The sequence below is a fragment of the Puerhibacterium puerhi genome (genome assembly GCF_009846865.1).
Lineage (GTDB): Bacteria > Actinomycetota > Actinomycetes > Actinomycetales > Cellulomonadaceae > Puerhibacterium > Puerhibacterium puerhi.
This window is the reverse complement of record NZ_WUWN01000027.1, coordinates 1-47060: the sequence shown is the minus strand read 5'-3', so window position 1 is coordinate 47060 and position 47060 is coordinate 1. Positions and strand designations below refer to the sequence as shown.

Annotated in this window: 45 protein-coding genes and 1 tRNA gene; 11 read left to right on the top strand and 35 right to left on the bottom strand. The window is 75.6% G+C overall.

Going from position 1 to position 47060, the window contains the following annotated elements; genetic code table 11:
• Positions 1–609: hypothetical protein (locus GSF02_RS13595; protein ID WP_201308934.1), on the bottom strand; the 609-nt coding region annotated here is incomplete at its 3' end.
• 126 nt (positions 610–735) lie between these two features.
• Positions 736–1365, bottom strand: coding sequence for a DUF1269 domain-containing protein (locus GSF02_RS13590; protein WP_159797382.1), 630 nt, complete (start codon positions 1363–1365; stop codon positions 736–738).
• A gap of 324 nt (positions 1366–1689) precedes the next feature.
• On the opposite strand from GSF02_RS13590, the gene GSF02_RS13585 reads away from it, so the two are divergent.
• Positions 1690–2097: a DUF7144 family membrane protein gene (locus GSF02_RS13585; protein ID WP_159797380.1), complete on the top strand. Its 408-nt coding sequence runs from the start codon at positions 1690–1692 to the stop codon at positions 2095–2097.
• A gap of 209 nt (positions 2098–2306) precedes the next feature.
• Here GSF02_RS13585 and GSF02_RS13580 read toward each other — a convergent pair whose 3' ends face one another.
• From GSF02_RS13580 to GSF02_RS13560, 5 genes are all read right to left on the bottom strand, one after another.
• Positions 2307–2945, bottom strand: coding sequence for a class I SAM-dependent methyltransferase (locus GSF02_RS13580; RefSeq protein ID WP_201308933.1), 639 nt, complete (start codon positions 2943–2945; stop codon positions 2307–2309).
• 79 nt (positions 2946–3024) lie between these two features.
• Positions 3025–3996, bottom strand: coding sequence for a phosphotransferase family protein (locus GSF02_RS13575; RefSeq protein WP_159797378.1), 972 nt, complete (start codon positions 3994–3996; stop codon positions 3025–3027).
• Positions 3993–4673, bottom strand: coding sequence for a response regulator (locus GSF02_RS13570; RefSeq protein ID WP_159797376.1), 681 nt, complete (start codon positions 4671–4673; stop codon positions 3993–3995). The genes GSF02_RS13575 and GSF02_RS13570 overlap by 4 nt, the downstream gene beginning before the upstream one ends.
• Positions 4670–5842 carry a sensor histidine kinase gene (locus tag GSF02_RS13565; RefSeq protein ID WP_235915569.1) on the bottom strand — a complete coding sequence of 391 codons (1173 nt, stop codon included), beginning with the start codon at positions 5840–5842 and terminating at the stop codon, positions 4670–4672. Before GSF02_RS13565 ends, GSF02_RS13570 begins: the two co-directional genes overlap by 4 nt.
• Before the next feature lie 55 nt (positions 5843–5897).
• Complete coding sequence (locus GSF02_RS13560) at positions 5898–6497, bottom strand: hypothetical protein (protein ID WP_159797374.1); 600 nt, start codon at positions 6495–6497, stop codon at positions 5898–5900.
• A 149-nt stretch (positions 6498–6646) separates the two neighbouring features.
• Between GSF02_RS13560 and GSF02_RS13555 the strand changes: the two genes are divergently transcribed.
• Both GSF02_RS13555 and GSF02_RS13550 read left to right on the top strand, forming a co-directional pair.
• A complete protein-coding gene (locus GSF02_RS13555) occupies positions 6647–7483 on the top strand; it encodes a class II glutamine amidotransferase (protein ID WP_201308932.1) in 837 nt (278 codons plus the stop codon).
• Positions 7484–7492: 9 nt separating this feature from the next.
• On the top strand, positions 7493–8206 hold the full coding sequence (locus GSF02_RS13550; RefSeq protein WP_201308931.1) for a hypothetical protein: 714 nt from the start codon (positions 7493–7495) through the stop codon (positions 8204–8206).
• Here GSF02_RS13550 and GSF02_RS13545 read toward each other — a convergent pair.
• The 3 genes from GSF02_RS13545 to folE form a co-directional block, all read right to left on the bottom strand.
• Positions 8169–9440 carry an MFS transporter gene (locus GSF02_RS13545; protein ID WP_159797372.1) on the bottom strand — a complete coding sequence of 424 codons (1272 nt, stop codon included), beginning with the start codon at positions 9438–9440 and terminating at the stop codon, positions 8169–8171. The two genes, GSF02_RS13550 and GSF02_RS13545, sit on opposite strands and share 38 nt — an antisense overlap.
• Positions 9441–9671: 231 nt before the next feature.
• Positions 9672–10856, bottom strand: coding sequence for an NAD(P)/FAD-dependent oxidoreductase (locus GSF02_RS13540; RefSeq protein ID WP_159797370.1), 1185 nt, complete (start codon positions 10854–10856; stop codon positions 9672–9674).
• On the bottom strand, positions 10853–11596 hold the full coding sequence (gene folE, locus GSF02_RS13535; protein ID WP_159797368.1) for a GTP cyclohydrolase I: 744 nt from the start codon (positions 11594–11596) through the stop codon (positions 10853–10855). The genes GSF02_RS13540 and folE overlap by 4 nt, the downstream gene beginning before the upstream one ends.
• Before the next feature lie 159 nt (positions 11597–11755).
• Here folE and GSF02_RS13530 point away from each other — a divergent pair, with 159 nt between their 5' ends.
• On the top strand, positions 11756–12517 hold the full coding sequence (locus GSF02_RS13530) for a helix-turn-helix transcriptional regulator (protein ID WP_159797366.1): 762 nt from the start codon (positions 11756–11758) through the stop codon (positions 12515–12517).
• A gap of 192 nt (positions 12518–12709) precedes the next feature.
• On the opposite strand, the gene GSF02_RS13525 is transcribed toward GSF02_RS13530, so the two are convergent.
• Positions 12710–13807, bottom strand: coding sequence for a TIGR00341 family protein (locus GSF02_RS13525; protein ID WP_159797364.1), 1098 nt, complete (start codon positions 13805–13807; stop codon positions 12710–12712).
• A gap of 223 nt (positions 13808–14030) precedes the next feature.
• The gene (locus GSF02_RS13520; RefSeq protein ID WP_235915568.1) at positions 14031–14855 is read right to left on the bottom strand and encodes a formate/nitrite transporter family protein; all 825 of its coding nucleotides are present in this window, start codon (positions 14853–14855) and stop codon (positions 14031–14033) included.
• A gap of 145 nt (positions 14856–15000) precedes the next feature.
• Between GSF02_RS13520 and GSF02_RS13515 the strand changes: the two genes are divergently transcribed.
• Positions 15001–15285, top strand: a complete 285-nt coding sequence (locus tag GSF02_RS13515; RefSeq protein ID WP_159797360.1) for a lipopolysaccharide assembly protein LapA domain-containing protein — start codon at positions 15001–15003, stop codon at positions 15283–15285.
• A gap of 49 nt (positions 15286–15334) precedes the next feature.
• Complete coding sequence (locus GSF02_RS13510) at positions 15335–16846, top strand: ATP-binding protein (protein ID WP_201308930.1); 1512 nt, start codon at positions 15335–15337, stop codon at positions 16844–16846.
• A gap of 47 nt (positions 16847–16893) precedes the next feature.
• Here GSF02_RS13510 and GSF02_RS13505 read toward each other — a convergent pair whose 3' ends face one another.
• From GSF02_RS13505 to GSF02_RS13440, 14 genes are all read right to left on the bottom strand, one after another.
• On the bottom strand, positions 16894–17370 hold the full coding sequence (locus GSF02_RS13505; protein WP_159797358.1) for a hypothetical protein: 477 nt from the start codon (positions 17368–17370) through the stop codon (positions 16894–16896).
• A 197-nt stretch (positions 17371–17567) separates the two neighbouring features.
• Positions 17568–18215: a pyridoxamine 5'-phosphate oxidase family protein gene (locus GSF02_RS13500; protein WP_159797356.1), complete on the bottom strand. Its 648-nt coding sequence runs from the start codon at positions 18213–18215 to the stop codon at positions 17568–17570.
• Positions 18216–18305: 90 nt separating this feature from the next.
• Positions 18306–20048, bottom strand: coding sequence for a serine/threonine-protein kinase (locus GSF02_RS13495; protein ID WP_159797354.1), 1743 nt, complete (start codon positions 20046–20048; stop codon positions 18306–18308).
• 251 nt (positions 20049–20299) lie between these two features.
• Positions 20300–20373: transfer RNA gene (locus GSF02_RS13490), tRNA-Pro, on the bottom strand.
• A 63-nt stretch (positions 20374–20436) separates the two neighbouring features.
• Positions 20437–21036, bottom strand: a complete 600-nt coding sequence (locus GSF02_RS13485; RefSeq protein ID WP_235915567.1) for a GNAT family N-acetyltransferase — start codon at positions 21034–21036, stop codon at positions 20437–20439.
• A 32-nt stretch (positions 21037–21068) separates the two neighbouring features.
• Positions 21069–22268 carry a hypothetical protein gene (locus GSF02_RS13480; RefSeq protein ID WP_235915566.1) on the bottom strand — a complete coding sequence of 400 codons (1200 nt, stop codon included), beginning with the start codon at positions 22266–22268 and terminating at the stop codon, positions 21069–21071.
• Entirely contained in the window at positions 22265–23788 is a 1524-nt protein-coding gene (gene der / locus GSF02_RS13475) for a ribosome biogenesis GTPase Der (protein WP_235915565.1), read from the bottom strand. Before der ends, GSF02_RS13480 begins: the two co-directional genes overlap by 4 nt.
• A gap of 68 nt (positions 23789–23856) precedes the next feature.
• Positions 23857–24561 carry a (d)CMP kinase gene (cmk, locus tag GSF02_RS13470; RefSeq protein WP_159797350.1) on the bottom strand — a complete coding sequence of 235 codons (705 nt, stop codon included), beginning with the start codon at positions 24559–24561 and terminating at the stop codon, positions 23857–23859.
• 95 nt (positions 24562–24656) lie between these two features.
• Positions 24657–25463: a pseudouridine synthase gene (locus tag GSF02_RS13465; RefSeq protein ID WP_408003897.1), complete on the bottom strand. Its 807-nt coding sequence runs from the start codon at positions 25461–25463 to the stop codon at positions 24657–24659.
• Positions 25464–25531: 68 nt separating this feature from the next.
• Entirely contained in the window at positions 25532–26200 is a 669-nt protein-coding gene (scpB, locus tag GSF02_RS13460; RefSeq protein WP_159797348.1) for an SMC-Scp complex subunit ScpB, read from the bottom strand.
• Complete coding sequence (locus GSF02_RS13455) at positions 26197–27126, bottom strand: segregation and condensation protein A (protein ID WP_159797346.1); 930 nt, start codon at positions 27124–27126, stop codon at positions 26197–26199. The genes scpB and GSF02_RS13455 overlap by 4 nt, the downstream gene beginning before the upstream one ends.
• Entirely contained in the window at positions 27110–27979 is an 870-nt protein-coding gene (locus GSF02_RS13450) for a ParA family protein (protein ID WP_408003898.1), read from the bottom strand. Before GSF02_RS13450 ends, GSF02_RS13455 begins: the two co-directional genes overlap by 17 nt.
• Before the next feature lie 115 nt (positions 27980–28094).
• Positions 28095–29063 carry a site-specific tyrosine recombinase XerD gene (locus GSF02_RS13445; RefSeq protein ID WP_235915564.1) on the bottom strand — a complete coding sequence of 323 codons (969 nt, stop codon included), beginning with the start codon at positions 29061–29063 and terminating at the stop codon, positions 28095–28097.
• A 55-nt stretch (positions 29064–29118) separates the two neighbouring features.
• Entirely contained in the window at positions 29119–30132 is a 1014-nt protein-coding gene (locus tag GSF02_RS13440; RefSeq protein WP_201308929.1) for a heme o synthase, read from the bottom strand.
• A 490-nt stretch (positions 30133–30622) separates the two neighbouring features.
• On the opposite strand from GSF02_RS13440, the gene tkt reads away from it, so the two are divergent.
• The 5 genes from tkt to pgl all read left to right on the top strand — a co-directional run bounded on the left by tkt (position 30623) and on the right by pgl (position 37377).
• Positions 30623–32797, top strand: a complete 2175-nt coding sequence (tkt, locus tag GSF02_RS13435; protein WP_159797344.1) for a transketolase — start codon at positions 30623–30625, stop codon at positions 32795–32797.
• A 101-nt stretch (positions 32798–32898) separates the two neighbouring features.
• Complete coding sequence (gene tal, locus GSF02_RS13430) at positions 32899–34020, top strand: transaldolase (RefSeq protein ID WP_159797342.1); 1122 nt, start codon at positions 32899–32901, stop codon at positions 34018–34020.
• 80 nt (positions 34021–34100) lie between these two features.
• On the top strand, positions 34101–35642 hold the full coding sequence (gene zwf, locus GSF02_RS13425; protein WP_159797340.1) for a glucose-6-phosphate dehydrogenase: 1542 nt from the start codon (positions 34101–34103) through the stop codon (positions 35640–35642).
• Complete coding sequence (gene opcA / locus GSF02_RS13420; RefSeq protein WP_159797338.1) at positions 35639–36586, top strand: glucose-6-phosphate dehydrogenase assembly protein OpcA; 948 nt, start codon at positions 35639–35641, stop codon at positions 36584–36586. The genes zwf and opcA overlap by 4 nt, the downstream gene beginning before the upstream one ends.
• Entirely contained in the window at positions 36583–37377 is a 795-nt protein-coding gene (pgl, locus tag GSF02_RS13415; RefSeq protein WP_159797336.1) for a 6-phosphogluconolactonase, read from the top strand. The genes opcA and pgl overlap by 4 nt, the downstream gene beginning before the upstream one ends.
• A gap of 103 nt (positions 37378–37480) precedes the next feature.
• Here the strand turns inward: pgl and GSF02_RS13410 are convergent, their stop codons facing one another.
• The 9 genes from GSF02_RS13410 to uvrC all read right to left on the bottom strand — a co-directional run bounded on the left by GSF02_RS13410 (position 37481) and on the right by uvrC (position 46956).
• The gene (locus GSF02_RS13410; RefSeq protein ID WP_159797334.1) at positions 37481–37834 is read right to left on the bottom strand and encodes an RNA polymerase-binding protein RbpA; all 354 of its coding nucleotides are present in this window, start codon (positions 37832–37834) and stop codon (positions 37481–37483) included.
• Between the two features lie 154 nt (positions 37835–37988).
• The gene (gene secG, locus GSF02_RS13405) at positions 37989–38231 is read right to left on the bottom strand and encodes a preprotein translocase subunit SecG (RefSeq protein WP_159797333.1); all 243 of its coding nucleotides are present in this window, start codon (positions 38229–38231) and stop codon (positions 37989–37991) included.
• A gap of 151 nt (positions 38232–38382) precedes the next feature.
• Positions 38383–39171 carry a triose-phosphate isomerase gene (tpiA, locus tag GSF02_RS13400; RefSeq protein ID WP_159797331.1) on the bottom strand — a complete coding sequence of 263 codons (789 nt, stop codon included), beginning with the start codon at positions 39169–39171 and terminating at the stop codon, positions 38383–38385.
• A gap of 4 nt (positions 39172–39175) precedes the next feature.
• Positions 39176–40375, bottom strand: coding sequence for a phosphoglycerate kinase (locus GSF02_RS13395; RefSeq protein WP_159797329.1), 1200 nt, complete (start codon positions 40373–40375; stop codon positions 39176–39178).
• A 164-nt stretch (positions 40376–40539) separates the two neighbouring features.
• Positions 40540–41544: a type I glyceraldehyde-3-phosphate dehydrogenase gene (gene gap, locus GSF02_RS13390; protein ID WP_159797327.1), complete on the bottom strand. Its 1005-nt coding sequence runs from the start codon at positions 41542–41544 to the stop codon at positions 40540–40542.
• A 247-nt stretch (positions 41545–41791) separates the two neighbouring features.
• Entirely contained in the window at positions 41792–42772 is a 981-nt protein-coding gene (whiA, locus tag GSF02_RS13385) for a DNA-binding protein WhiA (protein WP_159797325.1), read from the bottom strand.
• Between the two features lie 70 nt (positions 42773–42842).
• The gene (locus tag GSF02_RS13380) at positions 42843–43826 is read right to left on the bottom strand and encodes a gluconeogenesis factor YvcK family protein (protein ID WP_159797323.1); all 984 of its coding nucleotides are present in this window, start codon (positions 43824–43826) and stop codon (positions 42843–42845) included.
• 2 nt (positions 43827–43828) lie between these two features.
• Complete coding sequence (gene rapZ / locus GSF02_RS13375) at positions 43829–44812, bottom strand: RNase adapter RapZ (protein ID WP_159797321.1); 984 nt, start codon at positions 44810–44812, stop codon at positions 43829–43831.
• Positions 44809–46956 carry an excinuclease ABC subunit UvrC gene (gene uvrC / locus GSF02_RS13370; RefSeq protein WP_159797319.1) on the bottom strand — a complete coding sequence of 716 codons (2148 nt, stop codon included), beginning with the start codon at positions 46954–46956 and terminating at the stop codon, positions 44809–44811. Before uvrC ends, rapZ begins: the two co-directional genes overlap by 4 nt.
• Positions 46957–47060: the final 104 nt, after the last annotated feature.

Sequence of the window (47060 nt, the reverse complement as noted above, 5' to 3'; positions counted from 1 at the left end):
CGAGCACCAGCCGTCCGCCTGCGCCGACAGGCGACGCACGGCGACGGCGTCGTCGGTGCGGGCCAGCGGCGCGATGAGCGCGGCGCTCTCCCGCTCGTCCAGGCGCAGCAGGTCCCCGCGCAGCAGCGTGAAGTGGCCGAGCAGCTCGGGCACGAGCCGGGTCAGGGCCAGGTCCCAGCGGCTCAGCAGCAGCAGGCGCAGCGTCTCGGGCTGGTCGTTCAGCCGCTCGTCGACGAGGCGCAGCGTGGGCGGCGGGAGCCGGTCGGCGTCGTCGACGACGACGAGCGGCGGGCCGCCGCCCGGCCGGTCGGGGCCGGCACGCCCCGCCAGGGCGTCGGCCAGCTGCTCGGGACGCAGGTCCGTCGCGCCGAGCCAGCGCACCGCGGCCCCACCGCGGCCGCGGCGGCTCAGCCAGCCCGCGACCCCCACCGACTTGCCCGCGCCCGCGGGCGCCACCAGCAGGGTGACGGCGCTCTCGGCCACGGCGTCGTCCAGGCGGCGCTCGAGGCGCCCGCGCGGCACGAACAGCCGCGGCAGGGGCGGCGGACCGGCGGGCCGGAACCCCCCGGACGCCTCCGCGTGCTGCTGGATCGGGTGTGCAGTGCTCATCGCCGGCTCCCGGACTCCGCGATCGAACCACGGCCTCCGGGCCACCGGCGCCCTCGCCCGACGGCCCCGAGAGGCTCCCTCGCGCGCCCTCGTCGTGCGCACGCCCCCCGTGCGAGCCACGGTAGGTCAGTCGGCGTCACTGTGCGCGCCGTCCCGCCGGGCGTCCTGCCGGGCGGCCCGCTCCGCCCCGTCCTCGCCGTCGGCGCGCCCGTCGTCCTCCCCGTCGGCGCGCCCGTCGTCCTCGCCGTCCGCCTGCCCGTCGTCCTCGCCGAACACCTCCCGCAGGGCGGCCTCCTGCTCGCCGGTGAAGCCGGTGACGATGAGGTCCGGGCTCTCGCGCACGCCCAGCACGGCGCGCACGTCGTCCAGGAGGGCGCCCGTGGACAGCAGGAACAGCGCGGAGGTGCCCGGGGTGACCGCGTCACGCACCCGGTTGACGAAGCCGTCGTCGATGCCGACGTCGGCCAGCAGCCCCGTCACCGCGCCCATGGCGGCGCCGACCGCGGCGCCCAGCAGCGGCACGAAGAACAGCAGCCCGAAGAGCATCCCCCAGAAGGCGCCGCCGAGGGCGCCCGCGCCGGCCGGCGCGGGCAGCTGGCGCGTGCGCGGCCGCGCGGCGCCCGGCTCCCACCACACCTCGGCGGCGTCGTGCAGGGCGCCGCGGCGCTCGGGCGCGAGGTCCTGGACCCTCTGGCCCGCCCCGCGCGCGCCGTCGGCGCTCGAGAACCTCCAGACGGTCAGGGTCGTCTGCGCCATCGCTGACCCCTCCCGACGTGTCGACACCATCGGACCTCCGGCCCCGCGCCGCGGCCTCACCCGTTCCCGGTGACCTCGCCCGGCGCCGACGCCGGCTCCGCCGGGGGCGTCCGCCCAGCGCCGCGTCCACGTCGTCGCAGGTCAGCGCCGCCGCGGAGGTGGACCCTGCACCGGCGTGGGTCTCCCCCGCACCGGGTGGGCGGCGGCCGGCGGCGCCGAGCGCCCATTCACCCGCTGCGGGTGACGGAGCACGCGCGCGGCAGCGCGAGCGTGGGACGAGCGAGGCTCGTCCGAGCCCGCCGAACCGTCCCTACGGAGCTCACCATGGCCGACGTCATCCGCGAGGACAGGACGGTCAGCCCGGTCGCACAGACGGGTGTCGTCCTGGCCGGCAGCCTCATGATCGTGCTGGGCGTCTTCCAGGCCCTCCAGGGCCTGGTCGCCCTCATCGACGACGACATGTTCGTCGTCCTGCCGAACTACACCTTCTCCCTCGACATCACGGGCTGGGGCTGGATCCACCTGGTCGTCGGGATCGCGATCGCCGTGACCGGGGTGTTCCTGCTGTCGCGCAGCGCGATCGCCGGCGGGGTGGCCATCGGCCTCGCCGCCATCAGCGCGGTGGCGAACTTCCTGTTCATCCCGTTCTACCCGCTGTGGTCGATGCTGGTGGTCGCCCTTGCCGTCTTCGTGATCTGGGCCATCGCCAGGTCGGGCATCTTCGACACCTGACCCGACGCCCCTGACCCGACCCGCTCCCGCGCCTGCGGGGCCGCCCGCCGCGAGGCGGCCCCGCAGGCGCCCTCCGCCGACCGCCCCGGGCGGCGGCGCACGATCCGGCCCGGACGTCCCCTCGACGCGCCCGGACCGCGCCGGCACGCGAGGCGTCTGCCGTGGGGCGCCTCGCGTGCCCGGCTGCGCGTGCGGGTGGGCACCGGCCTTCACACGGGCGGGCGCCGCAGCCGGTACCACCGCGGTCCCGTCCGGTTCATCGGCCAGCCCAGACCAGCGGTGCTGGCGGGCTCGTCGACCTCGACGCGCCAGCCGGCGAACGCCGTCTCGACGTCACGCCGGGACACCCCGCCGACGAGAGCGCGCAGCCGGGGCCCGAAGGCGAGCATCAGCACCGTCGCCCCGGGGTTGGCGAGGGCGCTGACGCCCGCCGCCTCGGCGGCCCGCCCGGCCGCGTCGAGCCCCTGGAAGCAGCCCACGTCGAGGAAGAGGTCGAAGGTGCCGAGGCCGGCCCCGGGAAGGTCGAGTACGTCGCCGACGACGTACTCGACCCCAGCGCCCGCCACGCGGCGCGCCTCGGCGACGGCCTGCGGCACGACGTCGACCCCGACGGCCTCCCAGCCGCGTGCCGCCAGCTCGGGGGTGTACTGCCCGCGCCCGCACCCGAGGTCCAGCGCTCGGCCGAGCGGCACGGACCGCCCCGCCTGCGCCCGGTCGAGCATCGCGTCCACGCTCGCCGCCGCGGCGTCGCGGTATCCCTCCCAGGGCCGGAACCCGACGCGGTACATGAGGCGGTAGCCCAGGCGGTTCGCCAGGGTCGCGACGTTCTCGAGGGCGCGGTTCGTCATCGGCGGCCTCCCCTCCCAGCGGACCACACCGGAGGCGTCACCGCACGTCGCCGTCCGTGCGCCAGCGGCTGCCGCGCCGTCAGGTGGTGCGCCCGGCGGCGAACAGCCGTCCCAGGCCCGCCAGGCTCTTGGCGGCATAGGCCCGCCGCCCGGTCGCGAGGCCGAAGGCGAGGTCCTCCAGGGCGCCGCACCGGGCGTAGAACACCACCCGCTCGGCGAGGCCGGCGTCGTCGCCCGTCGCGCAGCCGCGGGCGTCCAGCGCGGCCTGCAGCCCGGCACGGCCCAGGTCGCGGTAGACCAGCCCGAGGTCGCGCGCCGGGTCGGCCAGCGCCGCGTCGGACCAGTCGACGATGCCGGTGACGACCCGCGCGCGGGCGTCGACGAGCACGTGCTCGATCCCGAGGTCGCCGTGGCACAGCGCCAGGCGGGACGCCCGCGGCGGCGGCTCGGCGCCGAGGAACGTCTCGACGCTCCGGCGGTGCTCCGGCGGGACGTGCGAGACGGCGGCCGCGTAGGCCTCCGCGGCGTCCGGCAGCCACGCCGCGGGCGCCGCGTCGTCCGGCGCCACGACGTCGGCCCACCGCTCGACCGGCTCGGCGTGGAGCACGGCCAGGAGGCCGCCGAGCGCCCGGCCCACCCGGGTGGCCACCGGGGTGGGCACGCCGGCCGCCCCGTGCGGGCCCGCCGGCACGTCCAGCAGCGGCACGTCCAGCAGCGGCGTGCCCGGCAGCCGCGGGTACACGAGGCACGCCGCATCGCCGGCGTCGTCGATCAGCTCCGGCGCCGGCACGGGCAGCGGCGACGCGGCGGCGAGCCGGCCCAGGAGCCGGGCCTCCCGTCGCGCCCGCTCGGCGTCGCCGGCGCCGCGCGCGACCCGCGCGACGAACCGGCCGTCGACGTCGTAGGCGACGTGGTCCAGGCCGGCGCCGAGCACGCGCAGCGACCGCACGGGGTAGCCGTGCCGCGCGAGCAGCGCGCTCACCCCGGCTCGCTCCGCCGCGCCGGACCCGCTGTCGTCGCCGGCACCGTGGTCGTGGTCGGGGAGACTCATGCCGCGTCTCCCGGTCCCTGGCCGCCCGGCGTGACGAGCCCGGACTCGTACGCCACGATCACGAGGCGGGAGCGGTCGCGCGCCCCGAGCTTGGCCAGGAGCCGCGAGACGTAGGTGCGGGCCGTGGCCGGCGAGATGGCCATGGCCCGCGCCAGCTCGTCGTTGGACAGGCCGCGGCCCACGTGGGCGAGCACCTCGCGCTCCCGCTCGGTGAGGCCGGCCAGCACCGCGTCGTCGAGCGGGCGACGGCGCGCCTCGGCGAGCGCTGTCATGACTGTCCGCGTGACCGACGGCGACAGCAGCGCCTCGCCCCCCGCCACGACCCGGACGGCCGCCCTCAGCTCCGCGGCGGAGACGTGCTTGAGGAGGTAGCCCGAGGCCCCGGACGCGATCGCCTCGAAGACGTCCTCGTCCTCGTCGAAGGTGGTGAGCACGAGGACCTTGACGTCGCTCAGCCGCGGGTCGGCGACGATCGCGCGCGTTGCCTGCAGTCCGTCCATGTCGGGCATCCGGACGTCCATGAGCACGACGTCGGGCCGCAGCTCGCGGACCCGCCCGAGGCCGGACCGCCCGGTCGCCGCCTCCCCCACCACGGCGATGTCGCCGTCGTGCTCGGCCAGCGCACGCAGCCCGGTCCGCACGAGCTCCTGGTCGTCGACGAGGACCACGCGGATCATCGCAGCCTCGCCGGCATCGTCGCGTGCACCCGGAACCCGCCGTCCGGCCCGTCGCCCGCGGCGAGCCGCCCGCCCACCGCGGCGGCCCGCTCCGCCATGCCCGCCAGCCCCGCGCCGCCGGTACCGGCAGGTCGCGCGCGCCCGTGCCCGTCGTCGGTGACCGTGACCTCGAGCCGGTCGCCGCGCACGGCGGCGGTGACGACCGCGCGGGTGGCGCCGGCATGGCGCAGCGTGTTCGTCAGGGACTCCTGGACGATGCGGTAGGCGGCGGCGTCGACGACGCCGTCCAGGGCGTCGGCGGGCACGGCGACGTCGAGCTCGACGCGCAGCCCCGCGGCCCGCGCCGCGTCGGCGAGCGCCGCCACGCCGCCGAGGCCGATGGTGCCCCGCTCGGGGGCCTGCGCGGGCGAGCGCAGCACCTTGACGGTGGTGCGCAGCTCGCGCATCGCCGTCGACGTGGCCCGCAGGATCTGCCCGACGGCGGCGCGCGCGGCGGCGTCGTCCTCGTCGAGCGCCTCCGCGGCGACGTTGCCGTGCACCGAGATCACCGACAGCGTGTGCCCGACGACGTCGTGGAGGTCGCGCGCGATGCGCACCCGCTCCTCCTGGAGCCGCTGCTCCCCGGCCCGCGCCTGCTCCGCCGCCGCGGCCGCACGGAGCCGCTCCTGGTGCGCGCGGGTCTCGCGCCGCGCCCGGACGCTCACGCCGAGCGCCACCGCCGCGACGACGAGCGCGACGTCGGTGAGCAGGTCGTAGCTGGCGAGGTAGGTCGCCGGCAGCCCCTCGTCGATCCGGGCCCACGCCGCCACGCCCACGAGCACGGCGCCGGCACCCAGCGCCCAGCCCGTGCGGCCGGCCTCCGCCGCCGAGTAGAGGGCCACCACGGCGGGCAGCGCGATGCCGATCGGCGGCAGCTGCAGCACGTAGTAGCCGAAGATGCCGAGCACGGTGGCCACGAGGAGGGCGCGCGGTGCCGTGCGCCGGGCCGCGGCCAGCAGGCCGAAGCCCGCGGCGAACGCGAGGGCGGCCGGTCCGGCGCGCCCGGTGGCGTCCAGGTCCGCCAGGACCACCACGGCGACCGCGAGCGCCACGCCCACGCCGAGGAGGGCGTCGACGCGGCGCACTGCCGCCCCGGACGCCCCCTCGTCGGGGCGGACGCGGTCCCTCACGGCGCCAGCCTAGGGACCGCCGCGGCGGGGCGACATCGCCCGCGCGGGCCCGTGGTCATCGCCCCTGGCCGGCCCGGCCGGTCGCCCGGCCGATCGCCCAGGCGACGGTCCCGGTGAGCAGGCCCAGGACCGTGCCGGTCACCAGGCCGCTCGGCACCGCCGCGGCGCGCAGCAGCAGCGCCTCCACGGTGGGCGGCAGGACGCCCTCGAGGTTGTCGCCGAGCGCGGGCGGGTCCCCGCCGAACGCCTGCGTCCAGAAGACCTGGTGGACGACCGCCAGCATCACGCCGTACGTCAGGCCGACCGTCGTGAGGGCCAGGAGCGGGCGCTCGGACCGCCACCAGAGCACCGTCACCACCCACAGGACGAGCGGGACGACGGCGAGCACCGCCGTCAGCGGGCTCCCCTCGTCGATGACGCCCAGGTCGTGCAGCGGGGCGCGCACCGCCGCCGCGGCGGCGAGCGCGACGATCAGCGCCACGGGCAGGCCGAGCCGGTGGGACCGGCGGGGCGGGGCGGCGCCGGCCGCGCCGGGGTGGGTGGCGCCCTGGTCGGTCCTCGGGTTCGCGTGCGGGTTCATGGTCGTGCTCCCGTCCGGGTGGGGGTCGGTGGGCGTCGGCGTGGCCGGGCGGCCGGCCGTGTCGTGGTTCGTCATGACGGGGACGCTAGGGACGCCGCCCCGCCCTGCACATCCGTCCGGTGTCGTCAGGCGTCGTCGCCTGCCGCCGACACCCGCGGTCGCCCGCCGCGCACTCACCCGCACCGGGCGATGCCCACGCCCACCGGGCGTGCTTGGGTCGCAGCATGTGCAGATGGATGGCGTACTCGGGCGACCCGGTCCCTGCGGAGGCGCTGCTGTTCCGGCCCAAGCACTCCCTGATCGACCAGAGCCTGCACTCCGAGCTGGGTGCGACCACGACCAACGGCGACGGCTTCGGGATCGGCTGGTACACCGACGGCGACGAGCCCCTGGTGTTCAAGGAGATCGACCCCGCTTGGAACAACCGGAACCTGCGGGAGATCTCGCGGGAGGTCAAGGCCCGGATGTTCTTCGCGCACATCCGCTCGGCGACCGGCACCGCCGTGCAGCAGACCAACTGCCACCCGTTCCGGCACGGCCGGTGGCTGTGGATGCACAACGGCATGATCGCCGGCTTCCACGAGATCAAGCGCGACCTCATGATGGCGGTCGACCCCGAGCTGTTCGGCGACATCGAGGGGTCCACCGACTCCGAGATGCTGTTCTTCCTGGCGATGACGTTCGGCCTCAAGGAGGACCCGGTGCCCGCGGTGCAGCGCGCGGTCGGCTTCGTCGAGGACACCGCCGCCCGGCACGACGTCGTGAACCCCGTGCAGATGACGGTGGCGACGACCGACGGCGACGCGATGTGGGCGTTCCGGTACTCCAGCGAGGGCAGGTCGCGCTCGCTCTTCTACTCCACGCGGGTGGACACGCTCCTCGAGCTGCACCCGGAGGTGGAGGTGCTGCACGAGCTGAGCGCCGAGACCCGCTTCGTCGTGTCGGAGCCGCTGCGCGACCTCGCCGGGGCGTGGAACGGGGTGCCGGAGTCGTCCTGGGGCATGGTCGGCCCCGGCAGGGCCGAGATCGGCACGTTCCGGCCGGTGTCGACGGCGGCCTGACCGCGCGCCGTGCTGCCACCGCCCGCCGGCGCCGGCTCGAGCGCGCCGCCTCCGCGGCCGAGCGCGCCGCCCTGCGAGGCGCCCGGCGCGTGGCCGTGGACCGAGCCCGCCAGCGCCACGTCGAGCCTGGCGTTCGTCGTCGCCGGCGCATGGATCCTCGTCGCCGCGCGACGCACCGACGGCGCGCCCGGGCGCACGACGCTCGGGGCGCTCACGGTCCTGATCGGCGTCGGCTCGGTCGTCCAGCACGGTCCCGCCCCGGCGTGGAACCCGGTGGTGCACGACCCGCCGCTCTTCGGCGCGCTCGCGCTCGTGGCCGCGGACGCCGTCGCGGAGCTGCGGTCACGGCCGGTGCGCGCGCGCTGGTGGGTGGTGCCGACGCTGGCCGAGGTCGGGCTCGCCGCCGCGGCCCCTGCCGCGTCCGTGGTCGCCCAGGTCCTGGCGGCGGGCGCCGCCGTCGGCGCCACGCTGCTGCGGGCCCGCGCCCGACCGGCCGTCCGACGCCGCCTGCTCGCCGCCGCGGCGGTCCTGGGCGTCGGCGCGCTGGTCGGCGAGCTGTCCAGGCCGGGCCGGCCCCTGTGCGCCCCGGGCGGCTGGTGGGACGCCGGGCTGTCCGGGCACGCGGTGTGGCACGTCCTCGCCGCCGGCGCGCTGGTGGTGCTGGCCCCCGCGGTGGGGAGCCGCCTCACGCCTGCGACGCCACCCGGCTCCGGGACCAGATGACGACCGGGACGAGCAGCACCGCCACGACACCGCCGGCCAGGGTGAGCCCGCTGTAGCCGAGCCCGGCCATCACCAGCCCGGACGCCGCTCCTCCGCCGGCCCCGCCGAGCGCGACGAGGACGTCGATCGAGCCCTGGGTGCGCGGCCGCCGGGCGGGCGGCGTCGCGTCGACCACCATCGCGGTGCCGGAGATCAGCCCGAGGTTCCACCCGAGGCCGAGCAGGGCCAGCGCCACGGTGAGCAGCCCGAGGGAGGCGTCTGGCGCGAACGCGGCCACGACCCCGGCGCCCAGCAGCGTGGCGCCCGAGGCGATCGCGACCGGGATGCGGCCCGCCCGGTCCACGAGCGCACCGGTCAGCGGCGACGGCAGGTACATGCAGCCGATGTGCACGCTGATGACGAGCCCGACGGCGCCGAGCGCGTGGTGCATCTCGCGCATGTGCACCGGCGTCATGGTCATGATCCCGACCATCGTGACCTGGGTCAGCACCATCACCGTGGCGCCGACCGCCGCGCCCGGGGCGGCCCGGCCGCCGGACGTGGGCGGCGTCGCCGGGCCGGGCCCCCGGGCTTCGAGCGCCCGCGCGACGAGGAAGGGGTCCGGGCGCATCAGGGCGAGCAGCACCCCGGCGGCCGCCAGGAAGGCGACCGTGGTCAGCAGGAACGGACCGGACAGCGGGGGCAGCCCGAGCGTGCCGGCGAGCGCACCCATCGGGTCGGCGAGGTTCGGCCCGGCGACGGCGCCCAGCGCCGTGGAGACCATCGCGACGCTCACCGCGGCGCCCCGGCGGTCCGGCCGCGCCAGGTCCGTGCCCGCGTACCGGGCCTGCAGGCCGGTGGCGATCCCGGAGCCGGAGACGAACATGGCGGCCAGCAGCAGCGAGACGCTGCCGAGCGCCGCGGCGACGACGACCACCAGGGAGCCGGCGCCGCCGGCGGCGAAGCCCAGGGCCAGGCCGTCCCGCCGGCCCCAGCGTTGCGTCGCCTGGCCGATGAGGAACGCGGCCAGGGCGGAGCCGAGGGTGAACGACGTCGCGGCGAGCCCGGACAGGCTGTCGTTGCCGGTCAGCTGCGCCGTGAGCAGCGCGGCGACGGTGATGCCCGCGCCGAACGCCGCCCCGGCCAGGACCTGGACCGCCACCACGACCGCCAGGGTGCGGCGCTGCAGGGACCCGACCAGGGCCGGGTCGGCGACGTACCGCTCGGCGGCGACGGCGGCCTCGCGCGACGACATGGTGCGCCTCCGTGCGGCGGGCACGGCCGCCGCCGCCCGAGCCGGGCGTCGGTGCCGGCGTGGCGGCGGCGCGCTCGCCCTCGGCACCACGCTAGTCCCCCGCACGCCTCGTGGACCCCCGTCCGGGCATCCCGTCGGCCGGACGTGCGGCAGGGTCGAGGAGCGCTTGCTTGGCACACTATTCCGACGCCACCGGGACCGACACCGCACGCCCGGGGCCGGCCGCGCCCGTCAGCCGGCCGCCACCTCGTCCGCGAGCGCGCCGAGCTCGGCGCCGGCGTCGGCCAGCCGCTCCGCGTCCACCGCCTGCCCCACGAGGGCGCGGATGGGGTCGATCGCGTCCCAGTCGTTGACGTGCATGCCGGCCACGACGGTGCCGGCGCGCAGCCAGAAGGCGGTGAAGCGCGGCTCGCGCGTGTCGCCGCGCACCACCACGCGGTCGTAGCCCGCCAGGCCGGGCGAGCCCACGTACTCCATCCCGAGGTCGTACTGGTCGGTGTAGAAGTACGGCTGCGCCGTCATGGCGGTCGCGTCGCCGGCCAGGGTGCGCCCCACGGCGGTGCCGTGGTCGATGGCCGTCTGCCAGTGCTCGACCCGCACGCGCCGGCCGAGCACCGGATGGTCGACGTTCGCCACGTCACCGATCGCGAAGACCGCCGGGTCGGCGGTCCGCAGGTGGGCGTCGACGAGCACGCCGTCGTCGACGGGCAGGCCGGCCGCCGCGGCGAGCGCGGTCTGCGGCACCGCGCCGACGCCGACGACGACGTGGTCCGCACCCCGCAGGTCCGCCGGGCTCACCGCGGACCCGAGCCGCAGGTCGACGCCGTGCGCGCGGTGGACGTCGGCGAAGACCCGGGCGACCTCGGGGCCGAGGACCGCGAGCAGCGGCAGCGCAGCGGCCTCGTGCACGGTGACCTGCGCGCCGGCGGCGCGGGCGGCGGCGGCCACCTCCAGCCCGATCCACCCTCCGCCCACGATCGCCACGCGCGGCGCCCCGGCGAGCGCGGCCCGCAGCCGCCGCGCGTCCTCGATCGTGCGCAGGTACGACACCGGGCGGCCCGACTCGTCGGCGACGCGCAGGCGCCGGGGCACGGCGCCGGTCGCCAGGACGAGCCGGTCGTAGGGCAGCTCGCCCGCCGCGGTGCGGACGACGCCGGCGGCGCGGTCGACCGCGGTGGCAGGCTCCCCCAGCCGCAGCTCGACGCCGTGCTCGGCGTACCAGGCGCGGTCGTGGAGGTAGACGACGTCGATCGGGTCGTCGCCCAGGAGGTAGCCCTTCGACAGGGGCGGCCGCTCGTAGGGCAGGTGGTCCTCGGCGGCGACGAGGACCACGGGCCCGGCGTAGCCGTTCTCGCGCAGCACGGTGACTGCCGTCCCGGCGGCGAGCCCGCCACCCACGACCACCACGCCGCTCATCGCCCCGCCCCCCGTCCCCGCGCGAGGGCGAGGAACTCGGCCCGCCGGGCCGCGTCGTCGCGCAGCGCGCCGGTGAGCGCCGACGTCACCGTGCGCGTGCCGCCGGCCCGGGCGCCGCGCAGGCTCAGGCACGTGTGCTCCGCCTCGACCACCACGCCCACGCCGCGCGCGCCGAGGCGCCGCTCCAGCTCCTCGGCCACCTGCAGGGTCAGCCGCTCCTGGGTCTGGGCACGGCGGGCGAAGTGGTCGACCACCCGGGCGAGCTTCGACAGGCCCGCGATGCGCAGGCCGGGCAGGTAGCCGACGTGCGCCACGCCGACGAACGGCAGCATGTGGTGCTCGCACACGGAGCGGACCGGGATGTTCTGGAGAACCACGAGCTCGGCGTAGCCGTCGTCGTTCGGGAAGGTCGTCAGCTCCAGCTCCGGCGCCGCGAGCAGCTCCGCCCAGGCCTGCGCCATGCGCCGCGGGGTGTCGCGCAGCCCCGCGTCGTCGAGCGGCTGACCGAGGGCGGCGAGCAGCTCGGCTGCCGCCCGCTCCGCCCGCGAACCGTCGACGGGCGGCCGGTCGTGGACGATCCGCGGCCGCCACGCGGCGACCCCGACCCCGACCCCGCCCCCGACCTCGAGCCCGCCGGGAGCCTCGGGCGCGACCTCGACGTCGAGCGGGTCGTCCGGAAGGCCGCCGGGCGCGCCGCGCAGGGCGCTGCCGGGCGGAGCGGTGGTGGCCACGTCAGTCATGGCGGCCTCCGAGGATCGTGGCGCGGTGCGGCATGGCGTCCGTCGTGTCCATGGCGCGACCCCTCTCGCGTGGGTGCTGGTGACCTCTTCGTCCCCCTGGATCGACGGTAGGAGCGGAGCGGACTAACGTCAATACATGTCTCCGATAGAAGGAGGACCATGGACGGGCTGACGGACGCCACCCGGGGCATCGGCGCCCTGGCCGAGCCGACGCGGCGCGCGCTCTACCGGTACGTCGCGGCCCAGCCGCACGCCGTCGGGCGCGAGGAGGCGGCCGCCGCGGTGGGCGTCCCCGTGCCCACCGCGCGGTTCCACCTCGACCGCCTCGCGGCCGACGGGCTGCTCGACGTCGAGTTCCGCAGGCTCGGCGGCCGGTCCGGGCCCGGGGCCGGGCGCCCGGCGAAGCTCTACCGCCGCGCCGAGCGGGAGGTGGCGGTCTCCCTGCCGCCGCGCCGGTACGACCTCGTGGGGCACATCCTGGCGGCGGGCGTCGAACGGGCGCTGGCCGGCGAACCGCTCCGGGACGCGACGCGCGCGGCGGCGGCGCGCGAGGGCCGCGCCGCCGCCGCGAGCCGCGCGGCACCGGCGGACACGGGCGAGCCGGGCGACACGGGCGGCACTGGCGAGGCGGGCGACGCGGGCGCCACGGCCGAGCTCGCCCGGCTGGGCCGTGCCCTCGAGACCCACGGCTACGAGCCCCGCCTGGACGCCGGCGGCGACCGGCTGCTGCTCGGCAACTGCCCCTTCGACGCCCTCGCCCGCGAGCACACCGAGGTGGTGTGCTCGCTCAACCACGCGTACGTCGCGGGCCTGGCGGAGGGCCTGGGGTGCCGCGCGGTCGACGCCCGGCTGGAACCCGGTGCCGGGCGCTGCTGCGTCGCGGCCTACCGCCGCGCCCAGGACGCCGGCGACAGACGATGACCGCCTGGTCACGGCCGCGGCCGCGCCGCCTCGGTCAGGTCCTCGTCGTGGTCGGCGAGGAACCCAGCGCACCGCGCGCCGCCGCCGCACCCTCGGCTCGCCCGGGACGACGAGCGCGTCCAGGTCCCCCCGTCGCGCCGAAGATCGCCAGCGCGCCGAGCTGGCTCGATGCCGTCGGGCGGGCTCCCCCGGCTATCGCTCCGGCGCCAGGCGCTCCCCCACCGTGTGCAGGACGACGACCTCGGGACGCCACGGGACGACGGCGTCGACCTGCTCCTCGAGCGCCCCGACGTCCGGCGGGTCGCCCGGGCTGCGGATCTCCACGACGAGATCCTGGCCCTGCCAGCGCACGTCGTCCACGGTGCCACCCGGGACCGACGCGGCCCAGGCCTGCGCGGCGTCCCGGCTCTGCGCGAGCCACAGCTGCGCGAGCACCGCCTGGGCGCTGTTCACGGTCATCGGCACGGCCACCACCAGCACGGCCACGAGCGCCCCGAGCACCGCGGCGCGCCGGCGGGGCCGGCGCGCATCGGCCCGCGCGGCACGGGCGTCGCGCAGGTAGCCGGCCCCGGAGAACACGACCGTGGCGGCGACGACGAGGGCGACGGCGTTGGAGGCGAACAGCAGGAGTGCACCGGCCGCGAGCGCCGGCTGCCCCTCGCCGAGGCACACGCCGACCACGCCGAGGGGCGGCACGAGCGAGATGGCGATCGCGATGCCGGGCAGGACGTCACCGAGATCGCGGCGGGACAGGGCGATGGCGCCGGCGAAGCCGGTCGCGAAGGCCGCGACCAGGTCGCCGAGCCCGGGCGAGGTCCGGCCGGTGACCTGGGAGTTGGACAGCACGTCGGTCGTGGCCGGCAGGGCCAGGGTGACGAGCGCCCCGAGCGCCACGACGACGACGGTGCCGCCGGCCACGGAGGCGAGCGACCGCAGGGCCACCGACCGGTCGCCCGCGACGATCCCCAGCCCGATCCCGAGGATCGGGGTCGACAGCGGCGCGATGATCATCGCGCCGATCACGGTGGCGGTGGAGTCGGTGACCACCCCGGCCACGGCGATCACCCCCGCGAGCACGAGCATGGTCCAGAACGCCGACCGCTTGGCGCGGACGTCACCGGCGTCCAGGTCGAGGCGGTCGACGACGTCGGCGAACGGGCGCCGCTGGGCGGCCGGGACGAGGCGCCGCAGCAGGCGGCCCTCGGCGCGGGCGCCTCGCGCCGCGCCGTCGTCGGGCGCCGCGCCGTCGTCGGGCGCCGCGCCGCGCTGGCCACGGGTCGGTGTCGCCATGGTCCCTCCCCACGCGCGCTCCGCGGGGTGCCCGCCGAGCGCCACGGGCTCGGGCCTCGAGCGTCCACGACGTCGTGGGACGCGTCCGTCGCTCCGCGGGCCGGCGGGGCGGTGCTCCGGTAGCGACGCCGCAGCATCGTCGGGCTGCCGCGCCGTCACTGTCAGTGTGGGGTGGCGGCCGGGAGCGCACAAGCACGAGGACGAGACGCCGTGACCGCGCGGGTCAGACGCCGGCGCGGCGCCACTGCAGGAGGCGCTCCCTGCTGCGCACCACGCGCAGCAGGGTCGTGAGCACCAGCCCGCCGACGAGGTTGCCGAGCAGCACCCACCCGAACCACGGCAGCCACGCGGCGAGGGACACACCGGGCTCACCCGCGTGGACGGCCACGAAGATGATCAGGGTGTCGAGGACCGAGTGCAGCAGCCCGGCGCCCACGATGACGAACGCGATGGCCACCGCCGCGACGACCTTGGCGACGTCGTCGTCGGTCCCGTTCTGCATCCGGGTCAGCAGCGTGATCGCCGCCCCGGCGAGCACCGCCAGGACGAACGTGCGCAGCCCGAGGGGACGGTCGACGAACTCGCGGCTGAGGTCCCCCGCCGTCGCGTGCAGGTCGGGCAGCGCGACGGCGACGAGCCACGCGAGCACCCAGCCACCGACGAGGTTGCCGAGCAGGGTCCCGCCCCACAGTCGCAGCAGGTGCACCCAGCGCGCCTCGCCGGCCACGACCACCATGACCGGGACGTGGAAGCCCTCGGTGAACAGCTCGCTGTGCCCCAGGCGCAGGGCGACGAGCCCGATCGAGAACGCGAGCGCGCCCAGCAGCGTGCTGCCGGTCTCGTGCACGACGACGAGCAGCGCCAGCACGCCGACGCCGACCTCGATGCCCGCGACCGTCCCCGTGGCCAGCAGGTCCGGCGTGCTGCGGTGGAGCCGGGGACGGCCCTCGAGCACGATCCGGTCGAGCGCCTCGTCCTTCTCCTCGGTGGTCGCCGGCTCACCCTCCCCCGGGCCAGGACTGCGCTGCACGTCCTCCGGCTCGCCCACGGCCCACCTCCGGTCCACGCGACGGGGTCGCCGCGACACCTCCAGGCTGCCGGACGCGCGCCGCACCCGCCCGGGGTCCCCCGCGCGGGGTGAGCCCGGTGCCACCAGCAGCGCGTACGGTGCGACGAGGACGGCGGAGGCGACCATGGTCCAGCAGCACAACCCTTCCGGCACGACCGGCGGCGCCACGGACAGGGCCGGCCTCAGCCGGGGCCTCGTCACGACCCTGGTCGGCGTCGGCCTGCTGGTCGTGTTCGTCGCGCAGAACAGGCAGGACGTCACGCTCACGTTCCTCGTCTGGAGCTTCAGCTGGCCGCTGTGGCTGTTCACCGTGGTCGCGGCAGTCCTGGGCGCGCTGGTGTGGATGGGGCTCGGCGTGCTGCGCCGGCACCGCCGGCGGGTGGCGCGCCGTGCCGCCCGGGGTGACTGAGCCGGCCGCCCCGGGCCGGCGAGCCCGGGCGCCAGACGGGAGGGGTTCCGTGACCGAGCAGCGGGACGCGAGCGAGGTGCGCGACCGGCTGGACCGCTACCGGCGGACGCGGGAGCAGGTCGAGCGGAGCATCCTGCCGCGCGCGACGTCGGTCGACGGCTACGCGTTCACCGTGCAGGCGTCCCTCCACGGGCTCGCGCTGCGCCGCGGCGGCTACGTCGCGCTCGAGACCGACGGCGCGCGGCTGCTGGGTCAGGTCACCGACCTGACGGCGGCGTCGGCACGCGCCGCCGCCGGCGGCACGGGCGAGCCCGACGTCGAGATCCGCCTCGCGCGAGGGTCCGGCGTCGTCCTGGACGACGCCGGACGTCCCTTCCACGACGCCCACGTCCGTGCCGCGACCGCCGACGAGGTCGGTGCGTGGCTCGCCCGCACCAGGCCGGGTCGGGCCGGGCTCGAGGTGGGCGACCTGGTGCACGCTCCAGGCGTGCCCGCCGTGCTCGACAGCGGCGGCCTCGGCCGCCACACCTTCATGTGCGGGCAGTCCGGGTCGGGCAAGACGTACTCCCTGGGCCTGCTGCTCGAGCGCGTGCTGGCGTCGACCGACCTGCCGGTCGTGGTCCTGGACCCCAACTCCGACTACGTCCGGCTGGGCGTCGTCCGGGAGGACGCCCAGCCGGAAGCAGCCGCGGTCTACCCGCGGGACGCCGTCCGGGTGTGGGGCGACGGGGCCTCGGCCGACGTCCCCCTGCGCCTGCGCTTCGCCGACCTGGACGCCGCGCTCCAGGCGGCGGTCCTCGGCCTGGAGCCCGTCCGCGACCGCGACGAGTACGCCGCCCTCACCGACGCGCTGCACCGGGAGGTCCCGGGCTCGCCGCTGCTCGCGGGAGCGCAGGACCTGCTCCAGCACGCCGACCCGGCGGCCCGGCGGCTCGGGCGGCGAGCGCAGAACCTCGGAGTCCTCGAGTGGGGCGTGTGGAGCCGGGGCGGCGGGTCGCTGGTGGACGAGCTGCGCCGGCCCACGGCGCGCTGCTGCGTGGTCGACCTCGGATCGCTCGGCACGGCGCAGGAGCAGCGGCTCGTCGCCGCGGCGGTCCTGACCACGCTGTGGGCGGAGCGGGCGCGCCGCCGGCCCGTGCTGCTCGTCGTCGACGAGGCGCACAACGTCTGTCCCGCCGAACCGGCGGACGAGCTGACACGCATCTGCGCGGAGCGCACCGCCCAGATCGCCGCGGAGGGGCGCAAGTTCGGGCTCTACCTGCTGGTGTCCAGCCAGCGCCCGCACAAGGTGGACGAGAACGTCGTCTCGCAGTGCGACAACCTGGTGCTCATGCGGATGGGTTCGGCCGCGGACCTCGCCGACCTGGCCCGGGTGTTCTCGTTCGTGCCGCCCGGCCTGCTCGCCGGGGCCACGTCGTTCCGGATGGGGCAGGCGCTCGTGGCCGGGCGGATCCTGCCGCAGCCTGCCTACGTGCAGATGGGTGCACGCGTCACCGAGGAGGGCGGCGCCGACGTGCCGGCGACATGGGCCGTCCCGCGCCGGGTTCCCGGCGACGGCTGAGCGCCGCCGGAGGCGGCGCGGCGACCGGGGTCACCCGCCACCGCTCGTCAACCCTGGCTCGCCCCGGCCCCGCACTGCACGTCGGCCCCCTGCGCCAGGCTCGTCCACGCCTGGTGCACCTCGTCGAGGGACTGCTGGGCGGCGTCGCGACCCTCCTCGGTGCCCGTGGCGAGCTCGGTGGTGAAGTCGGTGAGCGCCGTCTGCATCGCTGCGATCGCGGAGTCGAGGTTGCCGTCCGCCGCGGCCTGGACCCGCGCGAGCGCCGCCTCCACGTCGGCGACCTGCTCACGCACGGCGGCGGCCGGGCCGCTCGTCGGCGCACCGCTCGGGACGTCGGTCCCTAGCTGATCGACCTGGTCGGAGAGCGTGTCGAGGCTGGCGCAGATGTCGGGCTCCGTGGACTGCGCCGATCCGGCGCCCTGCCCCGTGTCGCTCGTGCACGCGCCCAGCGACAGCGCGGCCGCGACGCCGAGCGCCCCGCCGGTCACCCACGCCCGTACCACGCGCCCGTTGCGTCCGGTCATGGCCATCGCCGACCTCCAGCGTCCGCCGTCGCCACCCGCGGCGGGGGCCGCAGATCAGGTCGACACGTCCACGGTAGCCCCATCGCCGGGGCCCGCCAGCGCCCCGGCACCGGGTCCGGAGCCTGCGCCACGGCGCGCGCCGGAGCGTGCGCACGCAGCCGGCCCACCTCGTCGGCGCGTTGCCCGACGCGTCCCGGTCACAGCTCGACGGTGGCGTTCTCCCCGCCGTCGTAGCGACGGCCGGTGAGCTTCGCCTTGGCCAGGCTGATCGCCGTCGCGAGCCGCCCGCCGGGCGAGTCCCAGTACTCGGCGCTGTCGGCCTCGACCCGCACGAGCACGACGCTCGGGGTCTCCGGGCCCTCCGGGAACCACGCACCGGCGACCGCGTTCCACAGCTCGTGGATCCGCCCGCGGTCCCGCACCACCGACGCCGTACCGCTGACCGACAGCCACGAGCTGCCGGACGAGAACGACACGTTCACGCGGGCGTCGTGGGCGATCTCGCCCACCTTCGCGGAGGTCTCGTCGGCGAAGAACCAGAGGTCGCCGTCGAGCTCGACGTCCTGCACGCCCATCGGACGGCTCACGAGCCGACCGCTCGCGTCCACCGTGGTGAGCATCGCGATCCGGGTGTCCTTGACGAGCTCTCGCACCTTCTCCCGCGCCTGGTCGGGGTCGACGTCGGCATCGTCCGGCGAGCGGTCGTCACCGCCCTCGTCCTCCGCCGGCGATGCCGGGGCGTGGCCGGGCGCCGCACCACCCGAGGCGGCGCTCTGCCCGACGGTGTTCACACCGCTCGGCGGCTCGTGCTCCTCGGCGCTCCCACCCGATGTGCTCTCGCTCATGGTCGTCTCCTCGCCGGGCCGCCCGGTCGGCGGCCCACTGCGACCGTAGGTCGGTCGGGAGGGCCCCGCCGGTCGTGGCGCCGAGCATGGTCAGGCTCCCCTGCTGCTGAGCACCTCGGTCGCGGCGATCCTGAGCCGGCCGCCCTCGTCGGCGAACCGGTAGGCGGTGCGTTCGACCACGACGCGGCCGTCCCGGAACACGTAGGTGAGCGTGGCCTCGGCGCGGTCCGGCGGCGCGGGCTGCACGTCGCTGACGCTGACCTCGGCGACGCGGCTCCAGAACCGCTCGTAGGCGGCGCGGCCTCCCGCGTGGTTCTGCCGGTAGTCGCCCGTCATCAGCGCCCAGGCGTCGTCCGTGTCCGTAGGCATCAGAGCGTAGTAGCCGGTGACGGCCGAGGCCAGCCGGCTCGCACGGTCCGGGGCTGCGGCGTCCGGCTCTCCGCCGCCCCGCCCCTGCGTGCCGTCCTGCTGCTCGTCGCCCTGCCCCTGCTGGCCGGCCTCCGGGTCCTGGTCCTCGCTCCCGGGCGCCGGCTCCTCGTCCCCCGCCTCGGGCCCCTGCGTGGCCGGCGGCTCCGTCGCGGTCTGGCCCTGCGGGCCGGCGGCGCCCGGGGTCGCGGCGGGCGAACCAGCGTCGTGCGAGGCGCCCCCCGGGCTCGTCCCTGGGCTCGCCTCCGGGCTCGCCTCCGGGCTCGTCTCCGGGGACGCCGTCGTCGCCGACGTCGCCCGACCGGTGCTCAGCGGCTCGCCCGCGTCCGACCCGAACCACCCGGTCAGCTCGCCCGTGGCCAGGAACAGGGCGGCAACGACCAGCACCCCGGCGAGCAGCACCGGCACGCGCGGACGACGGCGCGTCGGCGGACCGCCGGTGCCGGCCCCGCCCCCGGCCGGCGCGAGCGCGGCCGGGGACGGGTCGACGACCGGCGCAGGGCGGGCCGCAGGCACGACGCCCGGGCCCGGGACGGGGTCGGGCGTGACCACCACCGGGACGGGCTGCGGCCGCTCGGTCCGCGGCCCCTCGGACCCCACCCGGGCCAGGCGCGTGGCCACCTCCGCCATGGCCGGCCGGGCGGAGGGCTCCCGCGACAGCATCGCGCGCAGGAGGGGCGTGAGAGGCCCGGCCTGGCTCGGTGCCCGCACCTGCCCCGCGGCGGCCTTGTGGAGCAGGGCGAGCGGGTTCGGCTCGGTGCCGAAGGGAGGCTCTCCCTCGAGCATCGCGTAGAGGGTCGCGCCGAGGGAGAAGACGTCGGAGGCGAACGTCGCCGCCCGCCCCAGCGCCACCTCCGGCGCGAGGTAGGCCGGCGTCCCGTGGAAGGTCCCGGAGCCGGTGAGGGTGGGATCGCCCATGGCGTGGGAGATGCCGAAGTCGCTGATGTGGGCGGCGCCGTCGGGAGTGATCAGGACGTTGCCCGGCTTGACGTCCCGGTGGACGATCCCGAGCTCGTGCGCGGCCGCCAGGGCGGAGGCGACCTCGGCGGCGATGCGGGCCGCCTGCCCCAGCGGCAGCGTCCCGTGCTCCTCGAGGACGGCCGAGAGCGGGGTCGACGGCAGGTACGGCATGACGAGGCAGGGCTGCCCCTCGTGCTCGACGGCGTCGAAGGCGGGGACCGCGTGGGGGTGGTGCAGCCGCGCGGTGATGCGCGCCTCGCGCACGGCCCGCCGCTTGGCCAGCTCCGCCTCCTCGGCCGGGACGCCGGCCACCGGACGCAGCTGCTTGATCGCGACCGGCCGGCCGAGCCGCTCGTCCCAGGCTTCCCAGACCACGCCCATGCCGCCGCTGGCGATCACCCTGCCGAGGCGGTAGCGGCCACCGAGGAGTACTCGCGGCGCGGTCACGGCCCCTTCTCTCCGTCGCGACCCTGTCCATCGAGGCTAGGGCGACCTCGGCGCGACTCGCGCGGGCAGACCGTGCGCTCCTTCGCCTCCCGGCCCCGGTGAGGGTCGGCCCGAGGCCGCACCGACGCCGGTGGGGCCCGGCCCCGGTAGAGCCCGGCCGCGCGACGGTCTTGGTGGCGTTCTGCCGGCGCCAACCATGCCCAAGAAAGACCTCAGGCCTGGCGAGACACCGTCTCACCAGGCCTGATCTGTCGGGCTGACAGGATTTGAACCTGCGACCCCTTGACCCCCAGTCAAGTGCGCTACCAAGCTGCGCCACAGCCCGATCGGTCGCCGTCGCCGGCGAACCGTCGTGGCCCCGCAGGGCCGAGAGGAATACTACCCCACGTCACAGGCCCGCCGAGACCACGCCCCGGCGCGCGCCGTGCTCCGCGGCGAGCATCGCGTAGACCAGCTCGGTGGACCACACGCCGTCGGCGGGGCGCACGTCGTTCTCCACCAGCCGCGCCTCCAGCCGCATGCCGAGGCGCTGCGCGACGCGCACGGAGGCGGTGTTCTGCTCGTCGATCCGGGCGAAGGCGCGGTGGAACCCGTAGCGCCCGAACGCCAGGTCGAGCAGCGCGCGGGCCGCCTCGGTGGCGTAGCCGCGCCCGGCCACGTCGGGGTGGAACGCGTACCCCACCTCGACCTGGCCGGCGCCCTCGGCCCACTTCAGCAGCAGCTCGCCGACCACGGTCCCGGCGTCGTCGTCGGCCACCACCGCGAGCACCAGCACGTCGCCCGGCCCGGCGAAGGGCGCCGCCGCCCAGCGAGCCAGCTTCTCCTGCGCGGCCTGCGGGGTCCACGGGTCCTGGTACATGTAGCGCACCACGAGGGGCTGCGAGCGCCAGGCGAGGAAGGCCTCGGCGTCGGCGGGCCCCGCCGGCCGCAGGGCGAGGCGTGGCGTGCGGACGGGCCAGGTGGTCTCGGTGGCGGGCGCGGCGGTCACGTGGCTCAGCCTCCTGGTCTCCCCGGTCGTCGTCAACGGCTTTGCGGCGCCCCGTCGTCGTCCGCGGTCTCCGCCAGCTCGCGGGCCCGCTGGGCGCCGTCGCGCAGCACCACCTCGAGCAGGCCGAACGCGACGAGGTCCACGACGAGGCCGGCGACCGCCGCCCACTCCAGGGCGCGGAACACGAACGGCTGCGAGATCAGCAGGCTGACCAGCACGGCCCGGCGCATCCAGACGGCGCCCTGCACGGACGCCGTACGACCCGCCATGATCGCCAGGACGGCGCAGGCCACGGTGCCGGCCACGCCGACGAGGACCACCACGCCGACCCAGGGCACCACGTCGATGCTCCGGCCCAGGACGCCGACGCCGACGGCGACGGCCTGGGCCGCCACGAGCACGACCGCGCCGCTCACCACGTAGCGCGCCCACGGCCGGGCGACGGCGGCGCGCAGCGCCGTGTCCAGGCGCAGCACGAGCGCGCGCACCGGGTCGGGCACGGTGACGTCGTCGTGCGGCACGGCCGCCAGCGCCCGGCGCAGCTCCGCGGCGCCGGGCTCGTCGCCGGCGCGGTGCAGCAGGTCCTCGACCTCCGCGCGGCCGGCGTCGGTGAGCCCGCCGGCCATCGCTGCGGTGAGGCGGTCGGCCGCGACGGCCAGGTACTCGGCCGGCTGGTGCGCGCGCCGGCCGTGCACCAGCTCCATCACGAGCACGAGCACCGCGACTACGACGTAGATCATCGCCGGGGTGGGCGCGAAGAAGTAGTCGTTGTCGGCGGTGACGAACTTGCCGATCTCGTCGACGAACAGCCCGAACCCCACGCCGCCCAGGACCGAGGCAAGCGGGCGCAGCGTCGGGCCGACGTAGCTGAGCATCAGCACCACCGCGAGCGCCATGAGCAGCCCGCCCCACAGCACGTGCGCCACGTGCAGGCCGCCCCCGCCGATCTGCGGGAACCCGGCCAGGGCCAGCAGCGCACGGGTGAGCAGCACGGTGGCCACGGTGGCGACGAGGAACGCGACGACGTGCCGCACCGCCGCGGTGTCGCGCACGACGCCGGCTCGCAGCAGGCGGTCGCGGGCCACCAGCGCCGCGTGGTGGACCGCCGGCGGCACGACGGGGTGGGCGCCGGTGTGGACGCCCGGGCGGTCGGCGGGCCGGGCGCGACCCGCGACCGGGGCTGCTGTCCGCTCCCCCGGCCGCCGCTCGGCGCGCCGGCCCGTCGTGCTCACCGCCGGCGCTTCTCCCGCACGCGCACGCTGATCTCGATCGGCGTGCCCTCGAAGCCGAACGTCTCGCGCAGGCGCCGCTCGATGAACCTGCGGTACTGCGCCTCGATGAACCCCGTGGCGAAGACGACGAACCGTGGCGGGCGCGTGGACGCCTGCGTGGCGAACAGGATGCGCGGCTGCTTGCCGCCGCGCAGCGGGTGCGGGTGCGCGGCCACGAGCTCGCCGAGGAACGCGTTGAGGCGCCCGGTCGGGATGCGGGTGTCCCACGAGTCGAGCGCCGTCTCCAGCGCGCGGACCAGGCGGTCGGTGTGCCAGCCGGTGCGGGCCGAGACGTTGACGCGCGGCGCCCACTGCAGCTGCACGAGCTCCTTCTCGAACTCCCGCTCGAGGTAGGGCCGGCGGTCCTCGTCCATCAGGTCCCACTTGTTGTAGGCGATGACCAGGGCGCGCCCGGCGTCGACCACCTGCTGCAGCACGCGGGTGTCCTGCTCGGTGAGCGGCTCGGAGGCGTCCAGCAGCACGACGGCCACCTCGGCCTTCTCGATCGCCGCCTGGGTGCGCAGGGAGGCGTAGAAGTCCGCGCCGGAGGTCTGGTGCACCCGGCGGCGGATGCCGGCGGTGTCGACGAACCAGTACGGCACGCCCTTGATCTCGACCAGCTCGTCGACCGGGTCGCGGGTGGTGCCGGCCAGGTCGTCGACGACGACGCGCTCGGCGCCGGCGAGCTTGTTGAGCAGCGAGGACTTGCCGACGTTCGGCCGGCCCACCAGCGCGACGCGGCGCGGGCCGGTCGGGCGGACCTCGCCGTGCGCGGAGGTCTCCGGCAGGACCGCCATGGCGGCGTCGAGCAGGTCGCCCACGCCGCGCCCGTGCAGGGCCGAGATCGGGTAGGGCTCGCCGAGGCCCAGGCTCCACAGGTAGGCGGCGTCGGCCTCGCCGGAGGGGCCGTCCACCTTGTTCGCGGCCAGCACGACGGGCTTGCCGGACCGGCGCAGCAGCGCCACGACGCGCTCGTCGGTGGCGGTGGCGCCGACGGTGGCGTCGACGACGAACACGACGGCGTCGGCGAGCGCGATCGCCACCTCGGCCTGGACGGCCACCTTGGACTCGATGCCCGCGACGTCGACCTCCCAGCCACCGGTGTCGACGAGCATGAAGTCGCGCCCGGCCCAATCGGCCGGGTAGCTCACGCGGTCGCGGGTCACGCCGGGCTTGTCCTCGACCACCGCCTCGCGGCGGCCGAGCACGCGGTTGACGAGCGTGGACTTGCCGACGTTCGGCCGGCCGATGATCGCCAGCACGGGCAGCGGCGCCTCGCCGGGCGCCTCGCCCTCGGCGTCCCAGTCGCCCTCGAGCAGCGCGCGGTCGGTCTCGTCGAGCTCGAACTCCTCGAGGCCGGCGCGCAGGGCACGCTCGCGCGCCTCGTCGTCGCCGTCGGCCGCGAGGGGCGCGTCGGTCACGACGGGCTCGCCGACCGCGAGGTCCTCGTCGGCGCCGGTGTAGTCGTCGGGGGTTGCCATGCGGACCATTCTCCCAGGCTCCGGGACCCGTGGCGCACCGGCCTCGCGGCGCGCCCCGGGCCGACGGGTCAGCGCGCGACGGTGCCGGTGACCTGCGCCACGACGCCGAGCACGGCGTCCACCGTCTGGTCGAAGTCGAGGTCGGAGGAGTCGACGGTCACGACGCCGTCGGCCGCGACCTCGAACTGGCTCACGGTGGCGTCGTCGCGGTCGCGGCGCACCACCTGGTCGCGGGTGGCGGCCACGGCCGCGGCGTCGGCGGCGCCGTGCACCTCGAGCGACCGGCGGCGAAGCCGCGCCTCCTCGCTCGCGGTGAGCAGCACGCGCACGTCCGCGTCCGGCGCCACGACGGTGGTGATGTCCCGGCCCTCGGCCACGACGCCGGCACCGCCGGACCAGCCGGCGTCCGTCGTCTCCGTCTCGATGACCTCGCGCTGCAGGCGCCGCAGCTCGGCGCGCACGTCGAGGTTCGTGGCCACCTTGGACACCTGGGTGGACACCTCGGTCGTGCGGATGGCCGCGCTGACGTCCTGGCCGTCGAGGTGCACGGTGGGCGCCTGCGGGTCCAGCCCCATCACCAGCGGCATGACGCGCACGGCGCGGGACACCGCGTCGGCGTCGGCGAGGTCGACCCCGCGCCGGGTGCACCACAGGGTCGCCGCCCGGTACATCGCCCCGGTGTCGAGGAACGCCAGGCCGAGGCGCCGGGCCACGGCCTTGGACACGCTGGACTTGCCGGAGCCGGACGGCCCGTCGACGGCGATGACGACCACTGGAGCTACTCCTCGGGTGCTGGGTACGGGGTTCGGTGCGGTGGTGGGAGCGGGGGCGGGTGCGGGGACCGGCGCGGCGGGGCGGGACGCGGCCGTCACAGGTCGACGGCGGACATCAGGCTGCCGACCTCGGTCCGGTTGAGCACGCGCGTGGTGCCCGGACGCTGGTTGCCGAGCGCGATCGGGCCGATGCGGGTGCGCACCAGGCGCAGCACGGGGTGGCCGACGGCGTCGAACATGCGCCGCACGATGCGGTTGCGGCCCTCGTGCAGCACGACCTCGACCATGGTGCGGTCGCCGAGCGACTGCACGATCTTCACCTTGTCCATCGCGGCCGGGCCGTCCTCGAGGTCGACGCCGCGCAGCAGCTCCTTGACGACGCGCGGGTAGACCTCGCCGCCGCCGACGGTCACCAGGTAGGTCTTGGCGATCTCGTAGCGGGGGTGCGCGAGCCGGTTGGCCAGCTCCCCGTCGTTGGTCAGCAGCAGCAGGCCCTCGCTGTCGGTGTCGAGGCGCCCGACGTGGAACAGGCGCTCGGACCGGTCGGCGACGACGTCGGCCACGGTGGGGCGGCCCTGCGGGTCGCTCATCGTGGACACCATGCCGCGCGGCTTGTTGAGCGCCAGGGTCACCTTGTCGGTGTCGGTCTGCACGCGCATGCCGTCCACGTGCACGACGCTGCGCACCGGGTCGACCCGCAGGCCGAGCTCGACGACGACCTGCCCGTCCACCGTCACCCGGCCGTCGGCGATGAGCTCCTCGGCCTTGCGGCGCGAGCCGAACCCGGCGGAGGCGAGCACCTTCTGCAGGCGCACGCCGTCGGGCACGTGGACGTCCTTCGGCGGCTGCGGTGTGTGGCGGGACCGGTTCGCGGGCTGGTTGGTGGGCTGGTTGGCGGGCACGGGTCGATTCTCTCAGGCTCCCGGGCCCTCGCGTGCCGGGGCGTGCCGGGGCGTGCCGGGGCGCCGGCTCAGCGCTCGGCGCCGATCTCCTCCAGCGCGTCCAGGCCCGGCAGGTGCGGCGCCAGCGGCGGCAGCTCGTCAAGCGACGTCCAGCCCATCCGGTCGAGGAACTCGCCGGTGGTGCCGAACAGCGCGGCGCCCGTCAGCGGGTCCTGGCCCACCTCGGCGACCAGGCCGCGCGCCAGCAGCGTGCGCACCACGCCGTCGACGTTGACGCCGCGCACGGCGGAGACCTGCCCGCGCGTCACCGGCTGGCGGTAGGCGATCACGGCGAGCGTCTCGAGCGCGGCCTGGCTCAGCCGCGACGTCTGCCCGTCGCGCACCAGGCGGGCGACCACGTCGTGGTGCGCCCGCGAGGAGTAGACGCGCCAGCCCGCGGCGCCCTCGCGCAGCTCGAAGCCGCGCGGCCGGCCGCCGGTCTCGCCGCGGTACTCGGCCGCCAGGTCGTCCAGCAGCCCGCGCACCTCGGCGACGGGCAGGCCGACGACGGCGGCCAGCCGCTCGGTCGGCACCGGCCCCTCGGCCACCATGAGCAGCGCCTCCAGCGCGGCAGCGGCCCCGCCCGGCAGGTCCGCGACGTCGACCTCCGCGCCCTCGACGTCCGCGCTCTCGACGTCCGCGCTCTCGGCCGCCTCGACCTCGGCCGCCTCGACCTCGGCGGCGACGTCCTCGCTCATGCCTCTCCCTCCTGAGCCGCGGCGGCCGGCACGGCCGCCGGCGCCCCGTCGAACTCCTCGAACCCCGCGAGCCGGGCCAGCACGGCGCCGGGGTCGCCGCCGGCCGGCTCCTCGCCGGTCCAGCGGACCGTCAGCTCGCCCAGGGCCACCGCCTGCTCGAACGCCACCTGGCCACCCCGGAACAGCTCCAGCAGGGCCAGGAACCGCGCCACGACGACGAGGCGCTCCTCGCCGGCGGCGAGCGCCCGGAACGTCAGCGCGTGCTCGCGCCGCAGCCGCCCGACGACGATCGCCGCCTGCTCCCGCACGCTCACCGCGGGGGCGTGCAGGTGGTCGAGGGCGACGACCGGCGGAGTCTTGGGCGTCAGGGCCCGCGCGGCGAGCTCGGCCAGCCGGTCGCCGTCGAGGGTCCAGACCAGCTCGGGCAGCAGGGAGGCGAGCTCGGGCTCGAGCGGCACCGACCGGGGCGTGCGCCGGCCCTCGGTGGCGAGCCGCTCGGCGAGCACCGCCGAGACCTCCTTGTACGCGCGGTACTGCAGCAGCCGGGCGAACAGCAGGTCGCGCGCCTCCAGCAGCTCCAGGTCCTCGGCGTCCTCCTCGACCGCGCCGGGCAGCAGGCGCGCGGCCTTGAGGTCCAGCAGGGTGGCCGCGACCACGAGGAACTCGCTGGCGGTGCCGAGGTCCCACGAGGGGTGCTCCTCGCCGCGCTCCCGTGCGGCCCGGGCGGCGTCCTCCGCCGCCCGGATGTGGGCGACGAACTCGTCGGTGACGGCCGCGAGGGCCACCTCGGTGACGTCGAGCTCGTGCTTGGCGATCAGGCTGAGCAGCAGGTCGAACGGCCCGCTGAAGTTGTCGAGGTGGACCTCGAACGGCCCGCCGGGCCGCGGCTCCGCCGGTGCGGGGGCGCTGCTAGGCGGCGTCGCCACGCGCCACGAGCTCCCGGGCCAGCTGCCGGTAGGCCGCCGCGCCCGGGTGGTTCGGGGCGTAGGCGGTGATCGGCTCGGCCGCGACGGACGCGTCGGGGAACTTCACCGTGCGCCCGATCACCGTGTGCAGCAGGGTGTCGCCGAACGCCTCGTGCACGCGCGCCACGACCTCGCGCGAGTGCAGGGTGCGCGAGTCGTACATGGTCGGCAGGATGCCGTCGATCTCCAGCGACGGGTTGAGCCGGTCGCGGACCTTCTCGATGGTCTCGATGAGCAGCGCGACGCCGCGCAGCGCGAAGAACTCACACTCGAGCGGGATCATCACGCCGTGCGCGGCGGTCAGCGCGTTGACCGTGAGCAGGCCGAGGGACGGCTGGCAGTCCACGAGGATGACGTCGTACTCGTCGAGCGCCGGGCGCAGGGCGCGGGCGAGGACCGACTCGCGGGCCACCTCGCCGACGAGCTGCACCTCGGCCGCCGACAGGTCGATGTTGGCGGGCACCACGTCGAGGTTCGCCACCGCCGTCGGCACGACCACGTCGGAGATCTGGACGCTGCGCTCCATCAGCAGGTTGTAGACCGTCAGGTCCAGCTCGTGCGGGTTCACGCCCACGCCGACCGAGGCGGCGCCCTGCGGGTCGAAGTCCACCAGCAGCACCCGGCGGCCGTACTCGGCCAGCGCGGCCCCGAGGTTGATGGTCGTGGTCGTCTTGCCGACCCCGCCCTTCTGGTTGCACATCGCGATGATGCGCGCGGGGCCGTGCCCCGCCAGCGGCGCCGGCACGGGGAACTCGGGCAAGGGGCGTCCCACCACGTCGGTGGCCACCTCGTCGGCCCCGGCCGTCGCGAACAGCGTGTCGTTGCCCAGTCGCTCGGTCACGACCGTCACGGTACCCCAGCAGGGGTCCCCGCCCGACGGGACGGGCCCGGCGCGCCGCGGCGCGGCCGGCAGCGCGGCGCCCCGGCGGTCAGAGCGCGCGCGGGTGCGCCGCAGCGTAGACCTCGCGCAGCGTGTCCGGCGTCACCATCGTGTAGATCTGCGTCGTGGTCACCGACGCGTGCCCGAGCAGCTCCTGCACCACGCGGACGTCGGCGCCGCCCTGGAGCAGGTGCGTGGCGAACGAGTGCCGCAGGGTGTGCGGCGACACGTGGTCGCGCAGCCCGGCGCGCTGCGCCGCCCCCTGCAGCACCGCCCAGGCCGACTGGCGCGACAGGCGCCGCCCCCGGGTGTTGAGGAACAGCGCCGGGGTGCCGGCGCCGGCGGCGGCCAGGGGCGCGCGCGCCCGGACCAGGTAGGCGTCCAGCGCCGCCCGGGCGTACGACCCGACGGGCACCACGCGCTCCTTGTCGCCCTTGCCGCGCAGCCGCACCGCCTCGGCGCCGGCGTCGCCCGCGGCGGCGCCGAGCCAGCCCACCGCGTCGACGTCCAGCCCGACCACCTCGCTGATGCGCCCGCCGGTGGAGTACAGCAGCTCGAGCAGGGCGCGGTCGCGCAGCGGCACCGGCCCCTCCCCCTGCCCGGCCGCCTCGAGCAGCCGGCCGACGGCGTCGACGCTCAGCGCGTGCGGCAGGCGGCGCAGCTGGGTGGGGGCGCGCACGTCGGCGGCGGGGTCGTCCGCCGTCTGGCCCTCAGCGTGCGCGAACCGGTGCCAGCCGCGGACGGCGGCCAGGGCGCGGGCGGCCGACGACGGCGACAGCGGCGCGCCGCCGTCGGCCCCCTCGCGCACGGCGGTGAGGAACGCGGCGACGTCGCCGGAGCGCACGGCGCCGAGCGACGTGCGGCCGGCGGCCTCGAGGTGGCGCACGTAGCGGCCGAGGTCGCGGCGGTAGGCGGCGGTGGTGTTGGCGGACAGCCCGCGCTCGACGCGCAGGTGCGCCAGGTAGTCGTCGAGCGCCGCCTCGAGGGGGCCGCTGGTCACGACGGCTGCGGAGCTCACCGCGCCATGATGCCCGCGACCTCGCGGTCTGCGGCGACGCCTCGCCGCGGACCGCTCAGAGGGGCAGGAAGACGTCGACCGCGACGGCCACGAACAGGATCGTCAGGTAGGTGATCGAGTCGTGGAAGACGCTCATGCCCAGCTTGCCCGCCTTCGGCCGGCCGGCGCGGGCGTGCAGCAGCATCCGCACGGCCTTCCAGCCGAACCAGACGTTCACGCCGACGGCGATCACCGCGTAGACCCAGGTCATCCCGGCGAGCGGGACCAGCGCCAGGGAGCAAGCCGCCATCGCGATCGTGTAGACGACCATCTCGACGGCCACGCGCCGGTCGCTGGCCACGACGGGCAGCATGGGCACGCCCGCCTTGGCGTAGTCGGCCTTGAACTTCACCGACAGCGGCCAGTAGTGCGGCGGGGTCCAGAAGAAGATGACGCCGAACAGCGCGAGCGCGGGCCAGTCGAGCCCGCCGGTGACCGCCGCCCAGCCGATGAACACCGGCATGCAGCCGGCGATGCCGCCCCAGACGATGTTCTGCGGCGTGCGCCGCTTGAGGATCATCGTGTAGCCGACGACGTAGATCGCGATCGCCGCGAACGTCAGCCACGCCGAGGCGAGGTTGACCAGCACCGCGAACCACACCAGCGCGACGAGGCCGAGGACCGTGGCGAACACGAGCGCCGCGCGCGGGGTGATCTCGCCGGTCACCAGCGGGCGCCGCTTGGTGCGGTTCATCTGCGCGTCGATGTCGCGGTCGAGGTACATGTTGAACGCGTTGGCGGAGCCGGCCGCGATGGCGCCGCCCACCAGCGTCTGCAGCACCAGCGCGATCGACGGCAGGCCGTCCGCCGCGAGGAACATCGTGGGGATCGTGGTGACCAGCAGCAGCTCGATGATCCGCGGCTTGGTCAGGGCGACGTACGCCCCGACCCTGTCGCGCAGGCCGCCCTCGCGGCGCGGAGCGGTGCGCGGCGACTCGGCCGCCTGGGCGCCGTGGACGCCGCGCGGCTCCAGGGTCGCCGCGGTGCGGGGACGGGCGGTCCCCTCGGTCGTCGTCTCGCTGGTGCTCACGCGCGTCGGTGTCCCGTTCTCCCCAGGGCTGTGGCCGGCCGTCGGCGGTCCGTGCCGACCCGCGCGGGGCCGGGACGCGACCGACGGTCTCGTCGTGCACCCGCCGTCATGGACGCACGGGGCTCCGCCCCATCCTACGTCCGCCACGCCGGCCGGCAGGCCCGGGCGACGGCCGCCCACGGTGTGAGAAATGTCCGGGATGAAGACGCCTCGCCCGGACGTTGACCTGGGACAGCGCCCCCGCGCACGGCAGCAGGCCGGTTCCCGCGGGACGCGGCCGGTCGCGGACCGACCACGCCACGTGGGACGTCCGACGCGTGCACGAGGCCGCCGATATACGCTGGACGCGCAACCGCCTGCACCGACGGCGCCCTCCCCTGCGAATCGCACGCGGGCACGCCGCCGTCCGGACCTGCGCGTTGGCACTCGGATCTGGCTAGCAGCACACGACCCCGGGGCCAGTTCCCCCGGGCAGGAATGAGGCATATTCGTGAGCACGTTCGACCCCGCCCTCAAGCCGCTCGACTGGAGCGAGCTCGACGACCGCGCGGTGAAGTCCATCAAGGCCCTCGCCGCGGACGCGGTCGAGAAGGTCGGCAACGGCCACCCGGGCACGGCGATCTCGCTGGCTCCGGCCGCCTACCTGCTCTTCCAGAAGACCATGCGCCACGACCCGGCCGACGAGCACTGGATCGGGCGCGACCGCTTCGTGCTCTCCGCCGGCCACTCCTCGCTGACGATCTACCTCCAGCTCTTCCTGGCCGGCTACGGCCTGGAGATGGAGGACATCGCCGCGCTGCGCACCTGGGGCTCCAAGACGCCGGGCCACCCGGAGTACAAGCACACCGCCGGCGTCGAGATCACCACCGGCCCGCTGGGTCAGGGTCTGGCCTCCGCCGTGGGCATGGCCTTCGCCGCCCGCCGCGAGCGCGGCCTGCTCGACCCCGAGGCCCCCGCGGGCGAGTCGCCGTTCGACCACCACGTCTACGTCATCGCCTCCGACGGCGACCTCGAGGAGGGCGTGACCTCCGAGGCGTCCTCGCTCGCCGGCCACCAGCAGCTGGGCAACCTCGTCGTCATCTGGGACGACAACAAGATCTCGATCGAGGACGACACCAACATCGCGTTCAGCGAGGACGTCCTCAAGCGCTACGAGGCCTACGGCTGGCACACCCAGCGCGTCGACTGGACCAACGGCGGCACCGGCTACGCCGAGGACGTCGACGCCCTCGCGGCCGCCCTCGACGCCGCCAAGGCCGAGACCGGCAAGCCGTCGATCATCGCCCTGCGCACGATCATCGGCTGGCCGTCGCCCACCAAGCAGAACACCGGCGGCATCCACGGCTCCGCCATGGGCGCCGAGGAGATCAAGGGTCTCAAGGAGATCCTCGGCCTCGACCCGGAGAAGTCGTTCCACATCGACGACGAGGTGCTCGCCTACACCCGCGACGTCGCCGGCCGCCAGTCCGCCCAGCGCGAGGCGTGGGAGAAGGCCTTCGCCGCGTGGTCGGAGGCCAACCCGGAGCGCGCCGCGCTGCTCGAGCGCCTGGCCAAGCGCCAGCTGCCCGAGGGCTGGGAGTCCGCGCTGCCCGTCTTCGAGGCCAGCGAGAAGGGCACCGCGACCCGCGCCGCCTCCGGCAAGGTCCTCACCGCCCTCAAGGACGTCCTGCCCGAGCTGTGGGGCGGCTCCGCCGACCTCGCCGGCTCGAACAACACCACGATGGACGGCGAGCCGTCGTTCATCCCGGCCGAGCACGCCACCAAGAAGTTCCCGGGCAACGAGTACGGCCGCACGCTGCACTTCGGCATCCGCGAGCACGCCATGGGCTCGATCCTCAACGGCATCGTGCTGCACGGCCTGACGCGCCCGTACGGCGGCACGTTCCTGCAGTTCTCCGACTACATGCGCGCCGCCGTCCGCCTGGCCGCGCTCATGGAGATCCCGACGACGTTCGTGTGGACGCACGACTCGATCGGCCTCGGCGAGGACGGCCCGACGCACCAGCCGGTCGAGCACCTGGCCGCGCTGCGCGCCATCCCGGGCCTCGACATCGTGCGCCCCGCGGACGCCAACGAGACCGCCTGGGCCTGGCGCGGGATCCTCGAGAACACCGACAACCCGGCCGGCCTCATCCTGACGCGCCAGAACGTGCCCACGTTCCCGCGCGGCACCGACGGCTTCGCCGGTGCGGAGGGCACCCTCAAGGGCGCCTACACCCTGCTGGACGGCGTCAACCCCGAGACGGGCACGCCCGACGTGATCCTCATCGGCACCGGCTCCGAGGTGCAGCTCGCCGTCGAGGCCCGCGAGGCGCTCGCCGCCGAGGGCGTCGCCGCGCGCGTCGTGTCGATGCCGAGCCGCGAGTGGTTCGACAAGCAGGACGACGAGTACCGCGAGTCGGTGCTGCCGGCGGCCGTCAAGGCCCGCGTGTCCGTCGAGGCGGGCGTCCGCCAGGGCTGGCGCGAGATCGTCGGCGACGCCGGCCGCAGCGTCTCGCTCGAGCACTACGGCGCCTCCGCCGACTACAAGAAGCTGTACGAGGAGTTCGGCATCACCGCCGAGGCCGTGGCCGCCGCCGCGCGTGAGTCCATCGCCGCGGCCGGCTCCGCCGCCCCGGGCGCGGCCCCCGCGCCGCAGACCGGCGGCACCGGCGACCAGCTCTGAGGCACGCGGGCGGGCCGCCGGGACACCGGCGGCCCGCCCGTCGCCCCGGCGGCACCCCCGCACTCCCCCCTCAAGCCCGCCACGAAGGAGGTCAGGTCCCTATGACCGACACCACTGACACCACCCGCCCGACGCGCCGCCTCTCCGAGGCCGGCGTCTCGATCTGGCTGGACGACCTGTCCCGCGAGCGTCTGAGCACCGGCAACCTCGCCCAGCTCGTCGCCGAGAAGGACGTGGTCGGTGTCACCACCAACCCGACGATCTTCGCCTCGGCCCTCGCCAAGGGCGACGCCTACGCCGGCGTGCTCGGCCAGCTGGCCGGCACCGACGTCGAGGCCGCCGTCGAGAAGATCACCACCGACGACGTGCGCGACGCCGCCGACGTGCTGCGGCCCGTCTACGACGCCACGAACGGCGTCGACGGCCGCGTCTCGATCGAGGTCGACCCGCGCCTGGCGCGCGACACCGACGCCACGGTCGCCACCGCCAAGCGCCTGTGGGCCACCGTCGACCGCCCGAACGTCATGATCAAGATCCCCGCCACGGTCGAGGGCCTGCCGGCCATCACCGCGGTGCTCGCCGAGGGCATCAGCGTCAACGTCACGCTGATCTTCTCCATCGATCGCTACCGCGCCGTGATGGACGCGTTCCTCGCCGGCCTGGAGCAGGCGAAGGCGAACGGCCACGACCTGGCCCCGATCGGCTCCGTGGCGTCGTTCTTCGTCTCCCGCGTGGACGCGTCGGTCGACGCCGCGCTCACGGCCATCGGCACCGACGAGGCGCTGGAGCTGCGCGGCAAGGCCGCCATCGCCAACGCCCGCCTGGCGTACGCCGCCTACCAGGAGGTCTTCGGCTCCGAGCGCTGGCAGGCGCTGGCCGCCGCCGGCGCCCAGCCGCAGCGCCCGCTGTGGGCCTCCACGGGCGTGAAGAACCCGGAGTACCGCGACACGATGTACGTCGACGAGCTCGTCGTGGCCGGCGTGGTCAACACCATGCCGCAGGCCACGCTCGACGCGTTCGCCGACCACGGCATCGTCCTCGGCGACACGGTCACCGGCACGGCCGAGGAGGCCGCCGCCACGATCGCCGCCGTCGAGAAGCTCGGCGTCTCGATCGCCGACGTCACCCGCACCCTCGAGGAGGAGGGCGTGCAGAAGTTCGAGGTCAGCTGGGACGAGCTGCTCACCACGACCAAGACGGGCCTCGACGCCGCCGGCGCCTGACCCCGGTGCGGGCCCCGCTCCCCGGCGGGGCCCGCACGCCTTCCACCCCTTCATGACATCCACGAGGAGAGACGGGGACCTTGAGACCGGCAAAGATCACGGCGGATCAGAACCCGCTGCGTGACCCCCTCGACCTGCGCCTGCCCCGCATCGCGGGGCCCAGCGGCCTGGTCATCTTCGGCGTGACGGGCGACCTGTCGCGCAAGAAGCTCATGCCTGCGGTGTACGACCTCGCCAACCGCGGCCTGCTGCCGCCCGGTTTCGCGCTGACGGGCTTCGCCCGGCGCGACTGGGAGGACCAGGACTTCGCGGAGATCGTCCACGACTCCGTCAAGCAGCATGCCCGCACCCCGTTCCGGGAGTCCACCTGGCGCCAGCTCGCCGAGGGCATCCGGTTCGTGCAGGGCTCCTTCGACGACGACGACGCGTTCGACCGCCTGCGCCAGACCGTCGAGAAGCTCGACGAGGAGCGCGGCACGGGCGGCAACCACGCCTTCTACCTGTCAGTGCCACCGAGCGCGTTCCCGGTGGTGTGCCGCCAGCTGCAGGAGCACGGGCTGTCGACGCCGCAGGAGGGCGCCTGGCGCCGCGTCGTCATCGAGAAGCCGTTCGGGCACGACCTGGAGTCGGCCCGCGAGCTGGACGCCGTGGTGTCCGAGGTGTTCCCCCCGGACTCGGTGTTCCGCATCGACCACTACCTGGGCAAGGAAACCGTCCAGAACATGCTGGCGCTGCGGTTCGCCAACCAGATGTTCGAGCCGATCTGGAACGCCAACTACGTCGACCACGTCCAGATCACCATGGCCGAGGACATCGGCATCGGCGGCCGGGCGAGCTACTACGGCGGCATCGGCGCTGCCCGCGACGTCATCCAGAACCACCTGCTGCAGCTCCTGGCCCTGGTGGCGATGGAGGAGCCGGTCAACTTCGACGCGCAGGCCCTGCGCGCGGAGAAGATCAAGGTGCTGTCCTCGGTGCGCCTGCCGCGCGAGCTGGGCAAGCACACCGCCCGCGGCCAGTACACCGCGGCGTGGCAGGGCGGCGAGAAGGTCGTCGGCTTCCTGGAGGAGGAGGGCTTCAACCCGAACTCCACCACCGAGACCTACGCCGCGGTGCGCCTGGACATCGACAACCGCCGCTGGGCGGGCGTGCCGTTCTACCTGCGCACGGGCAAGCGGCTCGGCCGCCGCGTGACGGAGGTCGCCGTCGTCTTCAAGAAGGCGCCGCACCTGCCGTTCGAGAGCTCGCTCACCTCCGACCTCGGCAACAACGCGCTGGTCATCCGCGTGCAGCCCGACGAGGGCGTGACCATGCGGTTCGGCGCCAAGGTGCCGGGCACCGCGATGGAGGTGCGCGACGTGACCATGGACTTCGGCTACGGCCACGCCTTCACCGAGTCCTCCCCCGAGGCGTACGAGCGGCTCATCCTCGACGTGCTGCTCGGCGACCCGCCGCTGTTCCCCACGCGCGAGGAGGTCGAGCTGTCCTGGAAGATCCTCGACCCGATCACCGCGTACTGGGCGCAGCACGGCAAGCCCGAGCCGTACCCCGCCGGCACCTGGGGGCCGGCGTCGGCGAACGAGATGATGGCCCGTGACGGGCGTGCTTGGAGGCGACCGTGATCATCGACATGCCCGAGACCACCACGACGGCGGTCGACAAGCGCCTGGTGCGGCTGCGTGACGAGGGCGGCGCGGTCGCGCTGGGCCGCGTGCTCACGCTGATCGTCGTGGCCGACGCCGACGACGTGGAGATGGCCGTGGACGCGGCCAACGACGCCAGCCGCGAGCACCCGTGCCGCGTCATCGTCCTGGCCGCCGCCGGCGGCCCGGACGACGAGCCGCGGCTCGACGCCCAGATCCGCGTCGGCGGCGACGCCGGCGCGTCCGAGGTGGTCATCCTGCGCACCTCCGGGCCGCTGCAGGACGAGCCGGACTCGGTCGTCATGCCGCTGCTGCTGCCCGACGCCCCGATCGTCGTGTGGTGGCCGCGCGAGGCGCCCGAGGTGCCCTCGGCCGACCGGGTCGGCCGCATGGCCCAGCGCCGCGTGACCGACTCGATCATGTCCGCCGACCCGGAGGCCATGATCCGCCGCCTGGCGCAGAACTACGCCGAGGGCGACACCGACCTGGCCTGGGCCCGCGTCACGCTGTGGCGCGGCCTGCTCGCCGCGGCGCTCGAGCAGCCGCCGTACGAGCCGGTCACCGGCGTCGTCGTGGAGGGCGAGAAGGGCCACACCTCGCTCGACCTCCTGGCCGCCTGGCTCGGCGCGCGCCTGCACTGCCCGGCGCGCATCGTGCACCACGAGGGCGCCAAGGCGATCACCAAGGTCACGCTCGAGCGCAAGGCCGGCACCATCGTGCTGGACCGCCCCGACGGCCGGATCGTGACGATCCGCCAGACCGGCGCGCCGGACCGGCGCATCGCGCTGCCGATCCGCAAGCTCGACGAGGCCCTCATCGAGGAGCTGCGCCGCCTCGACCCGGACGAGATCTTCGAGGAGGTCCTCACCAAGGGCCTCCCCCTGCTCGACGCCGGGGCGCAGGCCGAGACGGTCTCCGCATGACCGGCGCCGCCGTGGCGCCGGGCGCGACGACGGCGAGCCAGCGGCTCGTCGTCGTCCACCCGGACGCCGAGGTGCTCGCCCAGGCCGCCGCGGCGCGCCTGCTGACGCGCATCCTCGACGTGCAGTCGGTGCGCCGCCCCGTGCACGTGGTCCTCACGGGCGGCACGGTCGGCATCCGCACGCTCGCGGCCGCGGCCGCGAGCCCGCTCGTCGCGGCGGTCGACTGGTCGGGCGTGCACCTGTGGTGGGGCGACGAGCGGTTCGTCCCGACCGGGCACGCCGACCGCAACGAGACCCAGGCGCGCGAGGCGCTCCTGGACGCCCTCGTCGCGGAGCACGGCCTGCCCGAGGCGAACGTGCACCCGATGGCCGGGCCGGACCGTGCCGGCTCCCCCGAGGAGTCGGCCACCGCCTACGCCGCCGAGCTCGCCGCCCTGGCCGACCCGGCCGGCGGCGCGCCGCAGGTGCCCGCGTTCGACGTGCTCCTGCTCGGCATGGGGCCCGACGGCCACGTCGCGTCGCTCTTCCCGGGGCACGCCGCCCTCGCGGCGGACGGCGCCACGGTGGGCGTGCACGGCTCCCCCAAGCCGCCGCCGGAGCGGGTCTCGCTGACGTTCGACGCCATCCGCTCCGCCCGCGAGGTGTGGGTGGTGGCCGCGGGCGCCGAGAAGGCCGAGCGGGCCGCCGCCGCGCTGGCGTCCCAGCCGGTGGAGGAGGTCCCGGCGGCGGGCGTGCACGGCACCGAGCGCACGCTGTGGCTGCTGGACACCGCGGCGGCCGACGCGCCGTGACCCACGCACCGGCCGCCTGACACGCGAGAAGGCCGACGCGAGAAGGCCCTGGACCGATCCGGTCCAGGGCCTTCGTCGTGCTCGGGCTCGTCCGCCCGCCGGGTCAGGCGTCGCCGCGGCGGCGCCGCAGGGTGGCGAGCGCCTCCTCGAGCAGCGCGGCGCCGTCCTCGTCGGAGCGGCGCTCCTTCACGTACGCCAGGTGCGTCTTGTAGACCTCGGTGCGCACCGGCGCCGGCGGTGCCGTGGGGTCCAGCCCGGCCGGGTACCCGCAGCGCGGGCAGTCCCAGCTCACCGGCAGCTCGACGTCGGTGCCGACGGCGAAGCTCGGGCGCGTCTCGTGCCCGTTCGCGCACCAGTACGACACCTGGGCGCGGGGCGCGACGTCGCCGCGCTCGGCCTCCCCCAGCGGGCCGGCGCCCACGCGCGAGCCTCGGATCGCCTGTCCGGCAGATGCCACGTTGCGTCGACCTCACCTTCGCGCCCGCTGCTCACCGCGCGGACGGTCGTTCCCTGATCGGTGGCGGCGCGCCGTCGCGCCGCCGAGGGGGTCCGGCGGCGGCGCTGCGGCCCCGCCGGGCGGTCCGGGCGGCGAGCCGCCCGGGCCGGTGGTCTCAGTCGACCTTCTGGATCAGGCCCAGCAGGACGATGACGAGGGTCCACACCACGGCGAAGCTGATGGTGATGCGGTTGAGGTTGCGCTCGGCGACGCCGGAGCTGCCGGCGCTGGCGGTGATGCCGCCGCCGAACATGTCGGACAGGCCGCCGCCCTTGCCCTTGTGCAGCAGGATCAGCAGGGTCAGGAACCCGCTGGTGATCACCAGCAGGACCTGGAGGATGATGCGCAGCGCGTCCATGGGTCCTCGGTCTCGTCGTGGTCGGCTCCCCCGGCGGTGCCGGGATCCCGCGGCCGGTCGCCCGGCCGGGTCAAGGGTATGTGACGTCCGCCCCTCGGGGCGAACCCCGCGCGGGGTTCGCCGAGGGGCGGACGTCGTGGCGCGGGGCGCCTCAGGCGGCGTGCGCCTGGAAGCGCACGATCCTGGCGAACTCCTCGGGGTCGAGGCTCGCACCGCCGACCAGGGCGCCGTCGATGTCCGGCTGCGCCATGATCTGCGCGACGTTGCCCGACTTCACGGAGCCGCCGTACAGCACGCGGACCGTCTCGGCGGTCTCGGCGTCGTAGAGCTCGCCGAGCCGCGCGCGGATCGCGCCGCACACCTCCTGGGCGTCGTCGGGCGTGGCGACCTCGCCGGTGCCGATCGCCCAGACCGGCTCGTAGGCGACGACGACCTTGGCGACCTGCTCCTTGTCGAGCCCGGCCAGGCCGGCCTCGAGCTGGCGCAGGGTGTGGGCGACGTGCTCGCCGGCCTTGCGGACCTCGAGCCCCTCGCCCACGCACAGGATCGCGGAGATGCCGTGCGCGTCGAGGGCGCGGATCTTGGCGTTGACCAGCTCGTCGGACTCGCCGTGGTACTCGCGGCGCTCCGAGTGGCCGACGGCGCAGTAGCGCACGCCGAGGCGGGCGAGCATCTGCGCCGAGACCTCGCCGGTGTACGCGCCGCTCGCGTGCGCCGAGACGTCCTGCGCGCCGTAGCCGATCTCGAGCTTGTCGCCGTCGACCAGCGTCTGGACCGAGCGCAGGTCGGTGAACGGCGGCAGCACGACCGCCTCGACGGCGGCGAAGTCGTGCTTGGCGTCCTTGAGCGTCCACGCGAGCTTCTGGACGGTGGCGATGGCCTCCTGGTGGTCCAGGTTCATCTTCCAGTTGCCCGCCATCAGCGGGGTGCGGTTCGCCATGGGGTCAGTCCTCCAGGACCTGGATGCCGGGCAGGGTCTTGCCCTCGAGGAGCTCGAGGGAGGCGCCACCACCGGTGGAGATATGGCTGAAGCCGGCCTCGTCGAAGCCGAGCTGGCGCACGGCGGCCGCGGAGTCGCCGCCGCCGACGATGGAGAAGGCGCCGTTCGCGGTCGCGTCGACGATGCCCTGCGCGACGGCACGGGTGCCGCCGGCGAACGCGTCGAACTCGAACACGCCCATGGGGCCGTTCCACGCGATGGTCTTCGCGTCGGCGAGCTTCGCAGCGAAGGCCGCGCCGGACGCCGGGCCGATGTCCAGGCCCATCCTGCCCTCGGGGATCCCCTCGGCGGGCACGACGTCGTGCGGCGAGTCGGCGGCGAAGCGGTCGGCCACGACGACGTCGGTCGGCAGCACGATCTCGACGCCGTTCTCCTCCGCCGTGGCGAGGTAGCCCTTGACCGTCTCGACCTGGTCCTCCTCGAGCAGCGAGGCGCCGACGCCGTAGCCCTTGGCGGCGAGGAAGGTGAAGACCATGCCGCCGCCGACGAGCAGGCGGTCGGCCTTGGTCAGCAGGTTGGCGATGACGCCGAGCTTGTCGGAGACCTTGGAGCCGCCGAGCACGACCGCGTACGGGCGGGCGGGGTCGGTCGTGGCCTTCGACAGCGACTCGACCTCGCGCAGCACCAGGTCGCCGGCGGCGGACGGCAGCAGCTTGGCGACGTCGTAGACCGAGGCCTGCTTGCGGTGCACCACGCCGAAGCCGTCCGAGACGAAGGCGTCGGCGAGCTCGGCCAGCTCGCGCGCGAGCTCCTCGCGCTCGGCGTCGGTCTTCGAGGTCTCGCGGGCGTCGAAGCGGACGTTCTCGAGGAGCGCGACGTCGCCGTCGGCCAGGGCCTCGACCGTCTCGCGGGCGGACGGGCCCACCACGTCCTGCGCGAGCCGCACCTCGGCGCCGAGCAGCTCGCCCAGGCGGGCAGCGACGGGCGCCAGCGAGTACTTCGCGTCCGGCTCGCCCTTGGGGCGGCCGAGGTGGGCGGTGACGACGACGCGGGCGCCGGCGTCGCGCAGGCGCGTCAGCGTCGGCAGCGCCGCGCGGATGCGGCCGTCGTCGGTGATCGTCGTGCCGTCGAGCGGCACGTTGAAGTCGGAGCGGACGAGGACGCGCTTGCCGCGCAGGTCCCCCAGGGAGTCGATGGTCTTCATGGGCACTCCACCTGTAGCCGGGTCTCGGGGTAGGTCAGGGACGGCGCCCGGGCCGCGCGGCCCGGACACGACGACGTCCGCGTGCGCGGCGCCCGCCGGCGACTGGGTCACTCGGTCGGGCGGCGCGCACGCGGACGTGTCGGATCACGCTCGGGGCGCTGGCGTCAGAGACGCTCGCCCACGTAGGTCGTGAGCGCGACGAGCGAGTTGGAGTAGCCCCACTCGTTGTCGTACCAGGAGACGACCTTGACCTGGTTGCCGATCACCTTGGTGAGCTTGGCGTCGAAGATCGACTGGTGCGGGTTGGTGACGATGTCCGACGAGACGATCTCGTCGTCCACGTACTCCAGGTGGCCCTTGAGCGCACCCTCGGCGGCGGCCTTGACCGCGGCGTTGACCTCGTCCACCGTGACCTCGCGCGGGGCCTCGAAGGTGAGGTCCGTGGCCGAGCCGGTGATGACCGGCACGCGCAGGGCGAAGCCGTCGAGCTTGCCCTTGAGCTCCGGGAGCACCAGGCCGATGGCCTTGGCGGCGCCGGTCGAGGTCGGGACGATGTTCTGGGCGGCGGCGCGGGCGCGACGCAGGTCGCGGTGCGGGCCGTCCTGGAGGTTCTGGTCGCCGGTGTAGGCGTGGATCGTCGTCATGAGGCCACGCTCGATGCCGATCGAGTCGTTCAGGGCCTTGGCCAGCGGCGCGAGGCAGTTCGTGGTGCACGACGCGTTCGAGACGATGTGGTGCGCGGCGGCGTCGTACTGGTCGTGGTTGACGCCCATCACGAAGGTGGCGTCCTCGTTCTTCGCGGGCGCCGAGATGATGACCTTCTTGGCGCCGGCGTCGATGTGCGCCTTGGCCTTGGTGGCGTCCGTGAAGAAGCCGGTGGACTCGATGACGATGTCCGCGCCCAGCTCGGCCCAGGGCAGGTTGGCGGGGTCGCGCTCGGCCAGCGCACGGATCTTCTTGCCGTCGACGATGATGTTCTCGTCGTCGTACTCGACCGACGAACCCAGGCGGCCCAGCACCGTGTCGTACTTGAGCAGGTGGGCCAGGGTCTTGTTGTCGGTCAGGTCGTTGACGCCGACGACCTCGATGTCCGCACCCGACTCCACGAGAGCGCGGTAGAAGTTCCGTCCGATGCGGCCGAAGCCGTTGATCCCGACGCGGATGGTCACAATGCCCTCCTCAGGGGCGCGCCGGGCCCTCCCGACGCACACGTTGTTGCCTGACAGCGCGCGGTGGCGCGCGTCTGTGACGGCGCTGACCTTCCGGCGAGGAACTTCAGGCGCACGGCCTGCACGACCTCTGGAGAAGGTCACGTCGTCGTCACCTGACGCCCTCGAGCCTATACCCCTCCGAGCCCCGGTGTGTGACGAGGCCCGCATTCCGGAGCGTGCGGTCTGACCACGCGCGCCGGGGTGCTCACAGGTCCAGCAGGTCCGGGCTCAGCCCCGCCTCGGTGTCCGGGATCCCGAGCTCGAGGGCGCGCTTGTCGGCCGTCGACAGCAGCCGGCGGATGCGGCCCGCGACGGCGTCCTTGGACAGCGGCGGGTCGGCGAGCTGGCCGAGCTCCTCCAGCGACGCCTCCTTGTGCTTGAGCCGCAGCTCGCCGGCCTCGCGCAGGTGCTCGGGCACCTCGTCGGCCAGGATCTCGAACGCGCGCTGGACGCGGGCGCCGGCGGCGACGGCGGCCCGCGCGGAACGGCGCAGGTTCGCGTCGTCGAAGTTCGCCAGGCGGTTGGCGGTGCCGCGCACCTCGCGGCGGGCGCGGCGCTCCTCCCACACGACGAGCGACGCCGAGGCGCCCATGCGGCGCAGCATCTGGCCGATCGCGTCGCCGTCGCGGATGACCACCCGGTCGACGCCCCGCACCTCGCGGGACTTGGCCTGCACGCCCAGCCGGCGCGCGGCGCCCACGAGCGCCAGCGCGGCCTCCGGGCCCGGGCACGTCACCTCGAGCGCCATCGACCGCCCCGGCTCGGTGAGGGACCCGTGCGCCAGGAACGCGCCGCGCCACACCGCCTCGGCCTCGGCGACGCCCGCGGAGACCACCTCCGGCGCGAGCCCGCGCACCGGCCGCCCGCGCTGGTCGAGCAGGCCGGTCTGCCGCGCCAGGGACTCCCCCTCGCGCACCACGCGCACGACGTACCGGTTGTTCTTCCGCAGCCCGCCGGCCTGGACGACGATGAGGTCGCTCTGGTGGCCGTAGAGGTCGGCGATCGCCGTCCGCAGCCGCGCGGCCACGGACTCGGTGTCGAGCTCCGCCTCGATCACCACCCGGCCGGAGATGATGTGCAGCCCGCCGGAGAACCGCAGCGTCGCCGAGACCTCCGCCTTGCGGCACGACGTGCGCGTGATCCGCAGCCGCGCCAGCTCGTCCTTCACCTCTGCCGTGAGCGCCATGGCGGTCATCCTGCCACGGCGTGTCGCCTCCCGGCGTGTCGCGCCGCGCGGCGCGGGCGTGACGACGGTCTCAGGCGTCGGCGCCGGGCCGGCGGACGTCGCCCAGCACGCCGTCGAACACGTCGCGGTAGGCCGCGGCGAGCCGCAGCGCGTCGTGGCGCGCCGTGCCGTCGCCGAGGGCCACCTGGCGCATGAGCAGCCGCGCCCCCATGGCAGCGGCGGCCTCTGCCGCGGCCTCGACGTCCTCCACCGCCGCCGGGTCGGCCAGCACGACGTCGATGCGCAGGTCGGGAGCGTGCTTGCGCAGCGCCTCGAGGTGGTCGACGGCCGTGAGGCCGGACATCTCGCCGTCGGGCGAGAGGTTGAGCGTGACGCACCGGCGGGCAGCGGTCTCGTGCAGCGCCGCCGCCAGCTCCGGCACCAGCAGGTGGACGAGCACCGACGAGTACCAGGACCCGGGCCCCAGCACCACCCAGTCCGCCGCGCGCACCGCCGCGACCGCCTCGGCGTGCGCCGGCGGGTCGGACGGGACCAGGCGCAGCTGCTCGATGCGCCCCGGGGCCGTCGCCACGCGGCTCTGCCCGGCCACCGTCTCCAGGTGCCCGCCCGCGCCGTCGTCCACCCGGACGTCGGCCTCGACCGCGAGCGGCACCGACGACATGGGCAGCACGCGCCCGCGCGCCCCCAGCAGCCGGCCGACCCAGTCGAGGCCGGCGACCTCGTCGCCGAGCAGCTCCCACAGCGCGACGATGAGCAGGTTGCCCGTGGCGTGCCGGTCCAGCGGGCCGGCCGAGTCGAACCGGTGCTGCAGCACGGCGCTCCACGTGCGCCCCCACTCGGAGTCGTCGCACAGCGCCGCGAGCGCCATCCGCAGGTCGCCCGGCGGCAGGACGCCGAGCTCGGAGCGCAGGCGTCCGGACGAGCCGCCGTCGTCGGCGACGGTGACGACGGCAGTGAGCCGGTCGCTGACGTGCCGCAGCGCGGAGAGGCTGGCCGACAGCCCGTGACCGCCGCCCAGGGCGGTCACCGCGGGTCGGGGCGAGCTGAAGGCCAAGCTCACTCCTTCCCGAGGTCGCGCGCCGTCACCGTGACCCGCTGCCCGGACCCCCGCAGCCGCTGGGCGATCGCCTCGGCGATCGCCACCGAGCGGTGCTTGCCGCCGGTGCAGCCCACCGCGATGGTCACGTACCGCTTCTCCTCGTGCAGGTAGCCGGCCAGCACGGGCTCGAGCGCGGCGACGTAGCGGTCGACGAACTCGCGCGCGCCCGGGCGCCCGAGCACGTAGTCGCGCACCGGCGCGTCCCGGCCGGTGAGGTGGCGCAGCTCGGTCACCCAGTACGGGTTGGACAGGAAGCGGACGTCGACGACATGGTCGGCGTCGAGCGGCAGGCCGTACTTGAAGCCGAAGGCCACCACGTTGACGCGCAGGGTCTCGGGACCGCCGTCGGCGACCGCGGCGCGGATCTCGCGGGCGAGGTCGTGCACCGACAGGTCCGAGGTGTCGATGACGGTGTCGGCGCGCTCGGCGATCGTGGCGAGCGCCCGGCGCGCGTCGGCGATGCCGTCGAGGATGCGCCCGTCGCCCTGCAGCGGGTGGGGGCGCCGCACGCTCTCGAACCGCCGCACGAGCGCCTCGTCGGTGGCGTCGAGGAACAGGATCCGGTAGTCCACGCCGCGCTGGCGCATGTGCCCGAGGGCCCCGCGCAGGTCGTTGAAGTACTCGCGGCCGCGGACGTCGGCGACGACCGCGAGCCGCTCGACGGACGACCCGCTGCGGGTCATGAGGTCCACGAGCGGGACGATCATGGCCGGCGGGAGGTTGTCGACGACGAACCAGTCGAGGTCCTCCAGGACGCCGGCGGCGCGGCTGCGCCCGGCGCCCGACATGCCCGTGATGATCAGGACCTCGGGGCCGCTGTGCTCGGGACCGTGCGCGGCCGCCTCGATCGCCGGGATGCCGGTGGGCAGGGTCAGGGGCTCGGGCTCCCGGACTGCCGCCTCGGCGGCACGGGAGGCGGCGTCGGCCGACGTGTCGCTCATGAGCCCAGCATGCCAGCCTGCACGGCCCCCGCGGCGTCGCCGCCGGACGTGTCCGGGCCGGTCGGGGCGTCGCCGCCCGCGGCCGTGCCCGGGGTCTCGTCGGCCGAGCCCGCGGAGTCCGCCGAGGACGCGGAGCCGGCCGCGCCGAGGGCCGTGAGCACCGCGCGGGCGGTGGCCGGTCCCATGCCGCGGACCGCGGCGATCTCCTCCACGCTCGCCGCCTTGAGCCGCTTGACGGACCCGAAGTGGGTCAGCAGCGCCTTGGTGCGCGCCGGCCCGAGGCCGGGCACGTCGTCGAGCACGGACGCCGTCATGCCCTTGCTGCGCCGGCGGCGGTGCTGGGTGATGGCGAACCGGTGCGCCTCGTCGCGGACACGCTGGAGCAGGTACAGCCCCTCGGAGGACCGCTGCAGGATGACCGGGTAGTCCTCCCCCGGCAGCCACACCTCCTCCAGGCGCTTGGCCAGGCCGCACAGCGCGACGTCGGTCACGCCGAGCTCGTCGAGCGCCCGGCGCGCCGCCTCGACCTGCGGCGGGCCGCCGTCGACCACCACGAGGTTGGGCGGGTACGCGAAGCGCGACGGCCGGTCGGCGTCGGCGGTGACCTCGCCGGAGCGCTGCGCGCCTCCGGGCCCCGTCGGCGCCGGCGTGTCCTCGTCCTCGAGGTCGATCTCGACCTCCCCGGCGCGGGACCGGTCGGCCAGGTAGCGGCGGAAGCGCCGGGTGATGACCTCGTGCATCGCCTCGGTGTCGTCGCGCGCGCCCGTGCCGTCGGCGCCGCGGATGCTGAACGACCGGTACTCGCTCTTGCGGGCCAGGCCGTCCTCGAACACGACCATCGACGCCGACTGGTAGGTGCCCTGGGTGTGCGACACGTCGTAGCACTCGATGCGCAGGGGCGCCGAGTCGAGGCCGAGCGCCTCCTGGATCTCGCGCAGCGCCTGGCTGCGCGTGGTCAGGTCGCCGGCGCGGCGGGTGCGGTGCAGGGCCAGGGCGTGCTCGGCGTTCTTGCGGACCGTCTCCGCCAGCTCGCGCTTCTCGCCGCGCTGTGGCACGCGGACCTCGACCTTGGCCCCGCGCAGCCCGGTGAGCCAGGCGGTGACCTGCTCCAGGTCCGGCGGCAGCACCGGGACCAGCACCTCGCGCGGCACGGCGTCGCGGGCGGCCGCGCGGGCGGCGTCATCGGCCCCGCCCTCGAGCGCCTCGTCGGCGGACCCGTAGACCTGCTGCAGCAGGTGCTCGACGAGCTCGGCGTCCGTGACGTCCTCGACCTTCTCCACGACCCAGCCGCGCTGACCCCGGATGCGCCCACCGCGCACGTGGAACACCTGCACGGCGGCCTCGAGCTCGTCGCCGACGAGCGCGAAGACGTCGGCGTCCGTGGCGTCGCCGAGCACCACGGCGTTCTTCTCCAGCGCGCGCTGCAGCGCCTGGACGTCGTCGCGCAGCCGTGCCGCGCGCTCGTACTCCATGTCGGCGGCGGCCTCCTGCATCTGCTTCTCGAGCCGGCGCACGAACCGCTGGGTGTCGCCAGCCATGAAGTCGCAGAAGTCCTGCGCGAGCTGCTTGTGGTCCGCGGCGGAGATGCGCTCCACGCAGGGCGCCGAGCACTTGTCGATGTAGCCGAGCAGGCAGGGGCGGCCGCTGGCCTGGGCGCGCTTGTAGACGCCGGCCGAGCACGTGCGGATCGGGAAGACGCGCAGCAGCAGGTCGAGCGTCTCGCGGATCGCCCAGGCGTGGCCGTAGGGCCCGAAGTAGCGGGTGCCGGGGCGCTTGGCGCCGCGCATCACCTGGGCGCGCGGCACCGCCTCGGACATCGTCACGGCGAGGTAGGGGTACGACTTGTCGTCGCGGTACTTGACGTTGAACCGCGGGTCGTACTGCTTGATCCAGGTGTACTCGAGCGCGAGCGCCTCGACCTCGGTGCCGACCACCGTCCACTCGACGGACGCGGCGGTGGTCACCATCGTCTGGGTGCGGTGGTGCAGGTTGGCGATGTCCTGGAAGTAGCTGGACAGCCGGGAGCGCAGGTTCTTGGCCTTGCCGACGTAGATCACGCGGCCGTGGGCGTCCCGGAAGCGGTACACGCCCGGCGACGTGGGGATCTCCCCGGGCGCAGGGCGATAGGTGGCGGGGTCGGCCATGCCGTCCACCCTAAGCCGCGCCGCCGACACCGTCGGACGCCGGGGCGTCCGGGGTCCGCAGGCGCGCCCGCAGCCCGCCGGCCGGCGGGCCCGGCGCGGGGTCG

Excerpts from the sequence above, each read along its gene's own strand:
- GSF02_RS13590 (WP_159797382.1), bottom strand. The coding sequence starts at position 1,365 with ATGGCGCAGACGACCCTGACCGTCTGGAGGTTCTCGAGCGCCGACGGC.
- GSF02_RS13585 (WP_159797380.1), top strand. The coding sequence starts at position 1,690 with ATGGCCGACGTCATCCGCGAGGACAGGACGGTCAGCCCGGTCGCACAG.
- GSF02_RS13580 (WP_201308933.1), bottom strand. The coding sequence starts at position 2,945 with ATGACGAACCGCGCCCTCGAGAACGTCGCGACCCTGGCGAACCGCCTG.
- GSF02_RS13575 (WP_159797378.1), bottom strand. The coding sequence starts at position 3,996 with ATGAGTCTCCCCGACCACGACCACGGTGCCGGCGACGACAGCGGGTCC.
- GSF02_RS13570 (WP_159797376.1), bottom strand. The coding sequence starts at position 4,673 with ATGATCCGCGTGGTCCTCGTCGACGACCAGGAGCTCGTGCGGACCGGG.
- GSF02_RS13560 (WP_159797374.1), bottom strand. The coding sequence starts at position 6,497 with ATGACGAACCACGACACGGCCGGCCGCCCGGCCACGCCGACGCCCACC.
- GSF02_RS13555 (WP_201308932.1), top strand. The coding sequence starts at position 6,647 with ATGTGCAGATGGATGGCGTACTCGGGCGACCCGGTCCCTGCGGAGGCG.
- GSF02_RS13545 (WP_159797372.1), bottom strand. The coding sequence starts at position 9,440 with ATGTCGTCGCGCGAGGCCGCCGTCGCCGCCGAGCGGTACGTCGCCGAC.
- GSF02_RS13540 (WP_159797370.1), bottom strand. The coding sequence starts at position 10,856 with ATGAGCGGCGTGGTGGTCGTGGGTGGCGGGCTCGCCGCCGGGACGGCA.
- folE (WP_159797368.1), bottom strand. The coding sequence starts at position 11,596 with ATGACTGACGTGGCCACCACCGCTCCGCCCGGCAGCGCCCTGCGCGGC.
- GSF02_RS13530 (WP_159797366.1), top strand. The coding sequence starts at position 11,756 with ATGGACGGGCTGACGGACGCCACCCGGGGCATCGGCGCCCTGGCCGAG.
- GSF02_RS13525 (WP_159797364.1), bottom strand. The coding sequence starts at position 13,807 with ATGGCGACACCGACCCGTGGCCAGCGCGGCGCGGCGCCCGACGACGGC.
- GSF02_RS13515 (WP_159797360.1), top strand. The coding sequence starts at position 15,001 with ATGGTCCAGCAGCACAACCCTTCCGGCACGACCGGCGGCGCCACGGAC.
- GSF02_RS13505 (WP_159797358.1), bottom strand. The coding sequence starts at position 17,370 with ATGACCGGACGCAACGGGCGCGTGGTACGGGCGTGGGTGACCGGCGGG.
- GSF02_RS13500 (WP_159797356.1), bottom strand. The coding sequence starts at position 18,215 with ATGAGCGAGAGCACATCGGGTGGGAGCGCCGAGGAGCACGAGCCGCCG.
- der (WP_235915565.1), bottom strand. The coding sequence starts at position 23,788 with ATGGCAACCCCCGACGACTACACCGGCGCCGACGAGGACCTCGCGGTC.
- scpB (WP_159797348.1), bottom strand. The coding sequence starts at position 26,200 with ATGAGCGAGGACGTCGCCGCCGAGGTCGAGGCGGCCGAGGTCGAGGCG.
- tal (WP_159797342.1), top strand. The coding sequence starts at position 32,899 with ATGACCGACACCACTGACACCACCCGCCCGACGCGCCGCCTCTCCGAG.
- pgl (WP_159797336.1), top strand. The coding sequence starts at position 36,583 with ATGACCGGCGCCGCCGTGGCGCCGGGCGCGACGACGGCGAGCCAGCGG.
- secG (WP_159797333.1), bottom strand. The coding sequence starts at position 38,231 with ATGGACGCGCTGCGCATCATCCTCCAGGTCCTGCTGGTGATCACCAGC.
- tpiA (WP_159797331.1), bottom strand. The coding sequence starts at position 39,171 with ATGGCGAACCGCACCCCGCTGATGGCGGGCAACTGGAAGATGAACCTG.
- GSF02_RS13395 (WP_159797329.1), bottom strand. The coding sequence starts at position 40,375 with ATGAAGACCATCGACTCCCTGGGGGACCTGCGCGGCAAGCGCGTCCTC.
- whiA (WP_159797325.1), bottom strand. The coding sequence starts at position 42,772 with ATGGCGCTCACGGCAGAGGTGAAGGACGAGCTGGCGCGGCTGCGGATC.
- rapZ (WP_159797321.1), bottom strand. The coding sequence starts at position 44,812 with ATGAGCGACACGTCGGCCGACGCCGCCTCCCGTGCCGCCGAGGCGGCA.
- uvrC (WP_159797319.1), bottom strand. The coding sequence starts at position 46,956 with ATGGCCGACCCCGCCACCTATCGCCCTGCGCCCGGGGAGATCCCCACG.